The sequence below is a fragment of the Desulfurococcaceae archaeon genome, from assembly GCA_038845865.1.
In the GTDB taxonomy this organism is placed as follows: domain Archaea; phylum Thermoproteota; class Thermoprotei_A; order Sulfolobales; family Desulfurococcaceae; genus UBA285.
Genome location: JAWBQJ010000001.1, coordinates 403,701 through 460,444 on the forward strand (window position 1 = coordinate 403,701; position 56,744 = coordinate 460,444).

Here is a 56,744-nt window from a genome sequence, read left to right on the forward strand (position 1 = left end):
ATAACTTTCAGGTATTCGCGAGACGAGTACATGGACCTAGTACTCGGTACCATGGTAAATGGCTTTGGTCTAAGCGAAGGCGTGGCAAGGTGCATCTTGGAAAACTACTTCCACGTCGAGGCAGTGAACCCTTCTAGCTACTCGCTATCACAGTTATTCACGTACATAGTAGAGCTGATCGAAAGGCACGATCCAGGCGTGGTGGTTTTTCACGTACTCGAGGTCTTGTGGGCACAGACCCGTAATAAAGACGAGTTCTGGAACGTCTTGACAAACCTATTTACATGGCTTAAGAACGGGGGGAAGCTAACAGTACATTTAACTACCCGGGTAAGCCCCTACTGGATTAGAATGAACGAGGTGCTATCAGACGTCACAATTAGGTTTTACTGCAAGCCCCGTAGAGGTGGGTTTAAACAGGTGATGATTGTTTGGCGGCGCGGAAAGGCGCCCACACGAGTTGACCTCGATGAAGGGGAGTTAGTCGAGGAGATTAAGAGGAGCGCCCCAGTTTTCGCGGAGATCGTCAGGGGTAGGGTTAAGGCTTGTTCTAGTAGTGCTTAACAACGCAACAACGTACTGTTAGAAAGGAGACGTGTTTGCTGTGCTAGCAACCCGTTAGGCGCTTTCAGATGCGTGAAATCAGGTAGGGGAAACGATCTTCACTTTTCCGTCTACCGTCGTCTCATCACCGAGCCCTTTCAGGCTTAGAGAGGTTATTATTTTTACGCGCCTTAATCTCTAATTGGTGCTGTGAGTGGGTAAGCTCGACGTTGTACTAGCTGTGCTCGCGGCACTAGTGTCAGCCCTGACAGCTGTCGCCACACTCACCGGCGATGTGGCCCTCTGGGCTTGCTTAACCCGGCTCGGGGACGAAGAGCTCTACCTAGTCCTCGTGATACTAGCCTACTACCTGGCTCCCAGCACCGTTACGGGTTTTTCCATTCTAATTGCAGTGCTCTTATCGGGGTCGCTCAACGTAGCGTTAAAGTATACTCTCAACGCGCCCAGACCCTTAAACCCACTTGTAGAGGTCGAAGGCCCTGGTTTTCCTAGTGGGCATGCACAGGTCTCAACTGCTTTTTGGAGCGCCCTGGTCTTAGCGCGGAGGAGGCGTGGTTTGTTCGTGCTCTCCACCGCCGTGGTGGTAGCTGTTTCCCTAAGTAGGGTTTACCTAAGAGCGCACTACGCAATCGACGTCTTAGGCGGTGTGCTACTCGGCCTCCTAACCGGGATTTCACCGGGCGCTCTGCTATCTGCGCGGGTACGGGCCGGCCTCGCACTACGCAGCTACGTTCTAGTGGCTACGGCCCTGATCCTGGGGGTTTACAACACTCTCTACTTGAATGTAGAGCCGGGCTCTGCATGCGCGTTACTGGGCTTAAGCATTGCCACACTACTGGTGCCCTCTACTTACTTCTACCACGGTTACCCCTTAAACTTCGCTTCCGTTAGCTTCGCTAGAAGGCTCGCCGGCTTTGCGGTATCCGCTATTCTACTCGCTTTCGTGCACTACGTCCTCCCAGGAGGACTTTCAGCTCTCAGAGTACTCGGGTTCGCTGCAGGCGGTGCGGCATCGTTTGTGCTTATACCGGCATTGTTAGTCAAGTGGAAGGGTGGTTAATCCAGTTTACTCAGCCAGAACGCCGCCATGCCTATGAACATCGCTACTAGTGTTCTCTTCCTTGACTTTTCCGACACAACCTTGTTGAGGGCGTTTCTGTAGGCCTTTACCACGCTGTGAGCGTAGAGGGCTGTAGCCAGCGCCATTAAGGCCTTGTAGGCCGGTCCAGTACTTGTTGTAACCGTGTAAATACCTAACAGCGACCCCGCCAGACCTGTTATGAGCATTGCTCTAGAGGCCTTCTCGATGCCGAACACCGTTGCAACTGTCCTGTAACCGTGTTTTAAGTCCCCTTCAACGTCCTGTACCGCCTTGAGGATCTCCCTTCCCAGGTTCACCAGGACTATTACTGTGGAGAACAGCACCGTGAAGTAGAGGTCTCGGGGCGGTAAGCCCGCTACCACGTAACCGTAGACTACGGGCCCCGTCGTGGAGAGCGCCACTAGGGCGTGGCTCCACCAGCACCTTCTCAAAAAGCTGTAGGAGATCCCCACTACACAGTAGGCCGTTGAGACCACTAAGGCGCGCACGCCAATCAAAGCGTTAACGGCGATGGCCACCGTGACCATGAGTACGGCGAGGACCAGCGACAACCCAACTGCGGCGTCACCGCGTGGAAGGGGTTTCCAGGGCTTGTTAACCCTGTCTACTTCGAGATCTACGAGGTCGTTCACCGTCATTGAAGCCCCAGTGAGGAGGAAGCCCGTTAGAAACCCGGCTACTAGGAGGCTGTAATCAGCTGCATACTCGTGGTAGACGAGCACGGAAAATACTGCTCCAATGCCACTGAGAATGGCGTTGGGAAGCCTAATGAGCTCGATGTAGGCTTTCAGAGTCAAGTAGGTACCACCAGGTAGAGGTGTAAGGATAGGGGCTTGTAATAAAGTATTTGAGCGCTACAGAGGGGCCTGGAAAACCAGGCTTATACACAAACCCGCAGAACCAGCTTACCGTTAACGGGTAACCCGCCCCCGGGTAAGCTGTAGCTTCGGGCTTTTGGGAGCGGCAGGCTGAACCCCTCGAGGAAACCCTCTTGGGGCTCACACCCCCGCCCCATCAACCCCGTCTTCTACGGGAGCCCGTACCACCGGGACGTACGTCCCGGTGGAAGGCCGCCTCTTCTCGGGGAGGGGTTCCCGCTTAGATGCTTTCAGCGGTTACCCCCTACGGCGTGGCTGCCCGGCGTTGCCCACCAGGACAACCGGTACACCAGAGGCCGCGCCGCCCCGTTCCTCTCGTACTGAGGGCAGCTTCCCCTCAGGCGGCCCGCGCCCCCCGCGGGTAGAGCCCGACCTGTCTCACGACGGTCTAAACCCAGCTCACGTTCCCCTTTAATGGGCGGGCAGCCCCACCCTTGGGGGCTGCTGCACCCCCAGGATGGGAAGAGCCGACATCGATGTAGCAAACCGCGGGGTCGATGGGAGCTCTCACCCGCGACGACCCTGTTATCCCCGGGGTAACTTTTCTGTCATGCCCGGCCCCCACCGATGGGGGCACGAGCGTTCGCTAGGCCGCGGTTTCCCGGCCGGACCCCTTGTGTTCAAGGGTCCGGTCAGGCCGGCTTTTGCCCTTGCACTCTACGGCGGGTTTCTGACCCGCCTGAGCCGACCTTTGGGCGCCCGTGTTACCTTTTCGCGGGCGTGCCGCCCCAGCCGAACCGCCCACCCGGCGTTGTCCCCCCGGTTAACCCGGGGGTTAGGCTCCCAGGTTGCGGTAGGTGGTGTTTCATTGGCGCCTCCATGACACCCGGAGGTGTCATTTCACCGGCTCCCACCTACGCTACGTACCGCAACCCAGGAGCCAGCGCCGGGCTGCGGTAAAGCTCCACGGGGACTTATCGCCCTGCGGGGGGTTGCCGGCCTGTGCACCGGCTCCGTGTATTCACGGGGCCCCGGGCCAGGACAGCGGGGACCTCGTTGATCCATTCATGCGCGCCGGAACTTACCCGGCAAGGCATTTGGCTACCTTAAGAGGGTCAGAGCTGGGCCCCAGCCTCCCGCCTAGAGTTAGAGGTAAGTAGCTGGTCTCCATTCGTTCCGGAAACGACTTAAGAGGCGGGATGGCTGAGTTTACCCCCGGCCTTCAGCGGCGCTTCGCCGGGTTGGACCCCGGTTTCACGGACCGCCAGTGGCCAGGATTCGGCCCCCGTTCACACCCTTTCGGGCTTGCGGGGACCTATGTTTTTATTAAACAGTCAGGCCCCCCTTGTCACTGCGACCTGCGGGTCCAGGGTTATCCCCTAAACCCGCAGGCACCCCTTCTCCCGAAGTTACGGGGCCAATTTGCCGAGTTCCCTTTCGGGGGAGGGGAGGGAGCATTGAGGAAGTTTGAACCTAGGATATACTGTTAAATTTGAGACGGTGACGCATCCGTCCCTAAGGCTATACGCTCCTGTACTGGCCGATCTACTAGGGTGAAGACAAGCATACTAAACTCCCTCCCCTCCTGGCCCGGGTTATCCCCCAGACGCCTGGGGCTTCTCACCCAGGGGCACCTGTGTCGGTTCTCGGTACGGTCGCGGGGGATCGTTCCCCGCTCCCTTTTCAAGGGCCCCCGGGGTCGGCGGAAGGGCCTAACGGCCCCCATTCCCGGCTTCGGCCCCTTCTCACCGTGACGGTACTCCGGGGCCTTTACCGGTTAGCTGGGTCGCGGCCATTCAACCGCCCCCAGTCCGCCTACCCGGAGGCGTCGGGAGCAGGGCTTGCGTTACCGCACCTACCCCCGCGGCACGGGAATATTAACCCGTTTCCCCTTCCCCGGGTCCGTGTTACGGCCCGGGTTAGGACCGGCTAACCCTCGGCCGACGACCGTTGCCGAGGAACCCTGGCCCTTTCCGGCGGAGGGGATTTTCACCCCTCTTCGCTGTTACTGCCGCCGGGATCTTCACCCGGAGCGGGTCCACCGGACCTCACGGCCCGGCTTCTACCCCACCCCGGCGCCCGCCTACCGGATCAGGGCTCCAGCGGAGCCCTGCCCCGGGGTCTCGGCGGCCGGCTTAAGCCCCGACCAATCTTCGGGGCCCCGCGGCTCGGCGGGTGAGCTGTTACGCACTCCTTAGAGGATGGCTGCTGTTAGGCCCACCTCCCCGCTGTCTAAGCCGCGGGACGCCCTTTGAGATTGGCACTTAGCCGGCACTTAGGGGCCTTAACCCCGGTCTCGGTTGTTCCCGTCTCGGCCCCCAGGCTTACCCCGAGGGCCCCACTCCCGCCATTTACGGTGGCCACGGGTTCGGAGTTGGACCGGGGGCCGAGGCCTTTCGGCCTCCGCACCCCCGATCCGTAGCTCTACCCCGTGGCCCGCCTCCGGCGGGGCTGGGCTGAGACCCACTTCGGCGGGAACCAGCTATCACCGAGCTTGATTGGTCTTTTGCCCCTAGACGGGGGTCATGGGAACGAGTTGCACGTCAGAACCCTTTCGGGCCTCCACCGGGGTTTCCCCCGGCTTCACCCTGCCCCCGCCTAGATCGCTCGGTTTCTGGTCCCACGGCGGTGACTCCGGGCCCTTATCGGACCCCGCCCCTCGCCGGGGATTGACCCGGTTGCGGGCATGTCGGTTTCCCTGCGCCTACGGGGCTTTGACCCCCTTAGGCTCGCCACCACCGTGGACTCCCCGGCCCGTGTTTCAAGACGGACGGTGCGACCCTGGTCCGCCCCCTTCGTACTTCCCGGTCGCCCGGGTTTCCTTCAGGGGGCTTCAGCCCTTTCAGGCCGCACCGTATGTAGCCGCCCGGTTTCAGGCTCTTTTCACCCCCCTTGCGGGGTACTTTTCAGCTTTCCCTCACGGTACTTAGTTCGCTATCGGTCTCGGGACGTATTTAGCCTTGGAGGTCGGTGACCCCCAACTTCCTACGGCAAAACCAAGCCGTAGTACTCTGCTCCACGGCGCGGGCCCCCGCGGTTTAGCCTACGGGGTTTGACCCGGGGATCCGGTCATTACATGCCGGAATCCCCGGCCTATCACCCTCTACGGCGGGGCTTTCCAGCCCACTTCGGCTACCGCGGGTCGGCCCGCTGGGGGTTGACCCCCAGCCGTGGAGCCGTAACCCCACATCCCCCCGCGGTTATCCCGTGGGGGTTTGGTTTAGGCTGTCCCCCTTTCGGTCGCCCCTACTCAGGGGATCTCGTTTTGATTTCTTTTCCTCCCCCTACTAAGATGTTTCCGTTCGGGGGGTTCCCGCCCGGTACTCCCGGTTGCCCGGTTTCCCGGGCGCCACGGGTTATCCCCGTGGCGGGAAGTCCCATTCGGCGATCCCGGGTTCAACGGCAGCCTGCGCCTACCCCGGGCTTATCGCAGCTTGCCACGGCCTTCCTCGGCGCCCGAGCCGAGCCATCCACCGGGCGGCGACCGTGCTACAGCCCCCAGAGACGGGGGATCCGGTTCTGCGGGTTTGATTCCGTACCCTGGTTTTCCAGGCCCCTCTGTAGCGCTCATCATTGCTGAGCAATTCGCGCCTTCACACGGGGGTAGACCCCCGTGTTGCACTTGAAAAGAATAGAGGTGAACCCGGCTCCAGCCCTCTCAGCCCCGAGCGCCCTCCTCGTGGCATGAGGTGATCCAGCCGCACCTTCCGGTACGGCTACCTTGTTACGACTTCTCCCCCCTCAGGGAGGGGGAGTTCGAGCTGACACCAAGTGCCAGCCCTCACTCCCCCTCCCCTTGGGTGGAGCGACGGGCGGTGTGTGCAAGGAGCAGGGACGTATTCACCGCGCGATGTTGACGCGCGGTTACTAGGGATTCCTCGTTCACGAGGGCGAGTTGCAGCCCTCGATCCCGACTGCGGCGGGGTTTGAGGGATTACCTTCCCCTTTCGGGGTCGGTACCCGCTGTCCCCGCCATTGTAGCCCGCGTGTAGCCCGGGGGATTCGGGGCTTCAGCGGAGCTCCCGCTAAGGGGTAGCTCCTATGCTGACCTGCCGTGGCCCCCTCCTTCCTCCGCCTTAAACGGCGGCAGTCCCTCCAGTGTGCCCTCGGCCCGGAGGCCGAGGTAGCAACTGGAGGTGGGGGTCTCGCTCGCTCGGCCCTCTAGGGGCATGTGAATTGCCTATGTACAATGCCCCCTAGAAGATTGCCGGACTTAACCGGACATCTCACGACACGAGTTCGCCCACGCCATGGCGTCCCCTACCCCACCAGGTATTGAAGGCGCCATGGCCGTGTCTGGCGACGGCCATGCACCTCCTCTCAGCGCGTCAGGCAAGGCCTTTAACCTGGCCTTCATCCTGCTGTCTCCCCCGGTAAGATTCCCGGCGTTGACTCCAATTGAACCGCAGGCTCCACCCCTTGTGGTGCTCCCCCGCCAATTCCTTTGAGTTTCAGCCTTGCGGCCGTACTCCCCAGGCGGCGGGCTTAACGGCTTCCCTACGGCACTGGGTGGGCTCTAAGCCCACCCAACACCTAGCCCGCATCGTTTACAGCCGGGACTCTCCGGGGCATGGGGGCCGTGCAGGAGACGTTAAGTGGTAAGGAGTGCATAGTCGGCTAAGGAGTTTTCGATGCATCTTACCGCGCAGGCCGGTAAGCAAGTCCCCAATAAATAGGCCTCGTTACGACTAATCGTGTGCATGACCCCCACACCTACCCGGGTATCTAATCCGGTTCGCTCCCCCGGCTTTCGCCCCTCACCGTCGGGCGCGTTCCAGCCGAGCGCCTTCGCCACGGGTGGTCCTCCCGGGATTAACGGATTTCGCCCCATGGGGTGGAAGGTCCCAGAGGCCTCCTCTGGGAGTCTTCCATTACCCCGGGAGTACCCTCGGCCTCTCCCGCCCCCTAGCCCGGCAGTATCCCCCCCAATCCTCGGGTTAAGCCCGAGGATTTAAGGAGGGACTTACCGGGCCGGCTACGGGCGCTTTAGGCCCAATAAACACCCCGACCATGCGCGCTAGGGCCCTCTACTAGTTTCTAGAGAGGGCCCCAGTCTCGCGGGGCCGGTATTACCGCGGCGGCTGACACCGGACTTGCCCCCCGCTTACTATCCCCGCCTCCTTACAGCGGGGAACAGCCCCCTTATCGGGGGCACTCGGGGTGGCCCCGTCACGGTTTCCCGCACTCCGCTGAGGGCTCCAAGTCCATGCTACGAGGACATGTAGATGTAGTGGAGTTCCCTCATTTGCGGAGGTTTCGCGCCTGGTGCGCCCCGTAGGGCCTGGGCCCTTGTCTCAGTGCCCATCTGGGGGCTCCCGCTCTCACGGCCCCTACCCGTCGTCGGCTTGGCGGGCCGTTACCCCGCCAACAACCTGATGGGCCGCAGCCCCATCCTCGGGCGGCACGGTAGCGATAACCCCTACCGTGCCCTTTCGGGGAAGGACCCTTCCAGGCCTCCTCCCCTATGGGGGATTAGCACCAGTTTCGGGGGCCGACCAGCCGTTTAAATCCCTTTTTCAAAGGCTAGTGGGAGCTGGTCGACCTTTCCCGGTGTTATCCCCCTCCCGAGGGTAGGTTAGCCACGTGTTACTCAGCCGTCCGCCACGTCCCGCGGCGGCGGGACGTGCGACTCCCATGGCTTAGCCCCACCCCGATAGCGGTCGGGGCCGGCAGGATCAACCGGAGTTACGGCCGCTGGAAGGCGCTCGGAGATTACTGAAGCCGGAGCCGGGCCCACCTCCGTCAGACCCGAGGTTAGAGGGGTAAGTACCCCTCTAACTTCTCGGGTCTCCATTTAAGTGAGTGTCCGTAATTCTCTTTCTTAATAGAGGGGTTTAAATACTTTGCGCCTATATACCGGGCCTTCCTCTGGGTTACTGTGCCCGCGGCAGGAGGCCGTCTTTTCACTCACCGGGCTATGCCCGGCGTCTAAGCGACGCCGCCGCCGGGCGTGCCGCGGGCATCTAGTATTATTGGCTAAGCTGGCTTATAGGCGTTTCACCACTAGTTGTAACTCCAGTAAACCCGTCACCACCGTGACCGGTTCGCACACCAGAGTCTCCTGGAGTAGCTTCTTCCCGTCTACGAGTATGAAGTCAACTCCAGCCTTGCGAGCCGCAATGCAGTCGACTTCCTTGTCACCAACGTAGACCGTTTCTTCGGGCTTGAAGCCCGTTTCTCTGAGTACTTCAAGTATTACGCCAGGTTCAGGCTTACCTCTAACTCCAGGCCTAACGCCAAAGACCGCTGTAAAGTAGCCGAGAACCCCGAAGTGCTCTAAAAACTCATTTATCCTCTCAACCATGCTGGAGGAGGCGACTGCAAGAACGTAGCCCATCCCCTTAAGCGATTCCAGGCGTCCGGGTATATTCTAACCCGTGCACGCCAGTACTCCCGTACAATCCTCCTAGCCGTCATGAACTCCTCGACAATTTTGCGCGAGACCCGGTTACGCGTAAAAGCGCTCTCAATCACGGCCTCCATGGACATGCCCTCCACATCAACGCCCACCGCCTTACCGGCTTTAATGAAACTCCAGACAATGGATTCTTCGCTATCTACCAGCGTCTCGTCGAGATCGAATATTATGGGCTTCTTCAACGCTAGACACCCAGTACCCTTTCAACGAATTCCGCTACCCCCAGACCGCTAGGCTTCGAGAGGATTAGCGAAACACCCTTTTTCAACTCCTCGTCCGCGTTAGCCACTGCCGCCGACAGGCCGAGAACGCCGAGGAAGCCCAGGTCCATTACGCTATCCCCGATCCCCGCAGCCTCCTCCGGGGCTATACCGAGTTTACCGAGTACGTAGATCACCGCGCTCTTCTTACTCGCCTCGACCGGCCGTACGTGTAGGGCATACCCACTGTAATCCACCGTGTAGTCGGGATACCTCCTCTCGACGAACTCTCTAAGCACGGAGAGGACCTTGCCTGCACTACTCAAATATTCCTTCCTGAGCTTTAACGCGTAATCGTATAGCCTGAAAGCGTTCTGCCAAGAGTCTTCTACGTACTTGCCGTACTCCTTCAGGACGGCCAAGTAAACCTCCCTCGCAGATCTCCGTGCCAGCGGGACCACTCCCCAGTCGCCGTGGTAGGCTAGGCAACCGCTTTCACCTATAACTGGCCCGTTTAGACCAATATATTTCGACAATCCCACGACAATGGGAAGCGCATTACTAGACACTAGGGACACCACAATCCCCTTGCTAACAGCTCGCCTAAGAGCCCGCATAGCCCGAATACTCAGCTTGTACGTGTTCCTGCCAAGGGTTAAGGTCCCGTCGACGTCTAGAAATAACGCCTTAACACGCGAGATCACGTCTCATCGCCCACCCCGCCAAGTACAAAGCACTACTCCCCGAGCGGGATATAAGCACCTCACTAAACCCCGGTAATAGACTGTAAGTGGGGTATACAATCAGTACATGTATTGCTCATGTTAATTTATAAATGGTTGAAGAAATCTTAGTAGTGGAGCGTGATGCTTACCATGGGCGACTACATGAGATTCAACTTCATGTGTCGTGAACGAGTAAGAAACATGGGAGCGCGAGTAGCAGTAGTAGGGGCGGGCCCTTCCGGCTTGGCCGCAACCGGGTACCTTTCGTGTGAGGGCTACGACGTAGACGTATACGATAAACTACCACTACCAGGAGGTTTAATGGTGTTCGCGATCCCGCACTGGAGGATACCACCTGAAAGAGTGCTAAACGGGGCAAGGGAGTTGGAGGAAAGGTTCAGCGTAAAGTTCATACTTAAAACTAAGGTATACTCAGATGGGGAAGTACACGAAGAGGGCGACGATTTCGTAGAGAAGAGGGCGAGCCTAGAAGACCTCCTAGGTAACTACGACCTAGTACTAGTATCCACTGGAACGTGGGTTTCTAAAATCCCAAAACTACCAGGATCAAGCGCAAAAGGCGTCACAACAGCACTGGAATACCTCTACAAGTGGAGGGTATTCGAGTACGGGTACACGACCAGCAGGCCTTACGTGGGTAAAAACGTAATAGTTATTGGCGCTGGTTATAGCGCCGTTGACGCAGCCGAAAGAGCCCTTAAAGCGGGCTCAGAAGTGTACCTGGTCTACAGGAGGACTATTCGCGAAGCGCCGGCCGGAATATACGAGATCGAGAGGTTGAAGAAAGAGGGGGTGAACTTCATAGAGCTCGTAGCACCTGTCGAGATAGTCGCAGATAGCGATGTTGTCAAGGCCGTCAAGCTCCAGAAGATGACTCTCGGGCCGCCTGACGAGACAGGTAGACCGAAGCCCATACCCGTACCTGGAAGCGAGTTCGTCGTTGAAGCAGACCTAGTGATATTTGCAACAGGCGAATCGCCAACACCCCCCCTATCGAGCAGTATGGCTGAGAAACTAGGCTTAAAACTCAACAAGGACGGGACAATAGCGGTAAACGAGTTAATGCAAACAAGTGTACAGAAGCTCTTTGCTGCGGGAGACGTGGCCACAGGCCCTAGTAGAATAGGCCCCGCAGTGAGGAGCGGCTTAAAGGCCGCTAGGTCCATGCACTATTGGTTCTCCGTGAAGACGGGTAGACTGGTATCACCCACGCAGGTGGCGGCGAAATGAGCTCCAACCCCGCTGTAAGGTACGTTAGAATAATAGATCTCGGAAGGTGTATAGGTTGCGGAGCTTGCGAAGCGGCGTGCGAATTTGTAAACGAGAAGCCGAACATAGTAGTGCACAGAACTAGCATTGGGCTAGACATACCGGTTTCCTGTATGCACTGCGCCAGGGCACCGTGTATTGAAGCCTGCCCTACGGGTGCCATGACGAGGGACTCTAGCGGCGCGGTTTACGTAATTGCAAGCAGGTGCATAGGTTGTATGGCCTGCCTCTACGCGTGTCCTTTCGGCATACCGGAGCTTGATCGGGCGAGCAAGACTGCGATTAAGTGCGATCTCTGCATAAAGCTGAGGAGAGAGGGGCTGGAACCGGCATGTAGCGCTATATGCCCAACGCACGCGATACTCTTCGGCGAAGACGCTTTCGTGTTTCAACTCTCGAAGAAGAGGACGGCCGAGGTTATGGCGAAGGCAAGGTTCGAGTATGAGCTTCATAGTTAACGGGTCAAGCAATGACGGGCATTCAGCTGATAGCATATTCGGCGAGCGTAACCTTACTGGTTTTATCCAACTACGTGGATAAAGGCGTGTACTACAGGGTTCTAGGCAAGCTCGTAGGCTACGTGCTACTCATCTGCACAGTTATACTTCTCTACCAGTTTGGGTTAGTAGATAGCTTTTCCTTGTCGCTGGGGCTCTCATTCACTTTAATCTCCTTCCTCATATCCGTCTACACGCTGTTCTACAGAGAAGCTCACCACTACCCAAAGCACCTAGAAACACTCATCGACCTGTTCCTGGTCTTCATCATTTCGGCATACATCGCGCCGAGCTTCATACTCATGATAGTAGCGTGGACTTCCGGCGAGATACTGGGATATGTCTTGATAAAACTCGGAGAAGAGCACTCGAGCGAAGGACCTTTAACGTCCTCTAGAGGGTTCATTTTCGCATCTACGTTAACGTATGAGATATCTGTCTTCACGCTAATAACCTTAAGCATCATCTTCACCACGGCGGGAATAGGCCTTTATGAGTTAATGAAGCCCTTCACCCAGCAATTAGCAGTAGTAGCTATACCCGTCATCATCATACCGCTACTAGTGGTGGGCTTTATAACGAAAACAGCTAACATACCGTTGCACTTCTGGCTACCGAGCGCGCACTCAAGCGCCCCTTCCCCCGCATCCGCCACCCTAAGCGGCCTAATGGTTTCGCTAGGATACTACGGGCTGTACAGGGTGATCAGCGTCGTGGACATAGACGCGTACAGGGCGCCCATATCATGGTTCTTCGTACTGGTGGGTTTCCTGTCCATAATGTATGGAGGCTTCCAGGCCTTAGCTCAGAGAGATGTAAAGAAGCTTCTAGCGTACATGACGATAGCTACGAACGGGTTCATTAGCGTGGTGTTCGGGCTCTATGTAATGCGCCCACTAGATATAACGAAATGGACGCTCGTCATTGGCATGGTGATGCACGCCGCGTACAAAGCAACGCTATTTTGCGAATCCGGCCTCATAGAAGTGGTCTACGGTACTAGGTATGTTCATGGAATTAGGGGGTTTGCCAGAATCGCATCGCTATCAACGATGGGTAGCATACTCGCTATCCTGTCGCTACTAGGCGTGCCTGGCACGCTCGGATTCATAGCTAAACTCCTAGCCGTCTACAACTCTATATTAATCGTCGGCACGGACTCGGCGATGTCGGTTACCTCGTTGCTAGCATTTCTAGCTTACATAATCATCTCCGCTCTAGCAGCTTTAAAGTACGCTAGAATATACTATGATGGTGCCTCGTCGAGAGTTAAAGCCCTGGTAGAGAAGCTTGATTGGGGATTGCAAGCACCGGTGCTGGTTCTGGGATTGCTTAACGTCCTCCTTTGTGTCCTCGTAGTTGCGTTCCTCACCCAGGAGTATGGGTACATCCTCGCACTAATAACCCCGCTTCCAATAATTACCATGTACCTCGCACATGCACAGTTCAGAATTACCAGTACACGGTGAGAGCGTGATCGACGCGTTCCTAACGAAACTACTGTACACGTTGTCCATATTCACGATCGCCACGCTGGCTTCGATAGTCGTTGACACGCATCCTAGGTTGAGCACGATCCTAAGAGTAGTGGGCTTCCTCGGGATACCTGTAGTATTTCTAGTAACGGGCCTCATAGAGCTCCAAGATTACCAGCTACTGCTCGTACTGGTAACCGGCATCGTGGCCATCGGCATAAGCCTTCACAGCGAGGGATACTACAAAGTCATCTACGGGCTTACAAGGTATTTTCAGGTAGCAATAAACCTCATACTGGCATCCCTGATCCTGCTGTTCTCGAGCACCCTCTTCGCAGAGCTGATCGTATACTGGTTCTTCATAGACATAATAGTAGCCTTCGTGGCCATAACGATGGAATACGGCGTAGAGAACCTGTCCGTGGCGGCAACGTACGTAGCGATGTGCGTAGCCCCCAGCGACATCGCCTTACTGACAATGTGGGCCACGCTTGTTGGCAAGGTTGGTCTCTACGAATCCCTATTACTGGCTTTAAATAAGCCAGTAGCAGAACCCGTGAACCTGGATCCCCTGCTTTCTACCATCGTACTTTTCGGCTTCGCAGTGAAGCTGGGGCAGTTTCCGCTACATTCCTGGCCACCGGTCGTGTATGGTAGGGCGCCGAGCCATATCTCTGCGATATTAAGTGGGTTAGTGAGCAAGATGGGAGTGTACGCTTACTTCACGGCTAGCCAACTCTTCGTAATAAACCCAGTGGCGTTCTACTTCATTCTCGTACAGGGCATAATCTCCACTATTTACGGCTCTTTTGGAGCGGTATTGCAATCTAACATTAAGCTGATTTTAGCGTATAGTTCAGTGAGTTATGGGGGGATCCTCACAGTGCTGTACGCTACGATGATGATTCTGGGATCGGCCCTTTTACGGGCCCTTATGCTGGTAGTTGTGGTTTTCCACGCATTAACAAAAGCACTGGCGTTTATCAACGCAGGTCTCATATACCAGCTCACGAACACGTATGACTTATCCAAACTCGGCCACTTGTTCTATGTGTCTAAAGAGGCTTGCTTCTCCGCGTTCACCGTGCTACTGAACTTCACAGGCGTGCCTCCATCAATAGGCTTTGTAACCAAGGTGCTATTAATTGCCACGAGCGTGCTCATAGCGCGCGAGAACATGCTAGGACTGATCGTAGCTGTGACGTTTACGCTAGCGGCAGTGCTTTCAATAATTTACGGAGCCAAATACATTGGCGCGTACATCTCAACCCTACCGAAGGCTCCCCCGAGAATAATACCAATACCGGACATAGAAGTGAAGGCCGAAAACTACCTAAGCGCCGCATTACTCTTAGCACCGGTAGTACTAATAGCTTACATCAGTGGATTTTCGCATGGATACCTATTAGGAGCTGTAATGATGCCAGCGTACATCGCCACTCTCATCACGTACATTTACGCATTTACGCGCGTTTACTCCAAAATTCGTATTCCAGAAGACGTTAAATACTGGTTGTCAGGTGTAGAGTCGTGAGTTATACAAAATCAAGCGCCCTTAGATGGTTCGAGACGCTGTTAGAGGATGCTAAGAGAAGGATGCAAATTACGGGTAGAAAGCTTTCTCTAAGTAGAGTACTAGAAAGCGCGATGAGACTGGGCGACGTTGTATTTCCCAAAATAGTGTACTTGACCAGCAAGCTCGCAGAAGCCGTGGGAAAACTCCAGATCACCATGATAGAGTCGATGATCACCGCGTCAATATGGTACGGGTTGATACTACTCGTCCTAGTTACGCTGGTAATACTCACTGCTAGGTGAAGCGTGTGGAGCCCCTCTCCATGCTGTGCACGGCTATCACATTACTTGCAGGGACGTCTTTACCGGTATTCCTCGATGGCCTGGAGCGAAAGTTAAAAGCAGCATTACAAAGCAGGATAGGCCCTCCTATAACTCAAACACTATACGACCTCTTAAAGTTAATGATAAAGGAGTCTAAGCAAGTTCACACCGTACCTTACATTATACTCTACTTCACTTCGTTTATTTCGTGCGCCCTCACATCGATGTTTCTGATAACGCTGTACACCATTACATGGGATTTCATGCTATTCGCCCTCGCACTTTCACTTCTAATGGTCTCGTTAACGGCATTAACGCTAATACCGCTACTCATACCGAACCCCTTCAGCTACATTGGTGGGATGAGGGAAGTCGTACTTTCACTTGTAAACGAGTCAGCGTTTGTAGCCTCAGTGGCAATTTACATAGTCTCGCTTCACTTCAAAGCAGGTTTCAGCACGCCTTCGACACCGCACCTGCTTGTCGTAACGATCCCCGCGCTTGCGATAATGTTTACTTCTGGATACGCCCTCACGGGGAGGCCACCTTTTGATATTGCCGAGGCGGAGCCGGAACTCGCCTCGGGTGTTCTCGTGGAGTTTAGTGGGGCCTTGCTAGCACTATATCTCTACTCGAATTTACTTAAGAGGTTCCTCGTGAAGCTATTCGTTGCCACCATGCTCGTTACGCTTATAGCAGGTAATGGAGTCCTCTCAGTAGTTTTGACGTGCTTAATAACGATTACGTTATGGATACTGTTCACCGTGATCTCGGTAACGCTGGGCAGGTCGAGGGTAGACCTCGCACCGAGAACGCTCGCGAAATATTATATAGGGCTATTCATTATACCTATAGCAGGGTTAGTGGTGCTTGCTTATGGATAAGAAACTCGAAGCCTTAAATAAGTATACCTTACTAGCCAGGTCATATGGAGGATCTATCCTAGTGGAGGACAACACGGTCTACATCAACGCGCCGAGAGAACACCTAGTAGACCTCGCATCAAAGCTCTTCAACGACTTCACGTGTAGTTTTAGAACGTGCATAGGCATAGACGAGCGCCCGCTTAATGGGCATTTTTCAGTAACGCACGTGTTTACAGACGATAGGAACTCCCTTTACGTACTTTTAAAGACCTATGCCGAGGCCGAAGCCCCCCGGATACCAAGCATAACGAACGTCGTGCCTGCAGCTGATTGGTGTGAAATGGAGGCCCACGATCTGCTTGGCATAGAGTTCGTTGGCAGGGATCACTACAGGTTGGTTCTACCGCCCGAGTGGCCTGAAGGGGTATACCCGTTGAGGAAAGACGTACCGTACGACTATAGGCCGCGAGTTAGAGGTGTAAGTGAAAGGCTTTCGATGTCTACCGAACTAGGTGTAATACCCATAGGACCATATCACCCGGCTCTTCACGAACCCGAATACTTCGAGCTGTACGTTGAAGGAGAACGCGTCGTCGACCTAAAGTACAGGGGTTTCCACGTTCACCGCGGTATAGAGAAGCTTGCGGAGTCCCGTATGAACTACCAGCAAATAAACTTCCTCGCAGAGAGGATATGCGGTATATGCGGATTTGAGCACAGCACATGCTACGCGCTCGCGGTGGAAAAGGCTGCGAAGCTGGAGGTTCCCGAAAGGGCACAGTATATTAGAAGCATAGTCTTAGAGGTTGAGAGGATCCACAGCCACCTTCTCTGGCTTGGAGTAGCGTTCCACTTCGTAGGATACGATGCAGGCTTCATGCATACATGGCGTATTAGAGAAAAGATAATGTATCTCGCGGAGCTTCTAACAGGTAGCAGGAAGACGTATGGAATTAACCTGGTTGGGGGTGTTAGAAAGGACATTAACGAGGAGAAAAAGCAGAAAACACTCGAAGTGCTTAGAGAAGTCTCAAGCGAGTTCAAGCAGCTCGTCGAGGTTGCAATTAATGTACCCCAGGTTAGAAGAAGGCTCGTTGGGACCGGTACATTACCGAAGGAGTACGCGGTAAAACTCTCCGTTGAGGGGCCCGTCGCGAGAGCCTCAGGCATAGATAAAGATGCCAGAAGAGACCTGCCTTACGCAGCCTACAAGTATGCATCTTTTAAGGTGCCTGTCTACGGCGAAGGTGATAACATGGCAAGGGCCCTTGTCAGAGTAGAGGAGATCCTCGAATCCATATCTATAATTGAACAGTTACTTGATAAGATACCTAAAGGGCCAATCATGCTCGAAGACTTCGAGATACCTGAAGGAAGAATCGGCGTACAAGTGGTAGAGGCCCCACGTGGCGGCGATGTGCACTTCGTCATGACAGGGCGTGGTAGACCATATAGGTGGAGAGTTCGCGCCCCCACGTACAGTAACATACCGGCATTGAAGATCATGCTCAAAGACCAGCCGTTGGCAGACGCGCCTCTGACCATTGCGAGCATAGACCCGTGCTTTTCCTGTACGGATAGGGTGATAGTAGTAAGATCTGACGGAAGGATTGAACGGCTAGGCTGAAAGGTGATGGCCACGTGAGCTCGTTGAAGAGGGTCTTTAAGCCCGTAGAACTAATCGTGATCGCGGGTAAGACGGGGCGTGTAACCATAAAATACCCGTTTGAAGGGCCACTGATATCGCAGGAGTTTCGAGGACTCATAGTGATTAGTCCTGAGAAGTGTATTGGTTGCGGAGCTTGCGTAAACGCCTGCCCGCCTAATGCCCTTGAAATGCTCGAAAGCCCTGACAAAAAAATACTTAGATACTACATTGGCAGGTGCATATTCTGCTGGAGATGCATCGACGTATGCCCCGTCGGGGCAATTAAGGGTACTACGGAGTTTGAGCTTGCAACAAACGACTTCTTAGACCTTTACACTTACATAACTCATAGTAGGGCACACTGCACGTGCGGTACGGGAGGCGAACCCGTTAGGATGAGGAGGTACGTCATCGAGAAAGCACCTATAGTTGAAAATTACGCTAGTAAGTGCCCCGACTGCCGCAAGAAATCTCTTATAAACGCTGTTTCACTGAGAAAGGTGGGATTCGTTGGAGAAGAAGCTCGAACGTCTTAAGAGAAGTATATGGATATTCCACCTGAACACGGGTAGCTGTAATGCATGCGACATCGAGATACTAGACGCGTTAACGCCATTTCACGATGCCGAGAGGTTCGGAGTAAAGCTTGTCGCCTCGCCACGCCACGCTGACGCAATACTATTAACGGGGCCGATAACGCTTGAATCCCTACCCAAGGTAATTAACGCGATCGAAGCAGCGCCGAGGCCTAGAATACTGATAGCGCTGGGTTCCTGCGCCTGCGGTGGGGGCATATGGCACGACACATACTCAACTGTTGGAGGGGTAAATAGCTTGCTGAAGATACTAAAAGAGCGTGGCATAGAAGTTGATGCCGTCTACTGCGTGCCGGGATGCCCGATAAGGCCAGAAGCGCTACTCTACGCGATCGCATTAATTAAGGGCCTAGTACAGAAGAAAGTAAAACCAGAGGTGGCAACTGCTGAGTAGCGGGTATGCTGTCTACGTGTGCCTGTATAGTAGCTACGAAAGCATAGTATCTAGGCACTATACATCAAGCATTTCAATGTGTAAAAAAATCGGCGAGTTATCGGGCATCGAGGACATACTACCAAACTCGACAGTGCTGTTTAGGGCACCCGACGAGTTCCTAGTAACAGATATTGAAGCCGTGCGAGCTATTTTCTCAAAGCTAAATGTTAGTGACCAGGAACTTGACAGCTATCTCAAGGAAGGCTACCTGTACCTGGTAATCAGGAAAGAAAAGTAAACGCGTAATTCAGGCAGCACTCGTAGTGCCCATGAACGAAACAAGCGTCACCTTCTTCGGACCTTAAAATAGGACGCCGCCGCCGGGATTTGAACCCGGGTCACGGGCTATCCGCATGCCCCGTTTAACGCGGGGCATACGACAGGCCCGCATACTAAACCGGGCTATACTACGGCGGCGCCTGTTTTTCACTATACTAGTAGAACGGCTTTTAAACTTCACCACTTCACGCTCTGATTACTGTGCGTTTTCATCAGGGAACGTAGCTAGGCTTTTCCTCCAAGTTTAAAATGCGCTTTTCAAGCTTCATCCTTAGCCTATACTCCACGTACTTGTCTACAGGGCTGAATCGAGGGGGGTGCGGTACTACTAGCTCCCCCCCGCAATGTGGACACCTCTCCTTCGTGAGCGTGTAACGACCGCAGTTCTTGCACCTTCGCATTAACCAGTTCAAAGCTTTTCACGCTCGGTAACGTAAATAATACCTAGTTCTTTAGCTTTTTTACCGCACTCTTTTATGGCGTTTTCAGCGTGCTCTTCAGCCGCTTTGTAGTCTCCTGCGTAGACTTCAAGAATGTACCTTGGCGAGCCTGCAACGTATAGCCTGTACTTGACGCCATTAGATTCTAAGTAGGCCGCTATTGATTCAAGGCACTTCTTCACTTTCTCTACGCCGTCGGGGTCGTGTGACTGCACCACGAGCTTGTACCGGGCCATCACCTCTTTCAGCTTAACGTGCCTTGATGCTTCTTCCAGTAGCGGTTTAATCCACTCTTCGGGAACCCCTGCACTAAGGAGCACCTGGGGGCCCTTACTAAGCGCCTCTTCTAAGGCATACATGACGTCCGAGTACCTATCTTCAAGTTTCCACACAACCTCCATGTAAGCCTCTTCAGTGCTTTTACCGATTTTTTCGGCCACCGTCTCCACTATTTTACATGCCTTGACGTACCTCTTCCACCACTGCATCTTTCGCTGCCGATCGCTATCCGCAACTCTTTTCAGGGACACGTCAACCTCTTTTTTCACCCTGTCGACACGTATTACCTTGACAACTATCTTCTGCCCCTCTCTAACAACATCCCTAATGTTCCTAACCCACTTTGAGGATATCTCGCTCCACGGTAGAAAGGCCCTGTAATCCCTATACTCATCCAATGTGACATACGCTCCGTAGTCGTATATTTCAGTAACCGTGGCTATAACTAGTTCCCCAACCTCTGGAAGAGGCCTTCTCGGAAGAACCATGCACCGGTTCACCTAGTAATACCTTACTCTGATAGCTTAAATAGCGCCACCATGTAGTACACACTGTACATTCCGTAATAAGCTACGTTTACCTCGCCGACCGGGATGATCCCGGCATATACTAGTTCAAACCCCGTTACCGTGGCATTGAGTGGCCTGGTCTCGATCATGTTGTTGTATACAGCGCTATATCCTGCCCTACTCATCGCCAAAATGCAAAGCTGTACCACGAGAGTTTCCCTTCCGGTAGCAGTCCACATGAGAGGCCTTGATCTTTCACTGATACCCGTACCAAGGAACAGGTAGTCTCCTTCGGTCTTATTAGCGAGCTTTAAGTACGCGGGTATGTTGATCAGATCACCGTAAGCGCCGTATATGGGCTGGGAGGGCTGACCCGTCGCCGTGTATGCCGTCTGGGGGACACCCACGAACGAGTCATTCATGGGCCCTGCACTATACACAGTGGTGATCAATACGTAGACGTCTTCGACGCCTATTTCCCGGCTAATGTCTTTTAAGATTTCTCTGGAAGTCCTCCAGTTGTTAACGAAAATTCTCGAAACAAGGCTCTTACTTTGAACACTCCCATAGGGGTGACTCAGAGTTAGCGCCTTGACCCCCCTCTCAGCTAGTGCACTTTGTACCCAGTAACTGTAATCCCAATAGGTAACCACTAGTACTTTTTCGCCCCTTGCACTGGATTTCACCGCATCGGCTACCTCCTCTCCGAGAACCCGCAAGTTTATATCAGGCCTCGCACCTAGGCCCCTCTCTCGGCTTAATTCTACGATTTCTTTGGAAAGGGCGTTTATCCCGGTGAAACGTGTTGAAGCCATGTATGAGCAGAACACTGGTACAACTATGAAGGTTGTTAAAGTCAGCACGGCTACTAGCTTGTATATCTTGCTGGCCGGAACTGCGCCCTTGCCGATCGCTTTTACAAGTTTGCTTAATACTATAGAGCCCGTGAAAGCTAGTAGGGGTATTGCCGTTGTTATGGCGAAATGGCCTATAGTAGTAAGTAGTGCGACTGGAAGAGCTATCAGCGCGATTCGCCTTTCTTCGTGGCTAGTGGGAGTCCATATTGCCAGTAGGAATCCCGGTATGGCGATAAGCCCTGGCAAGCCGTACATCACGATGGAGCTGGGCGTGGTGATGTAATCTGCACTCCTATACACCCCAGCAGCGCGAATGAAAAGCCCGCACACCACTCCCAGTATGGCTGTTAGTATTAGTATTATGGCTTTATACGAGGCTTGAAGCCTTCCACGAGCTATGTGTACTGCGCCGAGGAACCCGAGGGACATTGCCGTTAAGGGAACAGCATAAACATCGTAATTAGTAGGCTTGACTACCATCAGTGCTATCATCGCCGTTAAGGTCATAGCCAAGAACACCCTTACCTTCCACCACGTGATATTACCCTCTACGTAGTCGGATAATAGCAGAATTAGCCCGACTAAGAGGGGTAGGAACCCTGCTGGGTGAAGTATCATGAAAACGTAGAGAGCTAGGCCTGCCGCCAAGTAGACTCTTTCACCTTCTAGAAGACCGTGAGCGGTTAATAGAGTCGTTGTAGCGATTAGTGGAGACAATAGGAGGAGCCCCGATTGCTCTAAGAAGTATGAGGCCAGAATGCCGGGGGTTATCGCATACATGAATGCCGCGAACACCCCCCCTATTCCCGAATGAAGTAGCCTACGGGTAACTATGTAGGTGATGAGTAGCGTTAAGATGTTAAATATGACGAAAGCTTGTGGCGGTATTTTTGAAAATAGCCATATGTACGCGAACGCTAATTCACATTTACCGCTATACTCCACTAGCTTGCAGAACTCCTCAAAGCTCTCAGCGTACCGTGCCACGCTGAGGGCTGTAGGCTGTAAGTAAAGCTCGTTACTCATGAAAAGCCATATATGGATCGCTATTGCAAGCACTAGTAGTACGTACTCTACGACGCTAGCCTTGACCGGTTCTCTGCGCTCCATCTAGTGGCACCAGGCATAGTGTTGAGTTACTCAGGCTTTATTAATTAACCCCATAAACTATTAAATCTGTGTGCTCTCCAGTACAAAATGGTGCTCTCCGTGAAGAGGGCTAAGTACAGAGGGGCGATCTCGAGGCTGTTCGACTACAACGAGCTGGCCGAGCTCACTTTCAAGCTAACAGTATACATAGCGCTTGCGCTCTACATCATCCTAGTGACGGGTTTACTAGCACCGGGCCCTACAGCCCTTCCAGCACTAGGCATTTTGACACTCCGCATGGCCTTTATGGTGATACTCTTGACCCTAAGCGTTTACGTGATCCGCGAGTTCAGAACTACTAAGGTCAGGGCGGAACGTAGAAAAACCACACCATCAAAAGAAGCCCGCAAAGTGCTACATTTACTCGTAGCCTTGCTGGCCACTACTGTGGCTTTTTACGCATTGCTACTATACTACTGACTCCAGGTACCCGTATACCACTTGTAGAATGGGTCTAGTAATACTCTCCCACACCCACTCACTTCTGCTAATATGAGGTCCCTTATGGGGAGGGCGGCGATCTCGTTCTTTCTGTAGTTTTTTCCATTAATTTGGCAGTTCGAAGTAAATTCGTAGAGTATGCGGTCTCCGTATTTGAGTACTACCGGTGAAAAGAGAGATTCTCCCGCTTTCATTACCGCTAAGAGTGCCTTTGCATGTTCGACATCTACGGAGCTGTTTTCAACCTGCCCCTGCAAGATTACTTTAAGAAACCTAACTCTAACAAGGAGGCCTGCATCATCCACTACGCGTTTAAGTAGCATATAGAGTACTTCCTTGCCGAGCTCATCGATTACGTGAACGTTCATTAAGGATTTCCTAATTACCTGTAGTATTGAAGCTAAGCGTAAATGTGGAATTTGAGTGAGTGCACCTGATTTTAATTCTTCCCTTACAAGCTTCAAGTAGTACTCGCTCATGGTCTTACCTCCAGTTCGTTGAAGTCCACGGGTAGGGCTAAGCCCTTCACCACCATGTACACTCCTATATACGCCTCTACTCTATAGATATTACCTCTCACGAGGTTTAATTTTGTATCTAAAACGTCCACGCCTCCCGTAACCAGGGACTTTACCTTGAGTGTGCCCTTAAACGGAGAAAAGCACTCATAGCGTAGCCTATCCACGTCAATATCCCGCTTTAACTCGGTAACTTTAAACCCTGCTTTCATGTTGAGACTGTTGCCAAACCTCGATAACCTTGTAGTGTCCATCGTAACTGCCCGGTCGACATCTACGCACACTTCCCTTAAAATCGCCTTAACGTATTCCAGGTCTACGAGCATGACATCTTCTAATTCTTTGACCCTGCGCCTTTCGATGATACCGCGTTTCATGGCAAGTTCTAGGACGCGCTTTCTCAAGCCGTATTCTGGCGTTCTGAAAACGGCCTTGCCCCTATATGCTGGAAACAGCGTATCAAGGTCTAGCTCATTACACGATACGTAGTCTGCAATAGCCCTCCTAGCTTCCCTACCCAGTTGAAGTACCTCCTGGTCTAATACCTTTACGTGAAAGCCTCTATTTCCCGAAAAGTAAATCTTTATCTTGCTGTATCCAAAATCCTTCTCGAGGACGTCTACAAGCCTTAAAGCACTATTCCATGCCTTCACAATGCACATCCAAGGCAAAGAGAGGTACTCTACGGGTTTTTCGCCTTGAGGACACGCCCCTAATACTGTATCGTAAGCCTCGCCGGACTCTGGGCAAATCCATATCCTCTTATTACAACCCTCGTACTTGTCGGCATCTATATCGAAGAGGAGCTCTGAACCCTCCCAAATCTTATTTTCCATTATGTCAGCGTCGGGTACAGCGTACAGCGCGGAGGAATGATAGAGGTGTAGGGGTGTTTTAACCGTTGTTATGTACTCGTAGAGTGCGCTCATATAAGGAAAAGCCAGGTGCCTAATGTAAGCTGCGTCTTCTAGGCTTTCAAGCGCGATTTCCCTTTTGTGGAGATCGCCCGGTTCCTCCAACGGCCTTTGACTGTAGTATTCGCGTATAATTTTCCTCAGAAAGGCTATTTTACTAGTCTGTTCTCGGGGCAACATAGAACTGCAACATGCCCCCATGAGGTAATTCATACGCCATTCTGAGTGGTGTCTCCACGCCCAGGCCCAGGGAAAGTGTTTCCGCGGCTTGAGAAGCGATGGCGATTTCTATTAAGTAGTCGACGGTGTACTTCGACCGGGCTTCACCGGTAGACTCGTATTCTATTAGGGCGCCCGTAGATGCACTAAGCACTACTTCAGCCTCCGCGATTTCGCCCTGCGCCTTAATGTACAGTGTACCTTTACCCTCGGGAGCGTACAGTTCTATAGCATCGCTTACTGGTTCGAGTTCTCTCACTATGTCCTTGAACATTTTGGGTAAGATTTTACACCTAAATGACTCCTCAAAGCTTATTTCGGGCACTTCCTGGTACGATAGCTCTATGCTCGGTAATATAAATCTCCTTGAACCCCTCCCCTCCAAGTATACTCCTAGCTTGCTCTCTCCTAGCACTTCTAGTACTAGCTCATCTCCCTTCCTAGCCCGCCTAAGTATTTTTGCAAAGTCCTCCATGTTTACTCCGATGACTATTTCACCAGGTACTTCGAGTTCGTAGAACGCGTCTCTAGGTACGTAGAAGTCTACGAGTGCTACACCGGAAGGGTCCATGGCCCGCAATCTAAGGCCGTCTTCCGAGATCTTGAAGCTCGCCTCTCCGACTATTCTCGATATCGCGGTGATCGAGTATTTCCAGATGACGGCTTCCCTAAATTTAAGCTTCAACTAAACCACCTGAAAAATCTACGTGGTTGTCGTTATTAAAGCTATGATACTGGGCTACTCGTACTCTCTCCAAACATGTCCGCACTTAACACACTTGTAAAACCTTGTTGGAGGCTCATCAGCAGCCCTTGTCTGCATCACCCAGTAGTATGCTTCATTCGCACCACACCGCTTACACGTAACGTCTCTAGTTACCGGTAGCGTCGATTGGTTAACTTCGTTTTCGAGAACGACCGTTTTCTCCTTAGTGCTGTGCTCTATCTTTGAGGATACCTTCATTGACGCGTTACCCACAGCTTCTTCTCTATAACCGCACCTGCTACATGTCAGTACATTCCTGTTTACCTCCTTTTGGGGTCTCAGCAAGCCCCCGCACCTCGGGCAGAACCTGATCATCACTTATCACCTATGCACTTCTCACTAGTTTCCACGATGAGCTCTACGTCAGAGGGGGTTATTAGCATCCTTTTCTCTAGCATGCATAGAACGGAATTCACTAGGCTACAGTACTTATGCTTTACCGTTAACTCGTCGCCGCCTTCGAGGACCTTAAAGGGGAAAAGGCGCATCGCGTACTTGTTTTCGGTGCACGAAACCATGTATGTGATCTCGCTGTATGTGCGCATGTTTTTCTGCAAGTACTGGTTAACGTCGTAGCTAAGTAGTCTGAGCACTACGAATTCCTCTATAAAATCTTTTCTATACGTGGCAAATACTCCATAGTAGTTACCCATGCCGTATACTAAGATCCTTGATTCCTCCTTCATCCTTCCTAATCCTGGCTAAATACCTCTTCAACAGCACGCTTAAACTCCTCGATTCCGCTTTTAAGGCGCTCAATAATGTCCTTTAATACCGTGGACATATCTGTGCCCTCCTTTACGACAAAAATGAACTCCATGATGTTTTTTAATGGATGAGGGATTCTGTAAGCAGCGTATTCTACGGAGGGGTGACGTAAGGCCTCTTTCATTAAGAGATCGCCTAGCGTGTGGTCTTCGCCGTATATCTCGAGTACAAGCTCCTTCTCGGTCTTCGAAACGACCTTAACGTCCATTTAAGCAACCCCCATCGTAACTATCAAGTAATCATAGTTACTTTTTAATGTTTTTCAGAAAAATGTCTAAGGCTGTTCTCCAGTCTACCACGAGAACGTGCCTTCCATCCTCCGATCGTTTCAATATGTTCAAATCCGCGGACAACCCCACCACGCCCTCTAAGGACATTTCACTCAGAATGCAACCCGCTATAATGTAGTACCTTGTCGAGGTGTTAGCCGCAAGCCTGGTTGCTTCGGGGTTCAAATCGGCGATTCTCTCGGCCAGCCTCAGGATCTCCTCTAGCGGGGCGTTGGTAACTATGGAATCTTCATCACTTAAATGCTCAGCCGTGTAGTTCATTCTCCTGAGGATTTCCATTAAAAGTTTCGGTGGAAAGGTCTTGCGGATCATTTTCGCTACTAGGCTGATAGGGTATTTTCGTAGCGCCGCTTTACGTGTTATTTCTTTTAGCGGACCTACTAGCCTCTTCACCTCGATCCAAAGATCCTTTATGTCCGATTCATACCCGTGGGCCTCAAGTAAGAGGCCCCTACCAGTTAGCTGCATCGAGATGTAATTTATGGAGGGCATACGGTCTTTGAGGAGCTCGTAGAGTTTTAAACATTCGTCTTCCTTACACGGTACGTAAAACCTCCTCTTAATTAGTGGCAAGCATTCACCTCAAGACGTAAAGGTATTCCGCTGCAGTTTTTCTCTTTTCCTGCTTACCGCAGTTTTTGCAGACGAGAGAACCCGATGTGTGCAGGTACAAGACCTGCCCGCAATTACTGCAGTATGCGAGTATTATCCCCGTCACCGGCTCCCTTATAGATAAGAGATACGGTGGCGTGGAGTTGAGTACCTTGGCTTTAACTATGTCACTCGGCTTTACATAATCATAGATGTCCACGACATACTCGTTGGATACCTGGGAAATGTGTAGCAAGCCAATAGCGTTCGACCTGGTGTTTTCTGCGGCATATATTCTAATTAAAGCCACATCTTCGCTCACGCTTTGTACCAAGCCCTCTACTAGAGAGCCTTGCTTTATCGTTAGATCCTTTCTCGTGACGGTCTTCACCTGGAGAATCTTCTTGTACTTGTCAAAGACAGCAAGTCCAATAACCATGGACCTTAAATACCCAGTTCCGTCGACATAAACACCTGTAGCCGGTATCGCCTCCTCTTCAACGGCCACTGGTTCACCGGGTACGACAAAGCCCATGCATGTTTCACCCATAGCGCTTAGTTAAGCCCAAGAGTACTACTTTCACCCTATGGACTCTTCTTCTGTGCCTTGAGTAAATCATAGGTATTTCTAAGTTTAATACTTCAAACCAGGTTATATCGAGTTCCATTGCTTTGCTCATTTCTTCCAGTACCTCTAAGAAACCTCTTGAATGCTTGTGTAAACTATAAACATTACGGGCGCTTCTCAAAGCGCTCTCCAAGAACTTTAAATCTAGCCCTCTATTGCGTTTCACCACGCCGAAGGGAGGGTTCATCACAACTGTGTCTATGTTATTCAATTCTATCGACGCTGCATCACTCACCACGGGTATAAGCTGATGGGCCATTTCCCGGAAGCCCTTGAATAGGATACTCTGCGCGAACGCCAGTATCTCCTCGTCTATGTCAACGCAGACCGCTCTGCGCGAACCAGCTAGTAACGATGCGGTGGCGAGTATACCGTTCCCACAACCCAGATCCGCGACTGTGGCATCGTCTATGGAGTTTTTCAATAAAGCAACCCATATCATGTGTGCTGCCACGGAAGTGGACGTGGGGTACTGTTCAAGGTGAGCTTTATATTGCTTACGCACCGCCTCAAGCGAGTACGGGGTGAGAGCCCTTTCGAGATCGGCCTTGCTAGTTATCATTAAGGCTCTAATAGCGCATCACCAGGGGTAAAGGTACTTATCGCTACCGGTGAGTAACATTATGAACTCTCCCGGAGTTAACACTGGTTTATGAAAGTCTGCGAGGTCATCTATAGGCAACCTAGGACAGCTCGTCACGACGTAGAAGTCCAGGTTGAGCGCGCTGTCCATGGCTATTAGCCTATCAAGTGTCAGATAGCTGGAAGCCACTTTGTAGACTCTATAGCCTTTATCTAGAGCTAATCGCTCAATGTAGCTACTAAGAGTAGGCCGGTACTGTCCAGGCCTCGTACCTACTACTAGTCCGACCCTGTTACCTGTCGATTCCCTAGCCTTTAGAACGGCGTATAGCCTTTTTCTGAGCACTTTATGCGCCTCGTTACTGGCCATTAACAACCTGTTCATGTACGGGTCTACCGCTATAACCGGCCTAGAGGCTACGAGCCCTAAACCGATGGCATGAAATAGTCCTCCTGCGATCACCACGTGCGCGTCGGCCTTGCTTTCTAACGCAACTACGTGGGAGTACAAACACCCTAGTATGGGTTTATCCGTGTCATATAAGACAATACCTTTCCTGGCAAGGTATTCTGAAACCTGCTTCTTTAAAAGTGATTCTACGAGCGTCGACGAGAGTGCTACTCTTTCAGCGCTCAGGCTTTTCAGCGTATTGTAGAGGCTTTCCAGCAGGTCAGTGCTTAGAGCCCGTTGATAGTAGACGGGAACGTACACTATCCTCATACCCGGGATGCCTGTACTCTCCTGGAGGAAGTACTCGCCATGGCCTAAGTGTATAACTAGGTTTGTTTTAAGTACTTCGGCCTCTTCTACCGGTATATCACACGCACCGTAACCTGGACTGGATGAGAAGTATACCTCCTCAATGCTGAAGGATCTCAGCCGTTCTTCAAGGCACGTATACAGGTGTTTAAAGCCATTAGGAGCATGTATCAGAACTCTTCTCGGATTTACTGACCTAACAGCCTTCACGACAGCATCGAATGGTATCACGTAGTCGTTACATGAAAGTACCTGGCCCAACGACAAAGCTCCTTATTCAACCTACTGGGGGAATACCGGGCTTGAGCGGCTTTATGACTATTCTACATGGTAGCGGTAACTTTGAAGCCGCTATTTTAAGTGCCTCCTTGGCCGCGTGAACGTGGTCCTTGAATACGCGGACAATCATTACCTCTTGTCCCGGGTACACTCTAGCAGCGGTACCAATGGGCTTTCCGAAGGCTAATCTCATACCTTCCTGTAGACGGTCTGCGCCTGCAAACGCTAGCATCTTGTTTTCGCGGATAACGTGGTGAGGATAAGCCTTAACCTTGAGGAAGAAGTTGTTTTCACCTAGCTTCTTTGTGAGGTTTTTGAGGGTCATCACGCGTGCAGCCTCTAGTGCGTTATGCCTGATTTGCCCCGCCTCTTCGACTATTAGCGTGACCTCGTAGTCGTAATCCTTGTGAATATCACCCATCTCGAACTTCGTTACCTTCGGTGGTGGAATGCCGGGAATGTACTCTTTTCGAGTGTAAGGTGGCCCGCCGAAGTGGGTATAGCACCTAGCTGGTCTGAGCGGCATGTAAACCCCCTTGAGTTATCACGTTACTAAAAGCCTTAAATAGCTTTAATAATTCACAAACACCTTTAAGAAGCCCCTAAATCCTAGATACTATAGTGGTGCGGGGGTGCCCGAGCCAGGTCAAAGGGGGCGGACTCAAGATCCGCTGGCGTAGGCCTGCGTGGGTTCAAATCCCACCCCCCGCACTCTCATAGCGCTGGTCGCTACTCTGAGGGTCCTTTAAACCAGCTACTAGCCGGTCTACAGCCTCTCTTATTCTCTTTAACTTGTTAAAGCATATCTCTCTTAGCTCGGTTTCGGGTGCAACGTCCCTTAGCCCTCTAAAACCATCATCTGCTGAGACTAGGTCTACATTTAGACCAGCGCGGTTGACTATTTCTTTCAGTATACCGAGGAGCTCCTCTACGGGCTCTACCTTCATGCTTTTACTGCTCGCGATTCCCGGCGCGAGCTTCTTGGAATGAGCCTCCAGTAGTTCCCTTTCAAGCACTTGGACGTTTTCGCGCGTACCGTAAAACTCGAAGTTTACAACATCCAGCTCCTCGACGGATACCAGTGTTCTAAACAGAGGCTTTGATATTCTGCCACATACATGTATTCCGCGCTCACCCGTCACGCCACTGTATACGTAGTCCAGGTAGTCTGCAATGTCTTCTAAGGCGTACCCTAGTAGTACCTTTCTCGCACCAACAACCACGGAGAGCATAGGCTCGTCCACGAAGAGGATATTGTAGCCTAAACTAGCAAGATATTTCAGGTTGTTCTTGACATAGGCTGCAAGCGACTCCACCACCTGCTTATCGCTTAGTGCAGTTGCCGAAAAATCCTCCGCCTTAGGTTGCAGTAGTATGTTGCTGGCAAGCGTAAAGGCGCCCGTTACGGGCGCCCTTAAGTACTTAAACACGCCTTTTGAGGCTTCGACAAATAGCTCTGCTTCCCAGATCTCGGGTTTCAGCTCAGGCGGCTTTTTGAGGCCTTCCATGTCTTTGACCAGATACATTCCACCAACGTCGTCGAGTATCCCAGCTTCAATGTAGGGTTCCAGGAACATTCTCACAAAGTCCCTTAACTGGGGGTACGCAGGCGCGTTAACACCCGATTCTACATAGCCCTTTACTACGAGCTCTACAGACTGCGCTTCGGGCTTAAATGGAAAACTACCCACATGGCTTACCCTCACGTGCACGGGTGGCCCCCAGCACCCTTTTATACTCCCCTATATCTACTCTGGAGTTTTAAGCCTTCGAGGCCATTATGTCTAACAATGCGAGGTAACCGCCATGAACGCGCTAGAGGTAATTAAGCAGTGCCTGGTAAACCTTGATAGGGAGTGCGTGAAGCTACACGTAAAAATGGCACTGGACTCTGGCATCACCGCATCGACCATAGTCTTATCATCCATGTCAAAGGCCATGGAGGAGGTTGGAAAGCTGTATGAAACGGGGGAGTACTTCATCGCAGAGCTCTTGGAGGCAGCTTCTATATTTAAGGAAATAATGGGCATTTTAAGACCCCGCATAGCCGAGGAAGTATCAGCCCTCAAGCACGCGAGGAGGGCTCGAATAGTAATTGGGACGGTAAAAGACGATATACATGACGTGGGTAAATCCCTGGTGTCAGTCATGCTAGAAGCAGCCGGCCACGAAGTCGTCGATCTCGGCGTGGATGTCCCGGTAGAGAGGTTTGTCGAAGCATGCGAAAAGTACAAGCCCGACGTCCTCGCCATGAGCGCATTGCTAACTACTACTGCAAAGTACATGAAGGCCGTAATAGATGAGTTGAAAAAACGAGGCATTAGAGACAAGGTGAAGATAGTCGTCGGTGGAGCAGCCGTGACGGAAGATTTCGCCAGGGAAATCGGCGCGGATGGCTGGGCCCCGAACGCCGTTGAGGCCGTTAAACTAGTCAACAGGCTTATTGGTCAAGTGCCGGGTAATACGGGCTGAGCGAAGAGCCTCTGTACCTTTTTGAGTAGCCCTTTAATCGGGTGCTCTTCCGGTAACCTGATACCCTGCCTTCTAAGCGCATATCCGAGTAGGCCATCTACCATCGCTAAAACCGGTGTAACGTACTTTACCCTACCAAGCGGACCGATCATTACGAAATCCGCCCCCATCATTCTCAAGTACGCGGCAGAGCCTCCGTGGATGCCGTAGAGCTCATCCACGGATACCGTGCTCTTGGATACTGAGCCCAGCGCATTGGCTGGAGCACATCCAGCTGGTTCACCATACTTCGACTTGAAAAGCCTTAGCGTCTCTCCGCATATAGCGATGCTACCCGGATCTAGCACCACGAAATCCGCGAAGAACAGTTCTACGCCTGCATTCCTCGCAAGCGGGATGAGTCTCTCTTCTAGTAGCGCTATTCGGCTTTCAGGCTGTATGTACTTGTAGGGGTCTCTGGGATCAAATGCTATGATCACGGCCTTTTTGAGCTTACTTTCTCGGAGAGCATCAAGCTCTTCGGGAGGGCTATTAACGTACAGCCCATTCGCGATTGCGTATTCTCCAAGGCCCAGCTCGCCCGCTGCCAGGTAGCTCTTTGCCCGTACTTCCGGGCTCGGAGAGTCGATGAACACGGGTATGTTGAACTCCCCTAAGAAGGAGAGGATCTGGGAAGCTGCTTCTACTGAAGGAATCACGGCATCTACGCCTAAGACAAGCTTATACTCGGAGGTGATCGACAAGGCCTCTTGCAGCTTCGTAGACAACGCGTTTCTATCGAAGTCTCCTTTAGGGCTTAGCAAGCACTTATCTCCGTGGTAGAGTATCGTTGCAATTACCCACGTGGGGCCCTCTCCCACTAGCCCGCCGATCTTGTACTTGCCTACTGCGTAAAGCATGCTACCCACTCGTTAAATAGGCTCTTACGCGGCGGCAATTTATGCTTTATAACTCTTCTACAAGTATTTTTAAGTTAACGCCAGCGGGGGTCATAGAGTTGGAGATCTTGCTGGAACTGCCACCATATAGCAGAAACCGGGTTGAAAAGACTGTAAGCGCCACGAACAGCCTACTCGATGGGTACTTCATTCCCTGCGCACCCGCTGGAGTGCCCATGATGGACTGCTTTGCTACTGGGGTATACGTAACTACGAAATACGGTTCCGAGGTTTACTGTAGTCTGAGAACGCGTGATTACACTCTAAACCACATACTCGAGAAAGTAAAAGTAGCTAGCGAATTCGGGTTGAGCGGGGTCCTGGTCACCAGAGGGGATCCCCCGAGACACGGTTCTGACTGCAATGATTACACCACAGAGTTTGTTGTAAGTTATATCCGTAAACACGGACTACGAGCTGACCTGGGAATAGTGCTCAGCACGAAGTTCACGGTCGAAGAGATGGTTAAACGAGTAGAGTGCGTAAAACCGGACTTTGTGACGATTATAAGGTTTAGTGGAAGTTACGTGGAGTGCCTCAGAGCCCTTGCACGGGCTTTCAGCGGTATAAAGAAGACCTTCGCGTTTATACTACTAGGGCTAGGCAGCAACGTTGAACTATTCGAAAGGCTCGGACAGCCCTACGTGCTCCCAGGAGAGCTAGAAGCGGTGATTGAAAGGCTTCGGGGACTGGTAACCGGTATCATCCTGTCATCGCCCCTTGAACTTTACGGTGTTGTTGAAACGGTGAAGCGCGTTAAACGTCTCGCCCTGTAGATTTCACTTTTCAACTATTTTGCCCCTGACTGGAATCACTTCGTTACATCTTTTACACCTATACCTGCCCCCGCTATGATCGAGGCTATGGTATAGTACCCTGTAGTTGTGCCTGTAGATAACGGTTTTACCGCACCTGGGGCAACGCGTTGACTCCAATTCAGGATCCCTGACGTTGCCTATGTACACGTACTTTAAACCCTGCTTAACGGCATAGTCCCTTATAGCCCTTAGTCTCTCTAAGGGTGTTGGCGGCTCTTTCCACCTGTGTGCTGGGTAGTATCTGTTGATGTGCATAGGCACGTCGGGGCCCAGGTACTCTAGGTGGTTATCAATGATCCACTCGTAGCAATCCTCGAAATCATTGGTATTCGTCACAACCAAGTACACCATTTCTACGTGAGCGTTCATGTCCAGCGCCTTTGCTGCGTTCCTGAATACCACGTTATGATCTATTCCCACGAGCGCGCGTTTCATTTGCGGACACCCCTTTATATCGGCCGAGAAGCCGTCTACGCCGGCCTCGATTACAGCTTTCAGCGATCTTTGAGTGAAGTACATGTTTGTAACCACCATTGAGTAAAGCCCGTGCTTGGTGGCTAGCTCGGTGACGTCGATCACGTAGTCCAGTTGAGTTAATGGTTCGTTGAAACTGGCCGATAGGCCTTCATCCCCGCTTAGAACGGTCATTTCCACGAGCTTTTCGGGCGGAATCACTTCCTCCTCGCCGCTAGGTTTACGGTAACTTAGATGATCGTTCTGGCACCACGGACAGTAAAAGTTACACCCGTAATTACTGTACGTTAACGCAGTTGAACCGGGCCAGTAGTGGAAAAGGGGCTTTACCTCTATAGGCCTACTTTCAATCGCGCTGAGCCTTCCATACCCAATACTGTATACCACTCCGTCTAAGTTTATGTAGTTGCCGCAGGCGCCTCTACGACCCTTAACGAGGATGCACCTCCTCTCACACACATTACACACCACCGCATTATTCACTACCTCGTAAAGCCTTGCCCTAACCCCCATATTGGACATGCTCGGCCCTCCACGCTACTTAGCCTGCTATTCCAAATTATGCCTATTGGTAACGGTAAGGTTTATTTTTGTTCAACGGCGAGCAAGCCAGTGCCTTCTAGGCAGAGAGGCCGCCTTTACCGCGTGTTATCAACGTGGCTAAGCACAGTTGCTATTGAAGAGTGTAAGCGCTTCAGGTTACTGGCGCCGGGGGCGGGATTCGAACCCGCGCACCCCTGCAAGGGGCAGTGGGTCTCCCAGAGATACGCTGGAACTCGAGCCCACCCCCTTAGGCCGCTCGGGCACCCCGGCACCAAGACATTATACGCACTACCTCTTTAATAGTTTTGACCTTTAATTACACAGTAGTTAGTGTCGTGATGAGCTTTCAGCGGACAGATGGGCTTCGTGAAGATAAAGGCCGCGGCTGACAGCAATTTGGGCTTTCTTCGAGACGTTAGTGCTAGCAGGGAGTGCGCCCTCTAAGCCAGGGGATTCTTCATCTATCTGTGGGTAGTCTCCCGACGGGGCCTCATCGGGCCGGTTAAAAAATATTCGTTAAAGGCCTTATATTGATTAAGGCTTAACTGTAAAGTAAACTCTCCTCTTGTTCTTGCCTTTGTTTTCAGCCTTCAGGAACACTATTTCGCCGATTTCACCTGTTCTCCTAACGTGCGGGCCCCCGTCAGCTTGAACGTCGATACCCGGTATCTCTACTATTCTAAGTTCCCTGATGTCGGGAGGGGTTCTGTAAGCTAGCTTGGTAATACCCGGTATTCGCAACGCTTCTTCTCGTGGAAGCCAGTAGGTTTTCACTTCTAAGTCTTTCTTAACTACCATGTTCGCCTTCTCGATCGCCTCTACGAATAATTCCTTATCGAATCTTTCAAGGGTGTAGTCGTCGTAACCGTAGTCGGGAGTGATGTTTCCGCCGGAAATTAACGCCCCGTAATCGTTGTACATTATGGCCGAGAGGATGTGCGCGGTTGTGTGGAGCCTCATTAACCTGTATCTCCTCTCCCAGTCCAAGATCATCTTAACCCGCGTGCCTGGAGATGCCTCGATGGGCTTAGCTACCCTGTGTGCTACCTCGCCACTCTCCTTCTCGATGAAGACTTCTACGACCTCTACTTTATTGCCATTGATGATCAGAGTGCCCTTGTCGTGGTCCACGCCACCACTTCTTGGGTGGAATATCGTGCTATCGAAGAAGAGTATACCGGGTTCGCAACGCGTAATTATAGCTTCATACTCTTTTAAGTACGAATCGTGCTGGTAAATGAGCTTGGTTAAAGATTTCATGGCTAGCCCCAAAACTAAAAACTCTTAAACCATAATTAACCTTCAGGTCTTAATCACATTACAAACTACATACGTTTAAGTTGGGCTACCATTATCTCCACGAGCTGGTGGAATTTGATGGTAAAGAAGAACGACATGTAAGTAGCCGGGCGGGGATTCGAACCCCGGTCACGGGGGTTCCCCCATACTCGGGCCAGAGCCCCGCATCCTTGGCCGCTAGACGACCCGGCTACTTCTCAGTAAAATATCAGTTACTATGGGCTTTTAAGCTTCCCTGCAATTAACCAGTCTTTTTAAGCCCCTTCAATTTATCTCTATGTAGGGCCCGTAGCTCAGCCAGGTAGAGCGGCGGGCTTTTAACCCGTAGGTCCCGGGTTCAAATCCCGGCGGGCCCGCAGCGACTCTGAGTTCGCTCTCCACTACTCTGTTCTCCACGCTGTCATGTACTCAACTACAGTGTCTGGTACCTTGCCTGCTAGTACGTCTTTTATTGCTTCTTCCAGGATTTCAACACCCCGTTCGAGGTCCTCTCTAGGTATCGTTAGAGGTGGCGCTATTCTGAGGACATTACCATATTTGCCGTAAGTCATCACTATGAGCCCTTTCTCCCAAGATCTCCAGATTATCTTTAGCGCGCTGATCCTGTCGGGGGTTTTGGATTTCCTGTCCTTCACTACATCTACACCCAACATTAGGCCGAGTCCACGCACGTCTCCCACGATTTCGTGCTTATCCTTCAGCTCGTTCAGCATCTTCATCGCGTAGTCGCCGAGTGAACGAGCCCGCTCCACGAGGTTGTTGCTCAGCATGTACTCTATGCCCTTAATGGCCGCTACGCATGAAAGTGCGTGCGCTGCCAGTGCGGCGAAGAATGTTTGAGGCGGGGCTGCCTCTACGATTTCAGCACGACCTACTACGGCTGAGACCGGCATTCCAGCGCCTAGAGCCTTGCCGAGTACCAGTAGGTCTGGTTCTACGTCGAAGTGCTCAATCGCGAACATCCTCCCCGTACGGCCCATCCCGGTCTGTACTTCGTCGTCTATTAACACTATTCCGTACTCTTCCGTGAGCTTTCTAACCCCTTTAACGTAATTTCTCGGTGGTACGAGCACCCCACCATCGCCTTGCACGGGCTCTATGATCAAGGCCGCTACGCCTGCCCTGGCGTCAAGTCTCCTCACAGTGCTTTCAAGCTCCGATAAGTAGTGCTCACCGCACAGGTCGGGGTCATCAACACCGTACTTGCACCTATAGGTATCCGGGTAGTCTACGAAGTAGACGTTTTTGAACTGCATGCACGACCTGACCTCGCTACTAAACGAGCCCCCCACGGCTACTCCGAGAGCTGTCGTGCCGTGATACGAGTAAGTGTAACTAATTATCCCCGGCTTCCTCGCGTATATGAGCGCGGATTTCAGCGCGGAGTCGCACGCGTCGCTACCGCTGAGCCCGTAAATTACCTTTTTACGGAAACTACCTGGAGCCATTTTTACGAGCAATTCAGCCAAGGTAATTGCCGGCTCGTGGTACAGGTAGAGGCAATAGTGCGTAAACTTGTCGACATGTTCTTTGATGGCGTTGACTACATAATCGTTGGTGTGGCCAACATTATATGATGCAGCGCTCGACAGGAAGTCTATGTACTCCCGCCCCTCCACATCCCATACCTTAGCGTTCTTAGCTCTTTGCACAACTAAGGGGAAGTACTTGAATGCCTGACTCGATGAAATGTATGTCCTGTACTTTTCGATCAGCTCGCGCGTTCTCAAAGGAAGACCCCCATCAATCGTACATTGAAGTAGAAAATTTAAGTATTTAGCTACCAAGCCCCTGTAGCACCGTGGACAGATAATAACGACAACCTAGAGAGACCAATGTTACTAATGTTGCTATTAAAGGCCTCACGCACGTCGATGTCTATATTCCACTAACGCCTACACGGTAGAGAGCGAGTTAGTCGCTACCTCCCTTACATTATTCCTTCATACGCGTGTTTATACGTTTCTGAGGACTCCAGTACTTTCCTATTCCTGGTGTACTTCCTGTATGGTTGTGTTAGTGCAAAACCGTGCTCCCTCATGATCCTGTCTCTGTAGATGTCTTCGAAGATGTTGTAAGCGCAGAACGGTATAACCCTCCCATCAGGTACCACGTAGTGGACATTGCACCTCTGGACTCTCTGTATGTCGTAGTTGTAAAGGTCCATGAAGTGCATCTGGCCGATGAAGAGTAGCTTGTAGTGTAGCTCTCCAAGGGCTTCATAACTTCTCTTCACGATTATGTTAATTAAGATCTTGTATATGTCGAACTCCCTGGGCGCCTTGTCCTGGTCTATGAACTTTCTAATAGCATAGAGCAGCTTCATTCCCGTTAAGATCCTACTAGAGCCGCTTATTAGGTCGCCCCACTTCTCACGGAGGTACTCTAGTAGACCGTCTATGTCAATGAACTTCGTCACTGGTATTAGCCGGGTCTTAGTACCCTCCTTCTCGACATACACATATGTACCGACACCGCATACTGGGTGGTTTGACATCTCGAACTTGTACTCCCCGCTAAACGACTCAATGAATCTCGAGAAAACCACGCTAGCGTTTACCGGGAACCAGGCATCTCTAGGTATTTCGCCGTCCGTCTGCTCTTCGATGAGCTTCGCTATTTCGGGTATGGTGATCCTGTACTTCTCCCTTTCTTGCTTCTTCATGTAGCCGGTTAAGCTGACTGGCTGGAAGTTAACTGACCTCACGACGTCTACGTGCTTGGCCGCGAACTTTATGATTGCGCCCAGCTCGTGGGTGTTCACGCCTTTAATTACCGTTGGTACGAGGACGATGCTTGTAATTCCCGCCTTTCTGAAAACTTCAAGTATGTATGGCACCTCCCAGTGGTTTTTCCAGTTAGTTCTCGGCGTCACGCCGTCAAAGCTCAGGTACACGGTGTTGAGGCCCGATGTCCTGAGGCCCTTAGCGTACTCCACTGCCTTAACTGGGTCCTCCAAGTACAGCTGGGCAATTTTTAAACCGTTGGTATTGAGCTGTATATGCCTAATGCCCTCTTCTCTGAGTAATCTCACTATGTCTACTAAGTCATCTCTGAGGAGGGGCTCTCCCCCAGTAATCTGCACGGCTATCGTTGCACCCTGCTTCTTGACGCTCCTGATCATCGCCTTTATCTGCTCTAGTGTTGGCTCGTAGACGTAACCGGCTGCCTCGGAATAGAAGAAGCAGTACCAGCAACTGAGGTCACATCTATTAGTTACCACTAGGTTTATGAGGGCACTGTGTTGCTTGTGCATTGCACAGAGCCCGCAGTTGAAGGGACACACGGTCTGAACGCGCGTGTACACGTGCTTTGTTCCCCGACCCTCATCTACGAACTTTAACACCCTCTTGTAGAACTCTACATCACCGTAGTAAAGTTCTTCTACCTCGCCGTGGTCCGGGCACGTTCTACGGATGAAGACACTGCCACCTCTCTCGACAATAACGGCTGGAAGCACCCGGTAGCAGTATGGACAGACACTAAGCGTAAGCGAGAGAACTTCCTCGCCCTCTCTTAGTTTAGGAATTACGTACGCGATTTCCCCGGGATGCTTAGTACTCATAAACACCACTATAAACTTGATATAAGAGCATTAGGGTATAAAAAGTTCGAAAGGTGGTGCTTCTGGGCAAAGTGGTGATCATTGCTGGAACGCCCGGTACCGGTAAATCGGTTATTTGCGGTAAGCTTGCCGAAACGTGTGGAGCAGTAGTTGTCGACTTGAGCCGAGTCGCCTTGGAAAAGGGCTTTATAACCATGTACGACGAGTTAAGGAGCACCTACGTAGTCGATGAGGAGAGGCTGGTAACGCATGTTCGCGAGCTGGTGAAGTCGTTAGAGGGCATTGTCATTTTGCAAACCCACTACCCGGAGATCCTTCCAAGAGATCTAGTAGACATGGTCGTGGTGCTGAGAACCCACCCCCTAATACTCGAGAAAAGGCTACTTGAACGTGGTTGGAGCAGGAGAAAGGTGAACGAAAACGTCATGGCCGAAATACTTGGAGTTATAGCCGTAAACGCCCTTAACACGTTCGGCGAGGACAAAGTCTTCGAAGTCGATACGACAAACATAAGGCCTGAACTCGTAGACCTCCTGTGCTCGGCTATTAAGGGGCTCACCAGGCTTGAACCCGGCGTTAAAGTTGACTGGTTAAGCGTACTCAGCCCTGAAGAGGTGGCTAGGTTTGAAGACTACGTGGGGGGAGAAGACTAGTGGAGGGGGTATAATACTCGCCTCGTGGAATCAAGTACGTAAACTGGTATCTAGATCCGATATCGTGCTCCTGGTGCTAGACGCCAGGGACCCGATAAGCACTTTTAGCGAGAAGCTCGCTGAGATCGTCAAGAAGCACGGGAAGAAGCTACTACTCGTCCTGAACAAATGCGACTTAGTACCTAGGAGCGTTACCGAGGAGTGGAAGGGGTACTTCGAGAGGCGTGGATATCACGCAGTGTACATGTCGGCCGCTAAGCGCATGGGCACCTTTAAACTAAAATCCGCAATTAAGCGCGCGGCCCCTGCTTTACCAGCAGTAGTAGCCGTTGTCGGCTACCCAAAAGTGGGGAAGTCTTCAGTAGTAAATGCCCTCAAGGGCAGGCACTCGGCTACTACAAGCCCCTACCCCGGGAGCCCGGGATATACCCGCCACTTCCAGCTTTACAGGGTTGACGATAACATACTAGTGATAGACTCCCCGGGCATACTGCCGGTGGAAGGGGACCCGCTAGAGAGGATCCTCCGTGGATACCCGCCGGAAAAGCTGGAAGACCCGGTACCCTACGCGATAATGCTCATAGAGCGCATCTTGAAGTTTAATCCCAAAGCGTTCACGTATACGTACAGGGTTGAGTCGAAGACGCCGATTGAAATCCTAGAACAGCTTGCAGCCCGCAGGGGCTGGTTTTACAAGTCGACAAAAGAACCACTAATAGAAGAGGCGGCAAGGACCATCATCAGGGATTACCACGACGGTAAACTAGTTTACTACATAAAAGCGTCGCAATTAGAAAATAAACTTGGTGTGAGCAGCATTGATAAGAGTAAAGGTTCTTGAAACGGGCAGCGTGTTCGAGCTCGAGGAAAACGAGATCAAGGTACGGGACTTACTTAGAAAGCTCGGTCTACTAGAATCAGAGCATGTAGTGCTGAAAAACAACGCCATAGTCACGGAAGACGACGTTATCGTTAGTGGGGAAGAAGTAGTAGTCTTCACCGTTAAGTCCGGGGGCTAGACGCTAGGAATGCGGTACTTGTGCACATTCATCGCGGGCACTGGCCTACTTTGGCGGCCACACCCTGTCGAAGTATACGTTCTTAGACTTCACGGAAAGGGGTATACCATAAATCACATCGGCATCCACGAGCTTTAGTTCTAGCGCTGCAACGCCCGCTGAGTACATTATCCTATTATCGACGTTTAGCGAAGAGGCAACCTTGACTGCCGAGCCCAGCGCTATTCCGAGATTTATTAGAGAGTTTACCAGGTCCGGGTCGTACTTGTACGCTTCTGGTTTTCTAAACCCGAAATTGATGATCCTGCACCCTATAAGTACGAGTACATCGCTTTTACGGATACTTTCGGCATCCCTCTTAAAAAAGTCTCCATACCTCTCCGCCAGTTCTTCCATTTTCTGTGCAACTTTCTCCAGTTCGTCTCTCTCGGTGAGAACCACCGAGGTGATGTTGTCTACTCCGCGCGCTTTAGGCGCTGTCTTGGCAGCTGCCACCATTAGCTCGGCCACCATTAGTGCGGATCTTTTTATGGCCTCCCTTTCTTCGATCAATCTATCGCCCCCGCAACTACTACCCCTTCGATGCGCCCACTATGAACCTGGCATCAACCACGAGCGCTCTATCCGGGTACACCACTACTGGGTTCAAGTCAGCCGATTCTATCTCGGAGTGCTCGTTCAATAGTTTACCCAGCTTAACCAGGATGTCCGCTACGCTGTAAACGTCTACGGGTGGTGTGTCCCTGAAACCCTTTAGGATTGTCGCGCTCCTGATCTCATTTACCATTTCAAGCGCCTCTTCGAGCGTAAATGGCCATATGCGGAAAGTTACGTCTTTGAAGACTTCCGTGAACACTCCTCCAAGACCAAACATTACTGCCACTCCGAACGTGTAGTCCCTCAACCCGCCGACTATCACTTCCACTCCGCGAGGAACCATCTTTTGGACTAGTATTCCGTTCACGCGGGCACCCTGAACCCTTGACTTCACGTTTTTCATTATTTTCTCGAAACCTTCTACAACCTCCTCAACGCTACTTACTCCTAGTACAACCCCGCCGACATCCGTTTTGTGACTTATATCCGGTGACACTACTTTCAAAACCACAGGAAACCCTATTTTGGAAGCCAGTTCAGCCGCTTCTTCGGGGGTTTTAGCTAAGCCGTACGGTGGATACGGGATCCCATACTCCTCTAGTAATCGAAATGCCTCGTGCTCCAGTAGCTTGTACCTACCACTCTTAAGGTCGCCTTGACCCTGGGCCACTTAGCCCTTTAAGTACTTTTATGGGGAGACCTTTAAAAACGCTTCACTATCCATGGCCGAGAACCGGCTTCAGGCAGGAACTCATAACGTACTTACCTTATTCCAGGAAAGCGAACTAGAGCATGCCGGCTGGTGGACTACTTCGTTAGCATGTCTACGTGCTAGGGAGTCTAGGTCGCGTACATATTGCCGGTTACGTAGTCACATGTAATTATGCGTTAAAGCTGTAAAGATGCTGCTCCCTCAATGCACTTAGTTAAGTGCGATGTGTTGGAATGTGCTCGCGCGCTTTCGCCGGTATTATCCTAAACGGCAGATCTACTCGGCCTGGAACCGGATAACGTAGCTCTTTATACCGAACTTCGATGCGGCGATTTTACGACTTCCCGGCAGGCCCGTTAACGCGCAGGAATCCACGCACCTGAAGATCTCTTTGACGCGAAGCTACATGTAACGTTCCTACCGGGTACGTGGCGCTAAGGGTGGCAATCCAGTAAATGGGGTTTGTTTTCTTAAAAGATATAAACCCCACCCCCTATGTAGCTAAAACCGAGGTGTAGCATATGCACCAATGGTAGTTCACGTAACCGTGGATCCATCTAAGTGCTCTGGTTGCAGATACTGCGAGCTCTGGTGTTCCTTCCTACACGAAAAGGTGTTCTCGACATCTCTCTCTAGGATAAGAGTCGTAAGAGACGACCTAGTGGGCATGGATTACCCCGTTGTGTGTAGGCATTGTCCAAACGCGCCGTGCATATCGGCGTGCCCTACTGGCGCCCTTTACAAGGAAAAGGGTTTCACGAAGTTCAGTAAGGACAGGTGCAATGCGTGTGGGTCGTGTATTAGTGCATGCCCTTACGGTGCGGTGTTCCAGAACCCGCTTGATAAAACACCGCTAATTTGCGATCTATGTAACGGAAGCCCCCTGTGCGTCGAGAAGTGCCCGACTAACGCTTTATCCCTGTACCCGCTAGCAGAGATCGCCTTTACCAACCCCGGGCAGCTTGGAAGACGGTACCTTGTCGCGTTAAGGGAGTATGAGAACCTGCTGAGAAGGTGGGGGCTTAGTGTCAGGCGGGAGTAAGTTACACGGTTACGCTGGCAGGGTTCTAAGAGTAAACCTGTCCAGCGGGGAGATCGTGGTGGACGAAGTGGACAGAAGACTAGCCAGAGCGTACCTCGGTGGCAGAGGCTTCAACGCTGCCAGGCTCTACAGCGAGGTAACACCCGAAATAGACCCCATATCGCCCGGCAACAAGCTAATGATCGCCACGGGACCCGTTGTCGGGACGGGCTTTCCGCTGGGCGCCAGGCTCAATGTAACCGCTAAGTCCCCCCAAACGGGAATACTCGGAGACTCGAACGTAGGCGGGCACTTCGCGGCCGAGTTAAAGTACGCTGGCTTCGACCAGGTAATCATAGAGGGGAAAAGCCCCCGCCCAGTATACGTGTTCATAAGCAACGGTGCAGCCGAGATCAGGGATGCCAGCGGACTGTGGGGCATGCCGATCTCTAAAGCCTACGAAGCCCTGAGGAGGGAGGTAGGAGACCCCGACGTGCAGATTGCGCTGATCGGCCCGGCTGCCGAGAACGGCGTGAAGTTCTCTGGCATATTCTTCAACAGAATAAGACCGGCTGCGAGGACAGGGCTTGGAGTAGTGATGGCATCCAAAAACCTTAAGGCAATAGCCGTTAGGGGTGACGGCTACGTAGAGGTGGCCAAGGCCGAGACGTTCGAAAAGATGGTCGAGGAAATGGAGCTAGAGGTGTACACTCACGAACAGTACTGGCCTAGGAGGATTATGGGCACGTCAAGGATACTGCTAGCAGCTAACAGGATCGGGGTGCTCCCGGGGAAACACTTTACTGAGCCCACCGTGCCATACGCGTTTGAGGTTAGCGGGGAAAAGCTAGCATTGAAGTACAACGTGAAAAACAGGGCCTGTTTCTCCTGCATAGTTCCGTGTAGCAGGGTCTTCATCGTGAAAAGGATGGAGAGGACGCTCCTAAGCGAAGGCCCCGAGTATGAAGCGCTAGCCGGTATGACGGTGAGGATTGGTAATAGCGACCTAGATAGCGCGCTCAAAGCAATAGAGCTAGTAAACGACCTGGGGCTCGACGTGATCTCAACGAGCGAGGTGATATCGTGGGCCATGGAGCTTTACTCCAGGGGGCTGTTAACGGAGAACGAGGTAGGAGGGCTTAAGCTAGATTGGGGCAACATGGACGCGGTGATGAAGCTAATATGGGATATAGCGCACAGAAGGGGGTTCGGTGCAATCCTAGCTGAGGGGGTAGTGGCTGCCGCGGAGAAGCTGGGAAGGGGGCATGAAGTGGCTTTCCACGTAAAGAAGCTCGAGATGATTCAAGCCGATCCAAGGGGGCTAAAGGGGTACGGACTGGGCTTCGCCGTATCCACGAGAGGTGCAGATCACCTGAGGTCAGAGCCGTTCGTAGAACTGAGCGACGACCCGAAAATAGGCGCTAGAATGTTCAACGAACCAGAAGCCACGTTAAGGCTCGGTGTTAGAGGTAAAGGCAGGCTCGTAGCTTACTACGAGAACATATGCGCGCTGGTAGACTCGCTGGGCGTTTGCAAGAACCTAGCCGAGAACATGGACATTCTCAACTACGAGCGAATAGCCAGGCTCGTAGAGGCCGTTACGGGCATGAAGCTGTCGCCTTTAGAGGTCATGGCCGTGGGCGAGAGGGTGATCAACGTTGAGAGGGCTTACATAGTCCGAGAAGGGGTCAGGAGAATACACGACACCCTTCCTTCGAGGTTCCTTAAAGAGCCGCTGGAAAAGGGGCCATCTGCCGGTCACGTAGTCGAGCTAGACGCCATGCTGAAGGAGTACTATAGTGTCCGCGGGTGGGATGAGAGGACCGGGCTACCCACCCCAGAGAAGCTCAGTGAGCTGGGACTTCACGACGTCCTCGAAGACTTACGCTCGAGGGGCATAGTGCCCGGTTCCTAAGGGGTGACCCGCATGAGTTCGCTTCGAAGGGAAACCTGGACCAGTGGCGTGGGCTTAGCCTTATCCCTCATCGGGGTAGCAGTGGGGTTAGGGAATGTTTGGAGGTTTCCCTACATGCTAGGCAGATTCGGAGGTGCCGGCTTCTTAGTAGTGTACGTGCTCCTAGTCATAGGGGTGGGAATACCCGGGTTAATAGTGGAACTCGCCATTGCCAGGTACGCGGGGAGAGGCCCCTTCAGCGCGTTTACGAAAATAGGCTACCCGGGAGGTAGGATAGTAGGTTACACCCTGCTGGTAACGGTCATCGCAGCGGTTGCCTACTACATTGTCGTCATAGGCTGGGTGCTCTGGTACCTGATACTATCGGTGACCGGCGCGATCTTCGTTGAACGGGTAGACTTCTCGGCGGCGTTCTCGGAGTTGACGAGTTCATTGCACATACAGCTGGCCATGCACGTAGCCATCGTGGCGCTCTGCATACTAGTAGTTTCCAGTGGCGTTAGAAGAGGTGTAGAGCTTGCCAGCAAGTTATTGATGCCCGTGGTATACGCCATCCTGGTTGGCATAGCTGTCTACGTTCTCGGGATGCCTAAAGCACTTGAGGGGCTGGTCTTCTACCTCAAGCCAGCTTGGGAGAAGGTGACCGGGTTCACCGTACTGGCGGCGATGGGTCAGGTATTCTTCTCGCTGGGGCTGGGCTCCACCTGGATCTTCATATACGGTTCCTACATGTCAAAGGATCAGAAGGTCGTGAGGAGCGCCCTCTACGCTGCTACGGGCGATACGGTAGCCTCCTTCATAGCCGGCTTAGCCGTATTACCACTGGTATTCATCTTCGGAGTAGACCCTCAGAGCGGGCCCCCATTAATGTTCATAACATTGCCCGAGATCTTCAGACACCTGCCAGGCGGTGCAGTCCTATTCACGCTATTCTTCGCGGCACTGCTATTCGCCGCCTTACTGTCCGCTGTGCCAGGTTTCGAGATATTCGTTGACGCGATGAGCGAGTTCGGGTTATCGAGAGGGAGGGCCGTGCTGATCATGGGCTTAGTAGAGGTGTTGCTGGGCGTACCCTCAATGCTCAGCGTGGATATACTGCTATACAACGACCTCTTCTGGGGTACCACGATGCTACCCGTAGCATCGTTATTTTCCATAACGGCGTTCGGCTGGCTGATCGATAGGAAAACGCTAATAGGTGAGCTGGAGCTACGCAGGGAAACGCTTCCCTGGAAAGCCTTATATTACTGGGTCAAGGTAGTTATGCCAGTACTAGTAGTGGCCGTGCTGGTTTACGGGTGGATATCGTGGTTCAGCTAACGGTGGTGCTCTATGAAGTCCTTGTTGGTTAGGGTTAAAGAGATCAGGGGCACGTGTACGAACCACGCTGTAGGGGATTGCTTTAGAGTAGATGGTGGTAAACTGAGCTTTCCAGGAAGGAATAGACACGTATGCATATACGCGCTGTCAAGCCTGCTCCCCCTAATACCAGCTAAGCAGAGAAACATCGTAGAAGAGAACGACTGGTTACCGAGAACAAGGCTAGTCCAATGTCCAGACCCCAACGGGGTAGTCGTGTGGGAAATAGTAGAACTAGAGGAGTCGTCTCCAAGAGAGCAGGGCGCGCTAAGCTCGTAGTAGTACACGGTAGATACCCGGTTTTTAACCAATCATTTTATAATCACTGCAGCTTCTTAGCTGGAACGGTCCGTAGAATCAAAAGCCGATTTATCTCCGTACCATGTGAACGGTACCGTGCACGAAGCTACGGAGAGGTACATAGGCTAAAGGAGTATTCGAAGATCTCGGTGGACCTCGTGTTGTCGGTAGAGTTTAATGTAGTGTAGAGCTACGAAACTCGCACGGCGTTGAGAGTTCGTGAATCGTGTAGTGCACGCTGAGAGCAGTGCATTAACACTGAATTATAGTAAGCTTGCTGTGCAATATAGTGCTAACCACTAGACGAGTCAACTACCGGGAGTACGGGAAACAGTCATTTGTAATTACTGATTAATGGTACTACCCTTTGAAACCGATCAAGGCAGGTGACATGTTGAATGTGTTAGATTAATGAGGGTGCCGGGTCTTGGGTCTCGGCTTAATGCATATTACCGACTTATACCAGTTGGACTGTTACAACTCATTGTTATCGTATACTTTCCACGTGCACGAATGTATTTGTATAATGTAGAGGCGCTTCCGCGGCCCACCCGCTACAGGCTTCGCCCGGCTTCATTAGATCGGGGGGCCACGGTGGGGTTCCGTGTTAACTGTACCAGCGTGAAGTTAATCGCGAATTAACTCAACCACCTGTCCAGCTGAAGCCGTTTAGGTGCTTGTTTTTAATTACATGGCATGTTCACGATTGATTACCCATTGGCGGCTTGCGGAGAGGCCTCCGCGGCCGGGCATGCTCCGTGTTTATTAACTTGGCAGGCTGTAGTGAACCATGGGGCAACCGGCTTGGGCAATGCAAGGTACGTCTTTACAACGGGGCTTATACTGTGGTGCTTGGTGTTCGCTACCAGCTTCAACCTGCTGGTGATGTACGAGACCTTGAAGTACATCTGGACGATAGGCGCTCTGACCTCTCTCTGCTCTATCCTAATAGTGAGCGTGCTGGTTCTATCTACCCTGCTACTAGTGAAGGCTAGGTCGAGGCCACTCCTAGTGCTTTCGTGGTTTACGCTAGGGCTGTGTTGCGCGATCACGTGGTTGCTCGCAGTGAAGTGGAACGTAGTGAACTACGACTCGTTGACGAAGATGATTGCTTTCACACTAGTGCTTGCAACAGTTTTCGTACTCGTGTCCATACCAGTTTCAACACTCATACACCGCAAGCTGAGAAAAACAGCTGAGGACTACATTCAGGAAGCGCTGAAAGGCCGGTGACCGCCGGATTGCGCGCGATCCAGGCGATCACGCCAATCTACCCGCACCGTTAAGTCAGGTACCACATCCTACTCGTAGTAGGCCGCTACGGACTCTATGACCGCTAAAACGCCCACGAGCGCGAGGATCCACGGCCATAGGGCACCAAAATGAAATAGAACCGCTAAACCCACTAAGAACACCCCGCCAGCTAACCCGTGTAGTAACCGCTTCCTCCTATGTTTAGTACTGCACAAGCCTCACACCTGCTTTACTCGAATTAACGGTGTCGCTAATATGCTTTTAGAGCACTATTAAGTATCAAGAAATCAGGGCACTAGGAAGTGCCTGGAGCCGTGTCCCTCAGTCGCAGCACAGCCTTTTTAACTATTTCTATTAAGTAGCCCTCTTCGCCCGGAACCCCTAAGCACACTGGCACCCCGTTTACCAGTATCTCTGGGTCTTCGTTGTTGCCCTCCTCGACGCTCACTTCTACGGGCTCGCCGAGCTCGTACTCTAGGATCTCCCTTACTTCAAGGGCCCAGCTGTGAACGGTAAACCTCCAGTAGTTGTTCCGCCCCCTCACAACGACCTTAACCAAGCAGAACACCGGTTCTCTCGGTAACTCCGTATTAGTACCTCGGTACGGCACTTATATGTCTATCCACCGCTCAACTACCATGCAGGTAGAGTGTTGCTGGAAGTGAGAAGAGGGTTATTAGGCTACTACTTATAGTGCTCTATGTGAGTACACGGGGTTCGCGCATTGAAGGAGGTTCTCTTCGTGGGGCTTGGCCGCGTCGGATCCAGGTCCTTGGTGTACCTCAAGGAGCTGGTGAAAGACGTCTACATCTACGCCGTTGACGTGGACGCTTCGAAGCTGAGCGGGCTTAGAAAAGCGGAAAACGTTGAGACGCACCTCTATGAACCGGGCATACTTAGAAGGCTCGGAGAGAAAGTAGAACTGGCTGTCACCGCCCTACCTTCAACCACGGCATTTAGAGCCATACTGGAACTTGCGGGCGCGTGCGTGAACGTCGTCGATGTCTCCTTCTTCCTTGAAGATCCATACGTCCTCAGCAAAGTGGTCGAGGACTGCGGGAGCACCCTCGTCGTGGATGCCGGCTTCGCGCCGGGTTACAGTAACGTGGTCGTGGGCTACGCTTACCACAAACTAGGGCTTGGAGAGGACGTTGAAATAGCTACCGGCGGCATACCGGATAGGCCTGTACCACCCATAGGCTACGCTGTTACCTGGAACCCCCGAGACCTACTAGAAGAGTACGTCAGGCCAGCTAGGTTTGTTGAAAACGGGGAAATCAAAGCTGTCAAGCCCGTTGAAGCCGTCAAAACGGTGGAGGTCGAGAACGTGGGTACCTTTGAAGCATTTATTAGTGATGGATTGAGAACGATGTTGAGGAACATTAAGGCGAGAAACCTCAAGGAACTGACGCTCAGGTGGCCAGGACACATGAGTGCCGTCAGGCTCCTCTACGAGCTCGGCTTCCTAGACGGCGAAGAGGTGGAAGTCAACGGTACTAGAATTAAGCCCGTAGACTTCACTGCGAGGATCCTGGAGAAAAGGCTTTCAATAGAGGTGAACGACATCGCGGTACTACGAGTAAAAGCAATTGGCGACGGCGGGGAATACCGCGAAATAGCGGTACTCCAGGGAACCCCGGAAAACCCGGCCACACCAGTATTTACGGCACTAGTACACGCGTACACTGCGAAACTAGTACTAGAGAGTAAAGTAAAACGGGGAGTAGTAGCGCCGGAAGAGCTATACGAGCACAAAGAAGGGTACGAAGAGTACTTGAAGAAGCACGGAGTAGTGGTATTAAAGGAGCTGGTGAAAACGAGGAGCTTCCACGAGCGTTAACTTGACCGAGTAGTAGGTGCAGACGCCCTGCCCCCGGGAAAGTGTAATCCGTATTGGGGAAATTCACCGAGAGGGTCGAATTAAACGCCGAGCCTGTCTGTAGCGTTAACCGGCTCGTCGACCACGAGCTAAAGATCCCATTCACCATCATGATGCTCGGAGCTGTAACCCACACACAGCTCGCCGAGCTAATGTTAGCCGTCAAGTTGTCAGTACTCAGCGGGCTGAGTAGCAGGCGCGCGTAGTACGGCTTGTTGTCCGCGTTCACGCCCCTGGTGAACGCGGTTGTCGTGGTCGTGTAGGCATTACCCGAAACCCTGGCCGATACCGTAGCCCAGTTCAGTCCTGCATTGCGGTTTAAAGGCTGCGTTACGAGGGAATGCGAGTCTTTGCCTAGAATGGCGCCTAGCGAGAGAGAGAAAAATAAGAACACAAAACAGGAATGCGGCCTAGAACCTAGGATATAGTCTAGGATCACGTAAGCGGGAAGGTGTAGATGGCGGGCCCGCGTTCTCAACCGGTAACAAGGAGCTGGATTCGTCAATGAGCCCCATCTACTCTCAGTACATGCTACTCGTCATCGGCTACCCCGGTAACGGTAAAACGACACTCGCTAGTAGTATATGCTACGAAAACGCACTGGAGGGGTACAGGTACCTGTACGTATCGTTTTACGGGGATGAACTCTACAAGAGCAGGGCTAAGCGTAGACCTGGCTAGCGCCGAGTCCGAGGATCTCGTAACCTACGTTAAATTGCCCGTACTACTGAAATTCTTCTACAACCTAGTAGGTGTAATAGACGGCCTACTCGTGGCGATAGCTGAAATCCCATGGGGTAAGGGAACACTCAACCTCAGCTCAGTAGAGTTTGTTGCAGACGCTAGAATTACCTATAAAAGCGGTAGGATAGCCCGGGGAATTGCTGGCGAGGGTACTGAAGCCGAGGAAAATGCGGGGAACGCGGCTAGATACCGTTAAAATACAATTGACATAGCGAGGAGGGAGCAACGCTGTCTACGCGCCCAGGAGGCCCGAGAAGTTGAAGACATGCACACCATTAGAGGAAGCATTCAGACCAGTGTACAAGGGCGATGTGGTTGGCTGTAAGCTACCTCCGAACAGGAGGCACACCATCGCCATAGTCCCCTTCATCGACATCGTTGCAGGGGACAACCCAAAAGTGCTCGGAGTTTCGTAGAGGTGTTTTGAAGCCGGTGGAAGGCGTCTACAAGCTCAGCTCTGACTGAGTGTCTGTGCTTAAGCAGGGGGGAAGTCGAGTGGATCGTGGAAGAGCGCGTGCGCACAGAGTCCATAAACCCGGCGGCCCATTGATTCCACGACTCGTTAACTTCGAGATGAGGCTGGTTGAGGGGGGCCCTGATGTGGTGATCTTCCACGCCTGTGAAATCCCGTGGAAGCTGGTGCGGGTGCAGATGAACGACAGGTGCTGGTCATTCCTTGTAAACCAGTTAACGTAGCTCGAGATCCAGGGGTAGTGACTATGAGGTTGTTCAGCGGGGTAGACCCTTCACTTCGTGAGTGCGCAGAGGCTCAGGGAGGTCATTTACGAGAAAATGCACTCAAGCACGTTATCGACAAAATAGCAGACGCCAATTAAGCGCCGCATTTGGCGCCGAGAATAGGGTGCTCTTGCGTACTCCCTGATCCTTATTGAAGGCATATCGAGGTCCTAGGGCACCAGCTTAGCGCTATTCTACTGTGACTGTTTTTGCTAGGTTTCTCGGTTTATCGGGGTCGTATCCCCGCTTAACGGCTAGGTAGTACGCTAGTAGCTGTAGCGGTGGTGTGTGCGTTATCGGCGCCATGATCCAGTGCGCGCCCGGAACCTCTATTGCGACGTCCACGTAGTCCTTCAAGTACGAGTTCTCGTGAAGGACACCTATGGTCAGGGCCCCCCTGGCCTTCATCTCCTCCACGTTACCATGTACCTTGCGCTCGATTAAGGCATCATCGGGGACAACGAATACCACGGGAAACCCGGGTTCAATTAACGCTATTGGTCCGTGCTTGGATTCGCCGGCCGGGTAGGCCTCGGCGTGAACGTACGCGATCTCCTTTATTTTCAGCGCTCCCTCCCTGGCTACTGGGATGCCGATACCTCTACTCAGGTAGTACATGTTCGTAGAGCCCGCGATCCGATCGGACAACTTCCGCACCGCGTCCTCAGTCTTCATTATGGATGCTTCAGCGAGCTGGCCGGCATGCTCGAGGTCCTTCCTCGCCTTGGAGTACTCGCTATAGTCTACTGCGCCGAGCGATAGCGCGTACTCTAAGCCGATCCACGAGAGGACCAGGGCCTGTGCCAGGAACGTCTTAGTCGCCGCGACCCCTATCTCGGGCCCCGCTCTCATGTACACGGTTAGATCGCTCTCCCTCGGTATGGCCGACTCCACCACGTTCGAGACCGCGATCACCTTCACGCCAGCCCTCCTAAAAGCGCGCACTGCCTTGAGGACGTCAATGGTCTCACCGCTCTGGCTAATTGCCAGCAGTACATCCCCCTCCTCCGCGCTCTTCTCATAGGCTTCATACTCGCTTGCAATGAAGGGCAGTACCGGCTTGCGTGCAAGCCTCGTTGACATTAGCGCGAAGAACTCCGAGGCGTGGTAGCTCGTTCCTGCACCGGTCACGTATATGGTATCCGCGCTCAGTAGCAAGGAAACAGCCTTCTTAACCGCCTCATCACCACGAATACCGCTGAGGGTCTGCAAAAGCGCCCGCGGCTGCTCGTGTATTTCCTTCAACATGAAGTGAGGGTATCCTTCCTTAGACGCGTCTTCGACGTTCCACTCCACCAGCCTGGTGTACTTCTCGTAGTCGACCCTACTACCGCTTGCCAAGTCCTCTACATAGATGTCTCTGTGGGATATGTACCCCACCCAGAGATCCCGTAACACTACGGCTTTTCTCGTGTGGTCTAGTAGTGCTGGTATATCACTTGCAGCGAGGTTGTAGTGGTCTCCGATACCGAGTATCAGCGGGCTGTCCTTCTTCGCGAAAAAGATCTTGTCCGGCTCGAGCGGGGTTATCATTAGTAGCGCGTAGGCGCCCTTCAGTAGCTTAACGGCCCGTTTAAACGCTTCGAACACGTTGCCTACCTCGCCGTAGAACTCCTCGACTAGGTGTACAACAACTTCCGTGTCCGTCTCGCTACGAAATACGTGACCTCGCTCTAAGAGTGCCTTTTTAAGCTCGTAGTAGTTCTCGATTATCCCGTTATGAACGACTGCAAACAGGTATTTACAGTCTACGTGGGGGTGCGCATTGGTATCTGAAGGCGGTCCGTGAGTAGCCCATCTTGTATGCCCGATGCCTGTAACCCCTTTGAGCTTCGTAAATCCATACTTAGCTTCAAGCTCCTTTAGCTTGCCTTTACCTTTAGTAATTACGAGTCTGCCGCCATCTATTACGGCCACTCCTGCGGAGTCGTAGCCCCTGTACTCTAGCCTGAGAAGGCCCCGATACAGCGCTTCTCCCAGGTGCAGTACGTCCTCACCGCGTAGGCATATGCCAATAATTCCGCACACTTACCACACCACTAGTAGGTGCTACGTAGCCCGTTAACACAGCCTACTCTTCCTCCTCAGATATCTGAAGGGATATTTATGATTTCGCATAATAAGCGCGTTTTTTAGTGGTAAATCAAATAGCCTCTAGTCGAGGCCGGAGGTGTATTTACTTGAATTACCTGGTTTTGAAGATTACCGGTAGGGCGTTTAACGCGGATCCACACCTCTTGAGGAGGTACGTTAACGTGGTGAAGAGCTTGCTAGACGCGCGCAAGCTTGTAGTCGTCACGGGCGGTGGAGCGTATGCACGCAAATACATAGAAGTCGCGAGGGATGTAGGCGTGGAATCAAATTACTGGCTCGACTTGATAGGCATACTTGCCTCGAGGCTTAATAGCCTCCTACTGATCTCCGCGCTGAGCAACCACGCCTATCCACATCCGCCGGAAAGCATCGAAGAAGCGGTCAAGGCGGTGGGATGCTACAAGTTAGTGGTAATGGGGGGCTTAATACCCGGCCAGTCGACGGCATCCGTGCTACTGCAAGTAGCCGAGGCCCTTGGCGTCAAGAAGGTCTACTACTACTCCGCCGTGGGCAGGGTCTACGATAGGGACCCCGCGAGGTACCCCGGTGCGAGGCCCCTATCCGTGATCACGGCCAGCGAGCTCAAGTCAATACTCGAGCAGAGGACCCTTCCGGGCGAGTACGCCTTAATAGATGCAAATGCGCTGGAGATATCGGTGAGAAGTGGTATTGAAATACAGCTCCTAGATTACAGAGAACCCGAACAGATATACAATGCGCTGGAAGGGGAAAACCCGGGGACAATCGTTATCCCGAGATGAGGGGTGGGGCTGGGATGGCGCCAATACGTATAAGACCCGTTAAGGATTTGGTGCTGGACTAGTCACTAGCATGCTTAGCTGTGCCCGTTTACGTTCCATAGAGGTTTCTCCAAATACCTGCTAATACGTGCCTTCTCGCAGAACTGGTACCTGGAACAGGTATAGGGGTTTCTAAGTCGCACCTACTACATGAATTGCTAACGAGCGCGGTTAGAAGTATCAAGGAGACCTGAATCCTGGCCCTCTAAGTTTACGTAGCACTCTACGAGCCCAATAAAGCAGTACGCGGGCTTCATAAACTGATGGTACCGACCTGAGCAGCAATCGCCTCCACACGAGTTCGCACCGCTTCCTCCTATCCTCCAAGGGTGCAACGAGCGCGGTTATTCCGTTAATAGTGTCAAGGACTTTTTCCAGCTCCTCTCTAGTAGCCCTTGGAGGAATGTTCACGGGCCTCGCCCCAACCCGTTTCCACAGCTCCCATAGGAATATGGCAACCGCCTGGCTTACATTTAGAACGGGGTATTCAGGGCTAGCTGGGATTGTTACGAGGAAATCCGCTTTTGAGAGCTCCTCCCTAGTTAGCCCAGTACTTTCCCTACCAAACACTATGGCGACCTTCCTCGCCCTCGGGATCACCCTGTCCACGAAGTCCTCTAGCGATATCGCCTGTCTTAGGGCATCGCCCTCTGAATACCCAATTGCACTGGTAGCCGCTACCAGGTCTACACCTTCAAAGGCTTTTTCAAGTCTATCCACGATCACGCTTCGAGATAGGAGGTCGCTCCCGCGCGCGGAGTACTTCAACGCCTCCTCCAGGCTGGCCACGGGGCTCACCAAGTACAGTTCCTTTACATTGAAGTTCATGCACGTCCTCGCGATGATCCCCAAGTTGACCGCCCCTTCAATCCCTACAAGCACGATCCTGACCTCGATCTCCTTCACAGCTTAACACACTCCACCGCGTATATTGTCTCGTAAAAGAAGTGTTTTCTTTCTACGTAATTAACTTTGAAGCCATGAAGTCCGAGGACCCCCTCTATGATCTCCGGCTTTGAGAGAGACGAGTATGCTAGGTACAGCCTTCCACCGCGCTTTAACACTTTACTCGCGAAATCTACGAAGTACACCGCTGTTTCATAGCCCCCGGGACCCCCTTCTGTGGCCACGTCTACATTGTGATGATCGTGTACCGGCAGGTATGGGGGGTTCGCAAAACAAATATCGATAGTGGCTTCCCCTATTACGGGGGCGTCTGAGAGCACAACTATTGAGCGGTGATGAACGCCGTTGATCTCGGTGTTCATCTTCGTTGATTCTACAGCATCCTCCATCACATCCAAGAATACTACCCGTTCGCAGGTACCGTTTAGGAGAGCATATATTCCAAGTATCCCTGACCCGGCACCGATATCTAAGCACAGCTTTCCCTGGAAGGCCCCCCTCTCGATTACTCCGAGAAGAAGCCACGTGTCGTCGCTAGGCCTGTAAACGTCTCCTACGTACTCTAATCTGGGCAATCTAGTGCTGCCCCTCAACTACAATACACCCCTCTCCGCGAGGGTGCGCGAGAGCTCAAACCACAGTTCGGGGTCGATCGTAGAGACCCGCTTACCGGCTATTCTGTACTTCAAGTGCCCCAGCTCCTCGGCCCTGACGCCGAGGGCCTCTGCGAGGATCTTTTCCACTAACCTCCTACGCTGGGAGAAGAAAATCCGTGTCAACTTCTCCAACGCGCCTACTTCGCTTGTGTAATTACTTCTCCTGGTTAGTACGACTACTTGATGATACACCTGGGGGCGCGGGTAAAAGCTACGAGGCGGGTAAGTCCCGCCCTTCTCGACCCTGAATAGTGTACCCACGAGAACAGTCAGCCTACCATAGCTTTTTGAACCCGGTCGCGCCAAGAGCCTCTCGGCTACTTCCTTTTGAACAGTTAACACGGCCTTCGTCACGCTGTTTTCTTTCGATATCTTCACCAGTATGTCTGAGGTTACATGGTACGGTAAGTTGGAAACAACCGTTCTCTGCGCGTAGGGTAGTTCTCGCGCGTCTCCGTTCACGATTACAAAGCGATGTTCGTCTACTACCTCTTCAGCCACCTCGCAAAGCCTGTGATCGAGCTCGATGCAGAGAAGGGTATGTGCCTTCTCGAGTATGGCTTTAGACAATGTCCCGATACCGCACCCCACCTCTAAAACCCGCTCTCCAGGGTCTACGTGGGATAGGATCTCTCGTATTAGTGACGGGTCTACTACGAAGTTCTGACTTAGCCTTTTACGGGGCTTTATACCGTGTTCGCGGAGGACCCTTATAGTCCATGCGAGTAAACTCCGGCCGTCAACCTCTGCCGGGTTAAAATGATTCACCATAAAGTCTCTCCAAGTATCCGAGGTACAGCCCCTCCCTATTTTTGGGCTTAACGAAGAGGTAGTACTTCTCGCCGCCCGCCAGCTCCCTCACCATCCTCTCTACGAGGATGTTTACGGGATCGATGCCTACACGCTTCTTCAGGTCGTTAAAGCCTGTAAACCTTGACTGCCTACGTGCATCTAGTATGGCGTTCATCGTTTTCTTACCTATATCGGGAAGTAGCTCTAACGAGTGTAATCTTATGTTTATAGGTTCTGCTATGTTAAAGAACTCTACAAACACCTTTTCGTTTTCAGCAATTATCCTCCTAACGGCTTCGCGTAGGTTTGCCCTTGCAACAGAGGTTAGCTCGCCATACGCTATGTGAATTATCCTCTTGAGTTTGCTCGGATAGCTTAAATCCACCTTTTCGAGTATTTCTACCTTTATACCGATGAGGGGCGTCGCTTCCAGTAGAGAGAAGTATTTTGTGC

General features: G+C 52.2%; 63 protein-coding genes, 5 tRNA genes and 2 rRNA genes (2 of these 70 cut by a window edge). 32 read left to right on the top strand and 38 right to left on the bottom strand.

Features of this window, described 5'->3' with window-relative positions:
• Together QXU03_02090 and QXU03_02095 are read left to right on the top strand one after the other, a co-directional pair.
• A protein-coding gene (locus QXU03_02090; protein ID MEM2170535.1) for an ATPase domain-containing protein crosses the window boundary here: on the top strand, positions 1–564 show its 3' portion. Its footprint begins 855 nt before the window's first position; 564 of the gene's 1,419 nt are visible here — the last part of the coding sequence; its start codon lies off the left edge, out of view; the stop codon is at positions 562–564.
• Between the two features lie 193 nt (positions 565–757).
• Entirely contained in the window at positions 758–1,624 is an 867-nt protein-coding gene (locus QXU03_02095; GenBank protein ID MEM2170536.1) for a phosphatase PAP2 family protein, read from the top strand.
• On the opposite strand, the gene QXU03_02100 is transcribed toward QXU03_02095, so the two are convergent.
• From QXU03_02100 to QXU03_02125, 6 genes are all read right to left on the bottom strand, one after another.
• Entirely contained in the window at positions 1,621–2,463 is an 843-nt protein-coding gene (locus tag QXU03_02100; protein ID MEM2170537.1) for a geranylgeranylglycerol-phosphate geranylgeranyltransferase, read from the bottom strand. The genes QXU03_02095 and QXU03_02100 overlap by 4 nt on opposite strands.
• A gap of 137 nt (positions 2,464–2,600) precedes the next feature.
• Positions 2,601–5,983, bottom strand: a 23S ribosomal RNA gene (locus QXU03_02105).
• A 185-nt stretch (positions 5,984–6,168) separates the two neighbouring features.
• Positions 6,169–8,170 (bottom strand): 16S ribosomal RNA (locus QXU03_02110).
• The 16S and 23S rRNA genes sit together here, the layout of an rRNA operon.
• Positions 8,171–8,470: 300 nt before the next feature.
• Complete coding sequence (locus QXU03_02115) at positions 8,471–8,821, bottom strand: HAD-IA family hydrolase (protein ID MEM2170538.1); 351 nt, start codon at positions 8,819–8,821, stop codon at positions 8,471–8,473.
• Positions 8,773–9,084, bottom strand: a complete 312-nt coding sequence (locus QXU03_02120) for a hypothetical protein (protein ID MEM2170539.1) — start codon at positions 9,082–9,084, stop codon at positions 8,773–8,775. The genes QXU03_02115 and QXU03_02120 overlap by 49 nt, the downstream gene beginning before the upstream one ends.
• Before the next feature lie 2 nt (positions 9,085–9,086).
• The gene (locus QXU03_02125) at positions 9,087–9,806 is read right to left on the bottom strand and encodes a phosphoglycolate phosphatase (GenBank protein MEM2170540.1); all 720 of its coding nucleotides are present in this window, start codon (positions 9,804–9,806) and stop codon (positions 9,087–9,089) included.
• A 162-nt stretch (positions 9,807–9,968) separates the two neighbouring features.
• On the opposite strand from QXU03_02125, the gene QXU03_02130 reads away from it, so the two are divergent.
• From QXU03_02130 to QXU03_02175, 10 genes are read left to right on the top strand one after another with little or no spacing between them, the layout of a single operon-like run.
• Positions 9,969–11,078, top strand: a complete 1,110-nt coding sequence (locus QXU03_02130) for an FAD-dependent oxidoreductase (protein MEM2170541.1) — start codon at positions 9,969–9,971, stop codon at positions 11,076–11,078.
• Complete coding sequence (locus QXU03_02135; GenBank protein MEM2170542.1) at positions 11,075–11,575, top strand: 4Fe-4S dicluster domain-containing protein; 501 nt, start codon at positions 11,075–11,077, stop codon at positions 11,573–11,575. The genes QXU03_02130 and QXU03_02135 overlap by 4 nt, the downstream gene beginning before the upstream one ends.
• Before the next feature lie 11 nt (positions 11,576–11,586).
• Positions 11,587–13,083, top strand: coding sequence for a proton-conducting transporter membrane subunit (locus QXU03_02140; GenBank protein ID MEM2170543.1), 1,497 nt, complete (start codon positions 11,587–11,589; stop codon positions 13,081–13,083).
• Between the two features lie 4 nt (positions 13,084–13,087).
• Positions 13,088–14,623 carry a proton-conducting transporter membrane subunit gene (locus QXU03_02145; GenBank protein MEM2170544.1) on the top strand — a complete coding sequence of 512 codons (1,536 nt, stop codon included), beginning with the start codon at positions 13,088–13,090 and terminating at the stop codon, positions 14,621–14,623.
• The gene (locus QXU03_02150) at positions 14,620–14,907 is read left to right on the top strand and encodes a hypothetical protein (GenBank protein ID MEM2170545.1); all 288 of its coding nucleotides are present in this window, start codon (positions 14,620–14,622) and stop codon (positions 14,905–14,907) included. The genes QXU03_02145 and QXU03_02150 overlap by 4 nt, the downstream gene beginning before the upstream one ends.
• 5 nt (positions 14,908–14,912) lie before the next feature.
• The gene (locus QXU03_02155; protein MEM2170546.1) at positions 14,913–15,812 is read left to right on the top strand and encodes an NADH-quinone oxidoreductase subunit H; all 900 of its coding nucleotides are present in this window, start codon (positions 14,913–14,915) and stop codon (positions 15,810–15,812) included.
• Complete coding sequence (locus tag QXU03_02160; GenBank protein MEM2170547.1) at positions 15,805–17,421, top strand: NADH-quinone oxidoreductase subunit C; 1,617 nt, start codon at positions 15,805–15,807, stop codon at positions 17,419–17,421. Before QXU03_02155 ends, QXU03_02160 begins: the two co-directional genes overlap by 8 nt.
• 14 nt (positions 17,422–17,435) lie before the next feature.
• The gene (locus QXU03_02165) at positions 17,436–17,978 is read left to right on the top strand and encodes a 4Fe-4S binding protein (protein ID MEM2170548.1); all 543 of its coding nucleotides are present in this window, start codon (positions 17,436–17,438) and stop codon (positions 17,976–17,978) included.
• On the top strand, positions 17,953–18,432 hold the full coding sequence (locus QXU03_02170; protein MEM2170549.1) for an NADH:ubiquinone oxidoreductase: 480 nt from the start codon (positions 17,953–17,955) through the stop codon (positions 18,430–18,432). The genes QXU03_02165 and QXU03_02170 overlap by 26 nt, the downstream gene beginning before the upstream one ends.
• Positions 18,433–18,448: 16 nt before the next feature.
• The gene (locus QXU03_02175) at positions 18,449–18,712 is read left to right on the top strand and encodes a hypothetical protein (protein MEM2170550.1); all 264 of its coding nucleotides are present in this window, start codon (positions 18,449–18,451) and stop codon (positions 18,710–18,712) included.
• A gap of 74 nt (positions 18,713–18,786) precedes the next feature.
• On the opposite strand, the gene QXU03_02180 is transcribed toward QXU03_02175, so the two are convergent.
• The 4 genes from QXU03_02180 to QXU03_02195 form a co-directional block, all read right to left on the bottom strand.
• Positions 18,787–18,891, bottom strand: a tRNA-Asp gene (locus tag QXU03_02180).
• 74 nt (positions 18,892–18,965) lie between these two features.
• Positions 18,966–19,166 carry an RNA-protein complex protein Nop10 gene (locus QXU03_02185; protein MEM2170551.1) on the bottom strand — a complete coding sequence of 67 codons (201 nt, stop codon included), beginning with the start codon at positions 19,164–19,166 and terminating at the stop codon, positions 18,966–18,968.
• A complete protein-coding gene (locus QXU03_02190) occupies positions 19,163–19,960 on the bottom strand; it encodes a translation initiation factor IF-2 subunit alpha (GenBank protein MEM2170552.1) in 798 nt (265 codons plus the stop codon). Before QXU03_02190 ends, QXU03_02185 begins: the two co-directional genes overlap by 4 nt.
• A gap of 23 nt (positions 19,961–19,983) precedes the next feature.
• The gene (locus QXU03_02195; GenBank protein ID MEM2170553.1) at positions 19,984–21,948 is read right to left on the bottom strand and encodes a hypothetical protein; all 1,965 of its coding nucleotides are present in this window, start codon (positions 21,946–21,948) and stop codon (positions 19,984–19,986) included.
• Positions 21,949–22,047: 99 nt separating this feature from the next.
• Between QXU03_02195 and QXU03_02200 the strand changes: the two genes are divergently transcribed.
• Positions 22,048–22,407 carry a hypothetical protein gene (locus QXU03_02200; GenBank protein ID MEM2170554.1) on the top strand — a complete coding sequence of 120 codons (360 nt, stop codon included), beginning with the start codon at positions 22,048–22,050 and terminating at the stop codon, positions 22,405–22,407.
• Here the strand turns inward: QXU03_02200 and QXU03_02205 are convergent.
• Genes QXU03_02205 through QXU03_02255 form a run of 11 tightly spaced genes read right to left on the bottom strand, consistent with a single transcriptional unit; the run spans position 22,401 to position 29,269 of the window.
• Positions 22,401–22,907 carry a hypothetical protein gene (locus QXU03_02205; protein MEM2170555.1) on the bottom strand — a complete coding sequence of 169 codons (507 nt, stop codon included), beginning with the start codon at positions 22,905–22,907 and terminating at the stop codon, positions 22,401–22,403. The genes QXU03_02200 and QXU03_02205 overlap by 7 nt on opposite strands.
• Complete coding sequence (locus QXU03_02210) at positions 22,904–24,040, bottom strand: DNA primase small subunit domain-containing protein (protein MEM2170556.1); 1,137 nt, start codon at positions 24,038–24,040, stop codon at positions 22,904–22,906. Before QXU03_02210 ends, QXU03_02205 begins: the two co-directional genes overlap by 4 nt.
• Complete coding sequence (locus QXU03_02215; GenBank protein ID MEM2170557.1) at positions 24,018–24,764, bottom strand: DNA polymerase sliding clamp; 747 nt, start codon at positions 24,762–24,764, stop codon at positions 24,018–24,020. Before QXU03_02215 ends, QXU03_02210 begins: the two co-directional genes overlap by 23 nt.
• A gap of 54 nt (positions 24,765–24,818) precedes the next feature.
• Complete coding sequence (locus QXU03_02220) at positions 24,819–25,160, bottom strand: transcription factor S (GenBank protein ID MEM2170558.1); 342 nt, start codon at positions 25,158–25,160, stop codon at positions 24,819–24,821.
• Positions 25,160–25,531 carry a hypothetical protein gene (locus QXU03_02225; protein ID MEM2170559.1) on the bottom strand — a complete coding sequence of 124 codons (372 nt, stop codon included), beginning with the start codon at positions 25,529–25,531 and terminating at the stop codon, positions 25,160–25,162. The genes QXU03_02220 and QXU03_02225 overlap by 1 nt, the downstream gene beginning before the upstream one ends.
• A 5-nt stretch (positions 25,532–25,536) precedes the next feature.
• Positions 25,537–25,821, bottom strand: coding sequence for a DNA-directed RNA polymerase subunit L (locus tag QXU03_02230; GenBank protein ID MEM2170560.1), 285 nt, complete (start codon positions 25,819–25,821; stop codon positions 25,537–25,539).
• A gap of 37 nt (positions 25,822–25,858) precedes the next feature.
• Positions 25,859–26,476, bottom strand: coding sequence for a DUF2067 family protein (locus QXU03_02235; GenBank protein ID MEM2170561.1), 618 nt, complete (start codon positions 26,474–26,476; stop codon positions 25,859–25,861).
• 4 nt (positions 26,477–26,480) lie between these two features.
• Entirely contained in the window at positions 26,481–27,029 is a 549-nt protein-coding gene (locus tag QXU03_02240; protein ID MEM2170562.1) for an exosome complex RNA-binding protein Csl4, read from the bottom strand.
• A 7-nt stretch (positions 27,030–27,036) separates the two neighbouring features.
• Positions 27,037–27,684, bottom strand: a complete 648-nt coding sequence (locus tag QXU03_02245) for a methyltransferase (GenBank protein ID MEM2170563.1) — start codon at positions 27,682–27,684, stop codon at positions 27,037–27,039.
• A gap of 18 nt (positions 27,685–27,702) precedes the next feature.
• Positions 27,703–28,725 (bottom strand): diphthamide biosynthesis enzyme Dph2, encoded by a 1,023-nt coding sequence (gene dph2 / locus QXU03_02250; protein MEM2170564.1) that lies wholly within the window; start codon positions 28,723–28,725, stop codon positions 27,703–27,705.
• Positions 28,726–28,741: 16 nt separating this feature from the next.
• Entirely contained in the window at positions 28,742–29,269 is a 528-nt protein-coding gene (locus QXU03_02255) for a 50S ribosomal protein L16 (GenBank protein ID MEM2170565.1), read from the bottom strand.
• Positions 29,270–29,369: 100 nt separating this feature from the next.
• On the opposite strand from QXU03_02255, the gene QXU03_02260 reads away from it, so the two are divergent.
• Positions 29,370–29,454 (top strand) — tRNA-Leu (locus tag QXU03_02260).
• Here the strand turns inward: QXU03_02260 and QXU03_02265 are convergent.
• Positions 29,436–30,455, bottom strand: a complete 1,020-nt coding sequence (locus QXU03_02265; GenBank protein MEM2170566.1) for a methionine synthase — start codon at positions 30,453–30,455, stop codon at positions 29,436–29,438. The two genes, QXU03_02260 and QXU03_02265, sit on opposite strands and share 19 nt — an antisense overlap.
• A 94-nt stretch (positions 30,456–30,549) precedes the next feature.
• On the opposite strand from QXU03_02265, the gene QXU03_02270 reads away from it, so the two are divergent.
• Positions 30,550–31,215, top strand: a complete 666-nt coding sequence (locus QXU03_02270) for a corrinoid protein (protein MEM2170567.1) — start codon at positions 30,550–30,552, stop codon at positions 31,213–31,215.
• On the opposite strand, the gene QXU03_02275 is transcribed toward QXU03_02270, so the two are convergent.
• Positions 31,191–32,114, bottom strand: a complete 924-nt coding sequence (locus QXU03_02275; GenBank protein ID MEM2170568.1) for a tetrahydromethanopterin S-methyltransferase subunit H — start codon at positions 32,112–32,114, stop codon at positions 31,191–31,193. The two genes, QXU03_02270 and QXU03_02275, sit on opposite strands and share 25 nt — an antisense overlap.
• A gap of 41 nt (positions 32,115–32,155) precedes the next feature.
• On the opposite strand from QXU03_02275, the gene QXU03_02280 reads away from it, so the two are divergent.
• Positions 32,156–32,929 (top strand): hypothetical protein, encoded by a 774-nt coding sequence (locus tag QXU03_02280; protein MEM2170569.1) that lies wholly within the window; start codon positions 32,156–32,158, stop codon positions 32,927–32,929.
• A 3-nt stretch (positions 32,930–32,932) separates the two neighbouring features.
• Here QXU03_02280 and QXU03_02285 read toward each other — a convergent pair whose 3' ends face one another.
• The 4 genes from QXU03_02285 to QXU03_02300 form a co-directional block, all read right to left on the bottom strand.
• The gene (locus QXU03_02285; protein ID MEM2170570.1) at positions 32,933–33,967 is read right to left on the bottom strand and encodes a radical SAM protein; all 1,035 of its coding nucleotides are present in this window, start codon (positions 33,965–33,967) and stop codon (positions 32,933–32,935) included.
• A 181-nt stretch (positions 33,968–34,148) separates the two neighbouring features.
• A tRNA-Ser gene (locus tag QXU03_02290) sits at positions 34,149–34,258 on the bottom strand.
• 264 nt (positions 34,259–34,522) lie between these two features.
• Entirely contained in the window at positions 34,523–35,248 is a 726-nt protein-coding gene (alaXM, locus tag QXU03_02295; protein MEM2170571.1) for an alanyl-tRNA editing protein AlaXM, read from the bottom strand.
• Positions 35,249–35,390: 142 nt separating this feature from the next.
• Positions 35,391–35,479: transfer RNA gene (locus QXU03_02300), tRNA-Gln, on the bottom strand.
• A 90-nt stretch (positions 35,480–35,569) separates the two neighbouring features.
• Here QXU03_02300 and QXU03_02305 point away from each other — a divergent pair.
• Positions 35,570–35,643, top strand: a tRNA-Lys gene (locus QXU03_02305).
• Between the two features lie 24 nt (positions 35,644–35,667).
• On the opposite strand, the gene QXU03_02310 is transcribed toward QXU03_02305, so the two are convergent.
• Together QXU03_02310 and QXU03_02315 are read right to left on the bottom strand one after the other, a co-directional pair.
• Positions 35,668–37,017 carry an aspartate aminotransferase family protein gene (locus QXU03_02310; protein MEM2170572.1) on the bottom strand — a complete coding sequence of 450 codons (1,350 nt, stop codon included), beginning with the start codon at positions 37,015–37,017 and terminating at the stop codon, positions 35,668–35,670.
• Positions 37,018–37,217: 200 nt separating this feature from the next.
• Positions 37,218–38,852: a radical SAM protein gene (locus QXU03_02315; protein ID MEM2170573.1), complete on the bottom strand. Its 1,635-nt coding sequence runs from the start codon at positions 38,850–38,852 to the stop codon at positions 37,218–37,220.
• 56 nt (positions 38,853–38,908) lie between these two features.
• On the opposite strand from QXU03_02315, the gene QXU03_02320 reads away from it, so the two are divergent.
• Genes QXU03_02320 through QXU03_02330 form a run of 3 tightly spaced genes read left to right on the top strand, consistent with a single transcriptional unit; the run spans position 38,909 to position 40,524 of the window.
• Entirely contained in the window at positions 38,909–39,505 is a 597-nt protein-coding gene (locus QXU03_02320) for an adenylate kinase family protein (protein MEM2170574.1), read from the top strand.
• Entirely contained in the window at positions 39,477–40,346 is an 870-nt protein-coding gene (locus QXU03_02325; GenBank protein ID MEM2170575.1) for a GTPase, read from the top strand. The genes QXU03_02320 and QXU03_02325 overlap by 29 nt, the downstream gene beginning before the upstream one ends.
• Positions 40,324–40,524 carry a MoaD/ThiS family protein gene (locus QXU03_02330; protein MEM2170576.1) on the top strand — a complete coding sequence of 67 codons (201 nt, stop codon included), beginning with the start codon at positions 40,324–40,326 and terminating at the stop codon, positions 40,522–40,524. The genes QXU03_02325 and QXU03_02330 overlap by 23 nt, the downstream gene beginning before the upstream one ends.
• A gap of 45 nt (positions 40,525–40,569) precedes the next feature.
• Here QXU03_02330 and QXU03_02335 read toward each other — a convergent pair whose 3' ends face one another.
• Both QXU03_02335 and QXU03_02340 read right to left on the bottom strand, forming a co-directional pair.
• Positions 40,570–41,076 carry a DUF2148 domain-containing protein gene (locus tag QXU03_02335; GenBank protein MEM2170577.1) on the bottom strand — a complete coding sequence of 169 codons (507 nt, stop codon included), beginning with the start codon at positions 41,074–41,076 and terminating at the stop codon, positions 40,570–40,572.
• A 19-nt stretch (positions 41,077–41,095) separates the two neighbouring features.
• Positions 41,096–41,791: an acetate--CoA ligase family protein gene (locus QXU03_02340; GenBank protein MEM2170578.1), complete on the bottom strand. Its 696-nt coding sequence runs from the start codon at positions 41,789–41,791 to the stop codon at positions 41,096–41,098.
• 571 nt (positions 41,792–42,362) lie between these two features.
• On the opposite strand from QXU03_02340, the gene QXU03_02345 reads away from it, so the two are divergent.
• The 5 genes from QXU03_02345 (at position 42,363) to QXU03_02365 (ending at position 47,661) form a co-directional block, all read left to right on the top strand.
• Entirely contained in the window at positions 42,363–42,875 is a 513-nt protein-coding gene (locus QXU03_02345; GenBank protein MEM2170579.1) for a 4Fe-4S dicluster domain-containing protein, read from the top strand.
• Positions 42,859–44,769 carry an aldehyde ferredoxin oxidoreductase family protein gene (locus QXU03_02350; GenBank protein ID MEM2170580.1) on the top strand — a complete coding sequence of 637 codons (1,911 nt, stop codon included), beginning with the start codon at positions 42,859–42,861 and terminating at the stop codon, positions 44,767–44,769. The genes QXU03_02345 and QXU03_02350 overlap by 17 nt, the downstream gene beginning before the upstream one ends.
• A gap of 12 nt (positions 44,770–44,781) precedes the next feature.
• A complete protein-coding gene (locus QXU03_02355; GenBank protein ID MEM2170581.1) occupies positions 44,782–46,089 on the top strand; it encodes a sodium-dependent transporter in 1,308 nt (435 codons plus the stop codon).
• Positions 46,090–46,101: 12 nt separating this feature from the next.
• On the top strand, positions 46,102–46,407 hold the full coding sequence (locus tag QXU03_02360; GenBank protein ID MEM2170582.1) for a TIGR04076 family protein: 306 nt from the start codon (positions 46,102–46,104) through the stop codon (positions 46,405–46,407).
• An 825-nt stretch (positions 46,408–47,232) separates the two neighbouring features.
• Positions 47,233–47,661, top strand: coding sequence for a hypothetical protein (locus tag QXU03_02365; GenBank protein ID MEM2170583.1), 429 nt, complete (start codon positions 47,233–47,235; stop codon positions 47,659–47,661).
• Positions 47,662–47,729: 68 nt separating this feature from the next.
• Here QXU03_02365 and QXU03_02370 read toward each other — a convergent pair whose 3' ends face one another.
• The gene (locus QXU03_02370) at positions 47,730–47,897 is read right to left on the bottom strand and encodes a hypothetical protein (GenBank protein MEM2170584.1); all 168 of its coding nucleotides are present in this window, start codon (positions 47,895–47,897) and stop codon (positions 47,730–47,732) included.
• Between the two features lie 80 nt (positions 47,898–47,977).
• Positions 47,978–48,241, bottom strand: a complete 264-nt coding sequence (locus QXU03_02375) for a hypothetical protein (GenBank protein ID MEM2170585.1) — start codon at positions 48,239–48,241, stop codon at positions 47,978–47,980.
• Between the two features lie 165 nt (positions 48,242–48,406).
• Here QXU03_02375 and QXU03_02380 point away from each other — a divergent pair, with 165 nt between their 5' ends.
• The 6 genes from QXU03_02380 (at position 48,407) to QXU03_02405 (ending at position 51,001) form a co-directional block, all read left to right on the top strand.
• Entirely contained in the window at positions 48,407–49,522 is a 1,116-nt protein-coding gene (locus QXU03_02380; protein MEM2170586.1) for a saccharopine dehydrogenase C-terminal domain-containing protein, read from the top strand.
• 53 nt (positions 49,523–49,575) lie between these two features.
• Positions 49,576–49,767, top strand: a complete 192-nt coding sequence (locus QXU03_02385; protein MEM2170587.1) for a hypothetical protein — start codon at positions 49,576–49,578, stop codon at positions 49,765–49,767.
• A 298-nt stretch (positions 49,768–50,065) separates the two neighbouring features.
• Positions 50,066–50,242: a hypothetical protein gene (locus QXU03_02390; GenBank protein ID MEM2170588.1), complete on the top strand. Its 177-nt coding sequence runs from the start codon at positions 50,066–50,068 to the stop codon at positions 50,240–50,242.
• A complete protein-coding gene (locus QXU03_02395) occupies positions 50,202–50,501 on the top strand; it encodes a hypothetical protein (protein ID MEM2170589.1) in 300 nt (99 codons plus the stop codon). The genes QXU03_02390 and QXU03_02395 overlap by 41 nt, the downstream gene beginning before the upstream one ends.
• Before the next feature lie 61 nt (positions 50,502–50,562).
• Positions 50,563–50,721 (top strand): hypothetical protein, encoded by a 159-nt coding sequence (locus QXU03_02400; GenBank protein MEM2170590.1) that lies wholly within the window; start codon positions 50,563–50,565, stop codon positions 50,719–50,721.
• A gap of 49 nt (positions 50,722–50,770) precedes the next feature.
• The gene (locus QXU03_02405) at positions 50,771–51,001 is read left to right on the top strand and encodes a hypothetical protein (GenBank protein MEM2170591.1); all 231 of its coding nucleotides are present in this window, start codon (positions 50,771–50,773) and stop codon (positions 50,999–51,001) included.
• 231 nt (positions 51,002–51,232) lie between these two features.
• Here the strand turns inward: QXU03_02405 and glmS are convergent, their stop codons facing one another.
• Positions 51,233–53,071: a glutamine--fructose-6-phosphate transaminase (isomerizing) gene (gene glmS, locus QXU03_02410; GenBank protein MEM2170592.1), complete on the bottom strand. Its 1,839-nt coding sequence runs from the start codon at positions 53,069–53,071 to the stop codon at positions 51,233–51,235.
• A gap of 152 nt (positions 53,072–53,223) precedes the next feature.
• Here glmS and pyrH point away from each other — a divergent pair, with 152 nt between their 5' ends.
• Positions 53,224–53,898, top strand: a complete 675-nt coding sequence (gene pyrH / locus QXU03_02415) for a UMP kinase (GenBank protein MEM2170593.1) — start codon at positions 53,224–53,226, stop codon at positions 53,896–53,898.
• Between the two features lie 219 nt (positions 53,899–54,117).
• Here pyrH and QXU03_02420 read toward each other — a convergent pair whose 3' ends face one another.
• The 4 genes in view from QXU03_02420 to QXU03_02435 are tightly spaced (each overlapping or abutting the next) and all read right to left on the bottom strand, a layout consistent with a single transcriptional unit that may run on beyond the window.
• Positions 54,118–54,843: a TrmH family RNA methyltransferase gene (locus QXU03_02420; GenBank protein ID MEM2170594.1), complete on the bottom strand. Its 726-nt coding sequence runs from the start codon at positions 54,841–54,843 to the stop codon at positions 54,118–54,120.
• Entirely contained in the window at positions 54,840–55,436 is a 597-nt protein-coding gene (locus tag QXU03_02425; protein ID MEM2170595.1) for a methyltransferase, read from the bottom strand. Before QXU03_02425 ends, QXU03_02420 begins: the two co-directional genes overlap by 4 nt.
• Complete coding sequence (gene rsmA, locus QXU03_02430; protein MEM2170596.1) at positions 55,437–56,270, bottom strand: 16S rRNA (adenine(1518)-N(6)/adenine(1519)-N(6))-dimethyltransferase RsmA; 834 nt, start codon at positions 56,268–56,270, stop codon at positions 55,437–55,439.
• Positions 56,254–56,744, bottom strand: partial view of a DUF655 domain-containing protein gene (locus tag QXU03_02435; protein ID MEM2170597.1) — the 3' portion only. 145 nt of this gene lie beyond the right edge of the window; 491 of the gene's 636 nt are visible here — the last part of the coding sequence; the start codon falls outside the window, past its right edge; it ends in the stop codon at positions 56,254–56,256. The genes rsmA and QXU03_02435 overlap by 17 nt, the downstream gene beginning before the upstream one ends.

Excerpts from the sequence above, each read along its gene's own strand:
- QXU03_02275 (MEM2170568.1), bottom strand. The coding sequence starts at position 32,114 with ATGCTTTACGCAGTAGGCAAGTACAAGATCGGCGGGCTAGTGGGAGAG.
- QXU03_02190 (MEM2170552.1), bottom strand. The coding sequence starts at position 19,960 with ATGGTTCTTCCGAGAAGGCCTCTTCCAGAGGTTGGGGAACTAGTTATA.
- QXU03_02285 (MEM2170570.1), bottom strand. The coding sequence starts at position 33,967 with ATGTCCAATATGGGGGTTAGGGCAAGGCTTTACGAGGTAGTGAATAAT.
- QXU03_02140 (MEM2170543.1), top strand. The coding sequence starts at position 11,587 with ATGACGGGCATTCAGCTGATAGCATATTCGGCGAGCGTAACCTTACTG.
- QXU03_02220 (MEM2170558.1), bottom strand. The coding sequence starts at position 25,160 with ATGATCAGGTTCTGCCCGAGGTGCGGGGGCTTGCTGAGACCCCAAAAG.
- QXU03_02255 (MEM2170565.1), bottom strand. The coding sequence starts at position 29,269 with ATGCCGCTCAGACCAGCTAGGTGCTATACCCACTTCGGCGGGCCACCT.
- QXU03_02195 (MEM2170553.1), bottom strand. The coding sequence starts at position 21,948 with ATGGAGCGCAGAGAACCGGTCAAGGCTAGCGTCGTAGAGTACGTACTA.
- QXU03_02345 (MEM2170579.1), top strand. The coding sequence starts at position 42,363 with ATGGTAGTTCACGTAACCGTGGATCCATCTAAGTGCTCTGGTTGCAGA.
- QXU03_02270 (MEM2170567.1), top strand. The coding sequence starts at position 30,550 with ATGAACGCGCTAGAGGTAATTAAGCAGTGCCTGGTAAACCTTGATAGG.
- QXU03_02280 (MEM2170569.1), top strand. The coding sequence starts at position 32,156 with ATGCTTTATAACTCTTCTACAAGTATTTTTAAGTTAACGCCAGCGGGG.
- QXU03_02315 (MEM2170573.1), bottom strand. The coding sequence starts at position 38,852 with ATGAGTACTAAGCATCCCGGGGAAATCGCGTACGTAATTCCTAAACTA.
- QXU03_02395 (MEM2170589.1), top strand. The coding sequence starts at position 50,202 with ATGAACTCTACAAGAGCAGGGCTAAGCGTAGACCTGGCTAGCGCCGAG.
- rsmA (MEM2170596.1), bottom strand. The coding sequence starts at position 56,270 with ATGGTGAATCATTTTAACCCGGCAGAGGTTGACGGCCGGAGTTTACTC.
- QXU03_02360 (MEM2170582.1), top strand. The coding sequence starts at position 46,102 with ATGAAGTCCTTGTTGGTTAGGGTTAAAGAGATCAGGGGCACGTGTACG.
- QXU03_02115 (MEM2170538.1), bottom strand. The coding sequence starts at position 8,821 with ATGGGCTACGTTCTTGCAGTCGCCTCCTCCAGCATGGTTGAGAGGATA.
- QXU03_02160 (MEM2170547.1), top strand. The coding sequence starts at position 15,805 with ATGGATAAGAAACTCGAAGCCTTAAATAAGTATACCTTACTAGCCAGG.
- alaXM (MEM2170571.1), bottom strand. The coding sequence starts at position 35,248 with ATGAAATCTTTAACCAAGCTCATTTACCAGCACGATTCGTACTTAAAA.
- QXU03_02245 (MEM2170563.1), bottom strand. The coding sequence starts at position 27,684 with ATGATAACTAGCAAGGCCGATCTCGAAAGGGCTCTCACCCCGTACTCG.
- QXU03_02355 (MEM2170581.1), top strand. The coding sequence starts at position 44,782 with ATGAGTTCGCTTCGAAGGGAAACCTGGACCAGTGGCGTGGGCTTAGCC.
- QXU03_02230 (MEM2170560.1), bottom strand. The coding sequence starts at position 25,821 with ATGGACGTTAAGGTCGTTTCGAAGACCGAGAAGGAGCTTGTACTCGAG.
- QXU03_02225 (MEM2170559.1), bottom strand. The coding sequence starts at position 25,531 with ATGAAGGAGGAATCAAGGATCTTAGTATACGGCATGGGTAACTACTAT.
- QXU03_02240 (MEM2170562.1), bottom strand. The coding sequence starts at position 27,029 with ATGGGCTTTGTCGTACCCGGTGAACCAGTGGCCGTTGAAGAGGAGGCG.
- QXU03_02135 (MEM2170542.1), top strand. The coding sequence starts at position 11,075 with ATGAGCTCCAACCCCGCTGTAAGGTACGTTAGAATAATAGATCTCGGA.
- QXU03_02390 (MEM2170588.1), top strand. The coding sequence starts at position 50,066 with ATGAGCCCCATCTACTCTCAGTACATGCTACTCGTCATCGGCTACCCC.
- QXU03_02210 (MEM2170556.1), bottom strand. The coding sequence starts at position 24,040 with ATGTTGCCCCGAGAACAGACTAGTAAAATAGCCTTTCTGAGGAAAATT.
- QXU03_02130 (MEM2170541.1), top strand. The coding sequence starts at position 9,969 with ATGCTTACCATGGGCGACTACATGAGATTCAACTTCATGTGTCGTGAA.
- QXU03_02205 (MEM2170555.1), bottom strand. The coding sequence starts at position 22,907 with ATGAGCGAGTACTACTTGAAGCTTGTAAGGGAAGAATTAAAATCAGGT.